Source organism: Bacteroides zoogleoformans (genome assembly GCF_002998435.1).
GTDB classification, from domain to species: domain Bacteria; phylum Bacteroidota; class Bacteroidia; order Bacteroidales; family Bacteroidaceae; genus Bacteroides; species Bacteroides zoogleoformans.
Window position 1 is genome coordinate 576,715 of the sequence record NZ_CP027231.1, and the last position, 57,671, is coordinate 634,385.

A 57,671-nucleotide genomic window follows, 5' to 3' on the forward strand; every position below is an offset into this window, starting at 1 on the left:
GTGCAAGACGCCATGGCGCTGGCTGAAAAGTACGGCAAAAAAAAGTATGTGTGGAAAGATAATGTAGAGACTTTCATTCTGCTGAAAAGTAATGAAGAATACTTCACCGATCCCGTATGTAAGAATGGATATTTCCGCGGCATCGAGACGTGTAATTTTGTGAGGGACATTATTTCACGATTTGAGCAATACAAAAAAAAGATAAAGGATACCTCGCATCCTCGTGCGAAGAAAATATGATTATCCAATCTGTAGAGCTCTGAAGGGTTACACTTATAACCGAAGAAAAAAACAGCTGTCTCAAAACAAGTTCAGCTTGTTCTTTTGCGCTTCTTCCAGCGAAACCGTCTCGACGTTTCTTTCCTGATTCTTTTTACACAATTGCGCATACTGCTCGTTAAGTTCCTTCTCCAGCTCCTCCTTTGTTGCGGGATTCATCAGTTTCACCGCTACCGTAGCATTCTGCGAAGCATCTTTCAGATGGACAACCGGAGCGCGATACACCGGAGCAATCTTCAATGCCGTGTGAAGCTGCGAAGTCGTAGCCCCTCCTATCAGCAAAGGGATATTCAGCCCCGCCTTTTCCAACTCGATGGCCACATGCACCATCTCGTCCAGAGAAGGAGTTATCAAGCCGCTCAATCCTATCATGTCCACTTGTTCTTCTACGGCACGCTGTACGATGGTTTCGGCAGGCACCATTACGCCAAGGTCTATAATTTCATAACCGTTGCAAGCCATAACCACCGAAACGATATTCTTACCGATGTCATGCACATCGCCTTTCACCGTGGCAAGCAATACTTTACCGGCAGACACTGTCCCTTTTTCCTTTTCCGATTCAATCACAGGCTGAAGTATGGCCACCGCTTTCTTCATGGTGCGCGCCGTCTTCACCACTTGTGGCAAAAACATCTTGCCGGCTCCGAATAAATCGCCTACATGGTTCATGCCTGCCATCAAGGGACCTTCAATGATAGACACTGCCGTGGGGTAAAGCTTTAACGCCTCGACAAGGTCTTCCTCCAGATAATCGCCTATACCTTTGGTCAAAGCATATTTCAAGCGGTCTTCCACGGTTGTTCCCTCTCTCCATGCCAAGGGAGAATGGCCCGAAGCCGTCTTTTTATCATCGGTTCCTTTTGCCTCGCCGGCTTCTGCCTTGAGGCGCTCGGCAGTTTCTATCAAACGCTCGGCAGCGTCGGGACGCCTGTTCAGCACCACATCTTCAATGCGTTCCAAAACGTCAGCGGGTATATCCGTATAAAGAACAGATGTCGCCGGATTCACGATGCCCATATCCATCCCTTCGCCGATGGCATGATAAAGAAAAACGGCATGCATCGCTTCACGGATATAATTATTGCCGCGGAATGAGAAAGAGAGGTTACTTACCCCTCCGCTGACATGCGCACCCGGCAAGTTCTTCCTAATCCAGCCGGTGGCACGGATAAAATCCACGGCATAGTTGTTATGCTCGTCCATCCCCGTGGCTACGGCAAGCACATTCGGGTCGAAAATAATATCATGAGGATTGAAGTTGATCTTATCGACCAAAAGGCGATATGCGCGTTTGCAGACTTCAATTTTGCGTTCAAAAGTATCAGCCTGCCCCTGCTCGTCGAAAGCCATCACTACGACAGCCGCTCCATATCGCTTGATGATGCGCGCATGCTCCAGAAACTTCTCCTCGCCTTCTTTCAAAGAAATGGAATTGACAACGGATTTGCCTTGCAGGCATTTCAATCCCGCAACAATCACTTCCCACTTGGAAGAGTCTATCATCACAGGAACGCGCGCAATTTCGGGCTCGGAGGCTATCAGGTTCAGGAAAGTGGTCATTTCCTCACGGGCATCCAACAATCCGTCATCCATATTGATGTCGATGATTTGGGCGCCATCCTCCACTTGCCGGCGGGCAATGCCAAGCGCTTCATCGTATTTTTTTTCATTAATCAGGCGCAGGAACATACGCGAACCTGCCACATTGCAGCGCTCTCCCACGTTTACAAAATTGTTTTCCGGTTTCACCTCCAGCAATTCAAGTCCCGAAAGCCATAAATTGGCTGGTTTCGGAGCGGGACAACGAGGTGACACTCCTTCTATCAACGCTGCATAACGGGCAATGTATTCGTCCGTGGTTCCGCAACATCCTCCAATAATATTGACCAAGCCTTCATGAACGTATTCCTCCACTTCATGTGCCATGTCGTCAGGACTTTGGTCGTATTTTCCCAGACTGTTGGGCAAACCGGCATTGGGGTAAGCACTGATATAATAAGGCGCGCGGGCAGCAAGCCGTTCCAGAAAAGGCTTCAATTGGCGGGCTCCGAACGAACAGTTCAGCCCTACGGAGAAAAGGTCGGCATGCTGCACGGAAGCAAGGAAAGCATCCAGCGTCTGGCCGGAAAGTGTACGCCCGGCTATATCAGAAACCGTAACGGAAAGCATCAGAGGAACACGTATGCCGACAGTCTGCATGGCTTGCTCTGCCGCAAAAACAGCAGCCTTTGCATTCAGCGTATCAAAAATGGTTTCTATTAACAAGGCATCTACTCCCCCTTCAAGCAAAGCTTCCATCTGCTCTTGATAGTCGGCGGCCAGTTGGTCGTAGGTCAAAGCACGGAAAGCCGGATTGTTGACATCGGGACTCATTGAGCACGTTTTGTTTGTAGGCCCCACGGAACCGGCCACAAAACGAGGCTTATCAGGGGTAAGGGCGGTAAACTCATCGGCCACCTCACGAGCCAGCTTTACAGCCGCAAGATTCATTTCACGCACATATTCCTGCACATGATAATCGGCCATACTGACACGGGTGGAACTGAAAGTATTCGTTTCAATGATGTCTGCGCCCGCTTTCAGATATTTGCGATGGATATCTTCTATCACATCGGGACGCGTCAGGCAGAGTAAATCATTATTACCCTTCATCTGCCCGGCGACGTGTGCAAAACGTTCGCCCCGAAAGTCTTTCTCCGTTAAGTTGTATTGTTGTATCATGGTACCCATGGCACCATCCAGAATAAGGACGCGCTCACGCACCAACTCGCTCAGTTGCTTCATAATGTTCGTAGAAAAAAACTTGTAATTTGCGGTTTGCTGTTTGATAATCATCATCGTTTGAACATACGCGCCATATCGCGTTTATCCTCTTTTTCCTTCAAAGACTGGCGCTTGTCAAACTCTTTTTTACCTTTGGCGAGGGCCACTACCACTTTGGCCAAACCTTTCTCGTTGATAAACAAACGAACCGGGACAATGGTAAAGCCGGGAGTTTTCGTGTCACGTGCCAACTTATCCAATTCCTTCTTGTTTAGCAAAAGTTTACGCTCCCTGCGTGCCGAATGATTGTTGTATGACCCGTAGAAGTATTCGGCAATATGCATATTCTTCACCCATAGTTCGCCGTTTGCAAAATAACAGAATGTATCGACCAGGCTTGCTTTTCCCAAGCGTATGGATTTAATCTCCGTACCCGTAAGCACAATACCGGCCGTATAGGTATCTATCAGTTCGTAATCGAATGTGGCACGCTTGTTCTTTATATTTACAGGAGCTTGTTTCATGATTCTGTTCACCCTTTCAAAATAACCCATTACCTAAAAAAACCTACACATGGAAAGCACTTAATTCAGCGCCGCCGTCAATTGATTGAATATCCATTCCACCATTGCCGGACAAACAATCAGCAAAACAGAAGAAAGAATGGTGAAACGCAAACGTTCTTTTTCGGCTATCCGCATCACCTTGCCACTCCCTTCCCACACCACATACACGGTGTAAAACTGAAACAGCAAAGCTATGATATAGAAATCGGGCAGTATACCGATGACCATCTTCATCAGAAACACCACCGCTAAGGCATAGCCTGCAAACTGTTGTACCAACGGGATGTCACTCACCATTCCAAGCATGCGGACACACAACCCGTTGATGAGATATGCAGCCAGGAAGTAGCCTCCGAACAAGGAAACAGCCACAGCACAACATCGCGTCATGGCATACTGAAAACTTTGCGGCTCACTCCACCCCATCCTTATCAATGAACCAATGAAGACGGACAACCCGCATAAACCAATCATAGGATAGACAAAGGCCATGAAGACCTTTCGCCTATCCTGTAAACTAATTTCCTCCCACGTACGGGCCGGGGAGGTAATTAGTCGCAGAGCTATGTAAAATAATTCTTTATAGTTCAAATTACTTCAGTTTATTAAGGTCACTGCTGTCTATCTCAAAATCCGTATAAGTTTCCGGCATCGTCTTTCCATCGGCAGCAACCTTAGCTTTGATTATGATTTTCCCAGGATATTTCCCGGTATTGCTTTTGATAGCACTCATGATACTTTTAATGTCGTAAGCCTTATACCGGAGTAAATCGGCTTCTGTTTTGGCATCCGTTCCCTTGTTATGTTGCAAATAAAGCACCAGCTCCGATGCGTTTTTCTGCATATCCTTTACATATACCAACTGAAATGAATGCTGCTCCAATGCTTCCTTTTTATTTTCCATCTTCCAATGGATAGGCAAAACCACCATTTCAGAACCATAGATGAACGGTTTGTAGGTTTCACTATATTGGGCAGTAGGAGTCAAAGTCACGATAGGTGCATCTCCAAGAAGCATATCGGCTTCGGTTTCTGCGGTTTGGGCTCTATAAGAATCGATGGCCATGGCTCCCACAAGCTGAATGGTGCGATTGGTTGTTGTTTCTGTTTCTTTTCCCGTCTTCGTTTCTACGTTTTTGTATTGAATGAAGACTAAATCGCTTTGTGTTATATCAAAGCCACTGTTAGCCTTCACCGTAGCAAGCGAACTTGCAGTAGGGAAATATTTATTCCCTCCCAAATCTTCAAACCAAGAGCTTCCTAAGTATTGTTTTGCACGTACGTAACCATAGCCATCAAAAGTACTTTCATTATCACTACTCAGACACGAAGTCAACGAAACACCCAACAAAAGGGTAAAAGCAATCATCAAAAAATTCAAATGTTTCATTTTTCTTTAATATTAGAGTTTGCAAATTTAGATAAAAGAATCGAGTAACAAGACACCCCACTCTTTTTTTCATTGTTTTTAAGAGTAAACGGAAAACCCATCCGAATACTGCAAACACATCCGCTTTTTAACATTTTTTCATTCCGGTACCGACACAATCAACCTGTCCGTTTCGTGCTTTTTGCAAGCGGTTTTATCTGCTCATGAAAAGCGGTTCGAAATTATGCTATCACGGCAAACAATTCGATATGTTCATCCACATATGCAGCCACGGCAGCGGTATATTCTTCTTCCTTTTCCAAAAATTTGTCTTCCAAATCGTCGAAGGCCTCGTATTGTTCATACATTGCCATAAACTCCTCATCCGTGCGCTCACGCTCCAAATCCTCACGATGAGCATCGTATATCTTCTTAGCGGCATAAATCAGCTTGCTCAAATCGCCTATTCCCCACAGACGCATCACCTTGGCAAACGGATTATCGAAGACATATCCGCCATAGCCATTCTGAATCAATTGGCAAAACCCACCTTCCATCACCTCATCGCGGAAAATCCGGTAGGCCAGCAACGAATGCTGCTCTGCCGTGAGCATACTCATCGTATCGATTGCCAAATTGCCATTGCCACCCATTTCTTGTTCATAAGCCTCGGTAAATACATGGATAAAGGCATCCATCCCGTCGGCAGCAGCCTGACGCAAAGCTGCATCTGTCACTTTTATCATAATGAATTGTTTTTTAGAAGTTTGTTGAAACCAAACTCGACGTTTTTCCAATCTCCTTAGTTTGCAACAGATATTTTTCTGTCTTATAAGAAGCATCGCCGAGCATGCGCCGCAAAGTTAAGGGTTTGATTCAATAATTACGCCTGAAAAGGACAAAATATCAACAAGCATCAAGCGGTAAAGCCACTCCGTACCTGTCCGCATCTCCTCCGTATCAACTCCGTATAACCTCTGCAGTTACTTTGTCCTTATAGATGCGGAGCAGATACGGTGTTGGTACGGTGCAGATATCCGGAGGATGAAAAAGAGGGGAACAAAACCGAAAAGAAGCAGGAAGAAATAGTTGAGGAAAAATTTAATTAAGGGCTAAAATAAGCTCTTGATAAAAAAGTCAAATTGAAGAGTTGGCAGAAACAGAGAAAAGCACTAACTTTGTACCGACTAACAAAAGTGGATTACGTTTTTTTATTATATCATTTTTAAAAAGAGCTAATTATGACTTATTCACACGAAGTGGAACACATGTGTGTTGTGAAGAAAAGTCCTAACCACGGACCGGCTCCTATTCCCGAAGAAGGTAAATGGGTAAAAGCTAAAGAAATTGTTGACATCTCTGGTTTGACACACGGTATCGGCTGGTGTGCTCCTCAGCAAGGTGCATGTAAATTAACCCTCAACGTAAAGGAAGGCGTCATTCAGGAAGCGTTGGTCGAGACTATCGGTTGCTCCGGCATGACTCACTCTGCTGCCATGGCGTCAGAAATCCTCCCGGGAAAGACTATTCTCGAAGCGCTGAACACCGACCTCGTTTGCGACGCTATCAACACTGCCATGCGCGAACTTTTCCTGCAAATCGTTTACGGCCGCACGCAATCCGCTTTCTCGGAAGGCGGTTTGATGATCGGTGCCGGTTTGGAAGATTTGGGTAAAGGTCTGCGCAGTCAGGTAGGCACGCTGTATGGCACTTTGGCCAAAGGTTCCCGCTATCTGGAAATGGCCGAGGGGTACATCAAGACTATCGCTCTGGACAAGAACGATGAAATCTGCGGATACGAATTCGTTCACCTTGGCAAGTTCATGGATGAGATCAAGAAAGGTACGGACGCCAATGAAGCTTTGAAGAAAGTAACCGGTACGTACGGTCGCTTCACTGCCGAACAAGGCGCAGTTAAACACATTGACCCACGTCACGAATAATATAAGGAGGAAAGACATTATGATTAGAGAAGTAAAATTTGAAAGCCAAGACCGTCGTATCAAACAGATTCTTACTGCCTTGAACGCTAACGGTATCAAAGACATCGAAGAAGCTAACGCTATCTGCGAAGCTCATGGTCTCGATCCTTATAAGACTTGTGAAGAAACCCAGCCCATCTGTTTTGAGAATGCCAAATGGGCTTATGTGGTGGGTTGTGCCATTGCTATCAAGAAAAGTTGTAAAAATGCCGCCGAGGCTGCCGAAGCAATCGGTATCGGCCTGCAGGCATTCTGTATTCCGGGTTCCGTAGCCGACGATCGTAAGGTTGGTATTGGCCATGGCAATCTGGCAGCCATGTTGCTACGCGAAGAAACTAAATGTTTCGCATTCCTGGCCGGTCACGAATCATTCGCCGCTGCCGAAGGCGCCATCAAGATTGCCGCTAAAGCCGATAAGGTGCGTAAAGAGCCGCTGCGTTGCATCTTGAACGGTTTGGGCAAAGATGCCGCACAGATTATCTCTCGCATCAACGGTTTCACTTATGTACAGACTCAATTCGACTATTATACGGGCGAACTGAAAGTTGTCCGTGAAATAGCATATAGCGACGGTCCTCGCGCCAAAGTAAAATGCTACGGTGCCGATGATGTTCGTGAAGGTGTAGCCATCATGTGGAAAGAAGGTGTAGACGTTTCCATCACCGGTAACTCTACCAACCCGACCCGCTTCCAACATCCCGTTGCAGGTACTTACAAGAAAGAACGCGTACTTGCCGGCAAACCTTATTTCTCTGTGGCATCAGGTGGTGGTACCGGTCGTACGCTCCATCCGGACAACATGGCAGCCGGCCCTGCTTCTTACGGTATGACGGACACGATGGGACGTATGCACAGTGACGCTCAGTTCGCAGGTTCTTCATCCGTTCCCGCTCACGTGGAAATGATGGGATTCTTAGGAATCGGCAACAACCCGATGGTAGGTTGCACTGTGGCTTGCGCTGTAGACGTGGCTCAGGCTTTGGGTAAATAAATTAAAGTTTCCCACATAAAAAAACTCCCGTAACCAGATAAAATTACGGGAGTTTCTTTTATGGCTGTATTATCTACTTATTCAAATCTTTGTTAATACTTTCCATGTAATCTAATAATTCCTTCTTTCCCAATCGGTTTTCGGAAGAGGTCACGAAATAAGGCGGCAGTTCCTCCCACTGTTCCTGCAACTTTTGAAGATATTGACTGATATTGCTGTTCAGTCTGCCTCCTTTCAACTTATCGGCTTTGGTAAAAACAATAGCAAAAGGAATGGCATTCTCACCCAGCCACTCTATGAATTGGAGGTCGATGGTCTGCGGCTCCAGCCTGCTGTCTATCAAAACAAACAGATTAGTCATTTGCTGACGCTGCAAGATATAGCTTTCGATGATATTTCTTATTTGCTCCTTGCCTTTCTGTCCCCGCTTGGCATATCCATAACCCGGAAGGTCTACAATGTACCAGCTCTTATTGATAAGAAAATGATTGATGAGCATCGTCTTGCCGGGAGTGGCAGAGGTCATGGCAAGGCCTTTCCGCCCGGTGAGCATATTGATCAGGCTGGATTTTCCTACATTAGAACGTCCGATAAAGGCATATTCGGGGAAAGACCCTTCCGGACATTTTTGCACATCTGTATTACTGATGGTAAATTCCGCACTTGTAATATCCATGATTGTTTCTGCTTTTTTATGTTACAAGCGACAAAGGTAGCACTTATTTCATAAGATTACACTATCTTTGCGCCCAATAGGAAGATTTTAAGTATGAATGGACAATTTCCCTCAACATTATTGGAAAAGGCAGTGAGCGAATTTGCCAAGTTGCCCGGAGTGGGACGTAAAACGGCTATGAGGCTGGTTCTTCATTTACTGCGCCAGGATACGGCTACAGTAGAAGCGTTCGGTAACGCAATCGTCAGATTAAAACACGAGGTGAAATATTGTAAGGTCTGTCATAACATATCTGATACAGAAACGTGCCGCATCTGTTCCAATCCTCAGCGGGATGCTTCGGTGATTTGTGTGGTAGAGAATATCCGTGACGTGATGGCAGTGGAAGCTACACAGCAGTTTCGCGGTCTGTATCATGTATTAGGAGGTGTCATCTCACCGATGGACGGCATAGGTCCGGGAGATTTACAAATAGAAAGTCTGGTGCAGCGAGTACTTGCCGGTGGCATTGATGAAGTTATCCTGGCGCTAAGCACAACGATGGAAGGAGATACGACCAACTTTTATATCTATCGTAAACTGGAAAAGCTCGGAGTGAAGCTTTCGGTCATAGCTCGCGGCATTTCGGTGGGTGATGAGTTGGAATATGCCGATGAAGTAACTTTAGGGCGTAGTATTGTAAACCGTACTCCATTTTCGGGAACGATATAAAAATTCTTTGAGATTCTATAAATTTTGACAATCATATAATCATATATGGAAGAAGCAATAAAAAAGACTATAGTACACGTCAAAGTAGCTTTTACTTGTTTTTGGACACTTCCCATTCTGTTTATCCTGTCCGGAGAGATGGGAAGTGACTGGGTGGGACTGTATGCAGGGAATATTTCCGCGACTTATGTGACTGAAACAATAACCATTTTACTGACCGCGTCTTGTGTGCCGGTCTCCCTGAAACTTTTCTCGCGGGTTCTTATCCGAAAAATAGATGTTGCAAACCTTCCCGAAGCTCTTCGCCTTTATGCTTTATGGAGTGACGTTCGGTTGGTCTTGCTAAGTTTACCGGTTTTGGCCGGTTTTTTCACCTACTATATGGCGCTGAGTACCACAGGGGCACTCTGTGCGATGATAGGATTGACCGCCTCCCTTTTCTGTTTACCCGGCGAAGGGCGTTTGCGTAAAGAACTGCATATTGACAAGTAAGAATGTGACTGATTTAGCAATGGATAAATCTTATTTCCGTAGTGAACGAATATACCTCCGGGCCATGGAACCGGAAGATCTGGAAGTAATGTATGAAATGGAAAACGACCCCGCGATGTGGGAAGTGACCAACTTCACCGTACCTTACTCAAAGTTCATATTAATGCAATACATAGAACACTCCGAATGTGACATGTTTGCCGACCGTCAGCTACGTATGATGATTGTACGCATGAAAGACAACATAGTGATGGGAACCATAGACATCACCGAGTTTGTTCCCATGCACGCCCGTGCGGAAGTGGGTATTGCGATGCGAAGAGAGTATAAAGGAAACGGTTATGCCAGAGAAGCATTGGAACTACTATGCAACTATGTTTTTAACTTCTTGAACCTGAAGCAGCTGATTGCTCACATCGCCACAGACAACGAAGCAAGCATACGCCTTTTTGAGTCGTGCGGTTTCGTGTCATGCGGACTTCTGAAAGAGTGGTGGCGCGTTGGCGGCATATACAAGGATGTAGTATTGCTGCAATGTCTGCGAAAGGCTAATTGAATGTGGGTATTTGCGGAAAACGCGACCAAATTTCATACTTCCCTCCCAACTTGCAGAGGGCTTTTTTCCAAAGTTGGTCACTGGCCTCTTCATCCATCAGTGAAGCGGTATTTTCCTTGCCCACCAGCCATGTGTTCTCGTGAATTTCCCGGCACAATTGTTTATGCTCCCATCCGGAGTATCCCAAAAAGAATCTGATTTTACCCTTTATGGGATGTCCCTGCATAATATATGCTTTAATAGCTTCAAAATCGCCATTCAGATAAAAATCCCTGTCTATAGGAAGCGCACCTTCAATGCCATCGAGAGTATGTAGATAAAATAAAGTATCCATACTAAGTGGACCGCCCTTGTAAACCGGTATGTTTTCCCGACAATGGAATCCTTCGAGAATATCATCCAAACAAACGGGAAGCGGCTTATTCATGACAAGCCCCATGGTGCCATCGTGTGTATGATCTACCAATAAAATAACAGAGCGACCAAATACATGATCACACAAAAAAGGTTCGGAAATCAACACCTTTCCTCGCGCCGGAACAACGTGGTTTGTCTCTATTTTGAATATATCTATATTGGTATGCATGCCCCTAATATACAAAATATTTCACAACAAGCAACCAAACTCTATTATTTTTTTCTAACCAAGCACGATTTTCTTAACAGATGATTGTTTTAAGAGTCGGCTTAGAAACTGTCTTGATTTCTTTTATCTCCACTCCATACTCTATTTAATTGGATGGTTTGCCGCAAAAACTGCCATTCGTTCATCCAATAGCGCGTATTGATGATCGTATATGAAAGAAGTACATGCACGCAGTCCTTCCTGATTACTTCCGGTAGTGACCAAAGAGATGGCACTGACTCCGTAATACATCAATTCTTTGGCAAGTTCGCCGCTACTCATTCCGGGATAGCCAATGGTGAAGTAGAACCCGTCGGCGATAGGTTCGCCAAGGTCATTGTCGTACACCAAATGGAAGCCATGACGCAAGAATATCTGTTTGAGGCGGTTCGCACGGTCACCATATACTTTCACTTCATCAAGGAAATTATATTGCCCTTCATGAGCAGCCTTCAACATAGCCGCCAAAGCATATTGAGCCGAATGGCTGGTTCCTGAAGAGAGCGCATACAACACTCGGTGAATGAATACCGTACCGAAAGTACCCCCACCATACCGTTTCGTCAGTCCGGGATAGGCGCGATTATAAAGTTTATCAGAAATACAGCTCACTCCGATACGCTGGCCGGCATAGCTGAACGCCTTGGAACCTGAGATAAGCAATACATAACAATCGGTATAGTGTGCCACGGAAAGTTGATAAGGCGGCCGGAAAGGTTGGCCCAAGTCTTGGCGGAAGTCCATGGCAAAATAAGCAAGGTCTTCCAAAACAATGGTATCATATAAGGTGGCAAGTTCACCGATGATACGCAATTCTTCCTCTTTCAGACAAATCCAGCTGGGATTATTCGGGTTGGAATAAATAATCGCCGCAATATTACCTTTGCAGAGATAGCTTTCAAGTTTATTTTTCAGTTTGTCTCCACGATATTCATACACATCGAAAGTTTCAAACTTATATCCCATTACCACCAATTGCTGCTTTTGTACCGGAAACCCGGGATCAATGAAGAGAATGGTGTCTTTTTTTTCGTCACACTGACAACAAGTAAGGAACGAAGCAAAAGTGCCCTGCATAGAGCCGGTCACGGGCACGCACCCTTCGGCAGCTACATCGACATTGATAAAAGCTTTGATGAAGCGTGAGGCTTCTTCTTTCAGGGAAGGTAATCCATTAATATCCGGATAAAGGCTGGCAATACCATTCTGTAAAGCCTCAATTTCAGCTTTCACTCCGACACCGGAAGGTGGCAGGCCCGGTACTCCCATTTCCATTTTAATAAATTCCACCCCCGATGTGGCTTCCACTTTAGCCGCAATGGCCTTCACCTCACGTATGGTTGCTTTTGCAAAGTCTGCAATGTGAAAATCTTCGATAGCTTTATCTACTAACTGACGTTCAATAGGGGTATTTTTCATAATTTCCAAATTAAATTAGTTTCGCAAAGGTAGTATAAATCTAACAGAATCAATAGACATAAAAAATAAAGATATTTTTTCCTTCCAAGCTATTGCAGATATCAAAGAAATGCCTACCTTTGCAACCGCCATTGAGGGAAATGGCAAGAAAACAAGATTATGGTGCGTTAGTTCAGTTGGTTAGAATACATGCCTGTCACGCATGGGGTCACGGGTTCGAGTCCCGTACGCACCGCTTAAAATTACCCCGACAAGTCTAAATACTAAATAGCATATACAGAACTTATGAGACAGTTCGGTGCATATATCACTAAACAAATTCACGCGTAAAATTAATTGAAGTACATTATTATGCGGATAATCATTTTGTACTAAACTTCTCCCCCTTCACATAAAGAAATAAAAATAATACAAAGTTTTTTGCCCATTACTCCCCAAAAGAACTATCTTTGTCAAATCTGTCGTTTGTAGGGCTTTCATACAATGTTTACAAACAGTTAGGACAGCATTTGCATGTGTGCATAGACTACCGATACGGTCTCTTTAAACTGTATGTACGGCAGGATGAGAACTTAATAGTGAGTGAATCGATGAGACGAATATTATTATGCATCATAGTGTTGTTTGCCGGCATTTTGTCAGCCGTTGCGCAGAACGAGATATCTGCGGATACGATAACGAAACTTCCACCAAATATAAGGAATTACGACGGCTTCCTGCTCGATATGGGTCTGATGAACGTATCTCTTCCTACCCTTCCAAAGTTTACACTGGAGATTCCGGATGCAAGTAAAGACTACAGCCGTGCTTTCCGCCTGAATGCTGATGCGATTTACTCGCAAGGGCTTTCAAACCTGTTCTCGCTTAGCAACTCCCATTATTTCGGATTAACCGGCTTTGGTTCTCCTACCGATAACTTACAGATGGGAAGCTTCCGCCTGAAAAACGGTATACGCATCAACACATATGGAGAATATGATAAAGATGGACGGAAAGTGTACAATCCTTCTGCTCTTCCGTGGGAAAAGAACAATTTCAAAGGTGCGTTCGAGTTGAAATCGGCCAACGGAGCGTTCGGCATACGCATTGAAGTGCAACAAGGAAGAAAAACGCCATGGCCCTGACAAGCATTATATATGCCCCTGATTTATAAAAAGAAGGTATTGGTTGCAGGTGCAAACGGCTTTACCGGCCGACACACCCTCAATGATTTTACAATTCCGGTTCCGGCACTCCTTTTTCTTTCCGATAAGCACGCACCATCTGCAAAATGATATCTCCATATTTTTCGACGCTTTTCTTTCCGAAATACGGAATATGCACCAACATGGCCTTATCCGGAGGAAGTAGGTTGCTGATTCCCAATATCGCCTTTTGCTGAATGACCGCATATACAGGTAGTCCCAATCGCGAAGCTTCCGCATTGCGCCACGCCACCAACCGATTGTAAAGCACCGGATGCAACACATCGGCAGGGACTTCAAGAGCTGCAACCTCACGTTTCCGTTCTCGTTTTCTTTCTCCGCCATTCTCAAGCTGATGTTTCCAGCTCTCTGACGATGCTTCTCCTACCCTTGCAACTTCTTTTCCTCGAAGTTTCTTCTTTTGCAAAACCGAATCGTCAAGGGTGAGAATCGATTTTTTTCTCAAATAATCTGTAACTTTGAAACCGTTTTCCTGAATATGTTGTAGCAGGTCGGACTTCAAATCATACAAACTTTCCAATTCCTCCAACGCATCCCGGAGTTTCTTCTTCAGCTCCTTATTGTCAGCCACTACGTCACTCATCAACAGCACATCCAATGGTTGCAACTGTTCCAGAAAATAAACGGCAGCAGCGTGTATGCGCTCGTGCAACACCTTGTCCGTGGCATAATCTTCCGCAGCAGCAATCAGACGGGTATATTGGAGGCCGAACCGTGCTGCCACCTTCGTCACCTTTTCGTGGAAACGCTCTACTTCTTCTTTGCAGGCTGCCAACAGCTTGGGAAAGAGTTTATACAAATGCTCGTCTATCAAGCGTACATACCTCCGCAGAGCTTGTTCCAGAGGCTGAAAGTCGAATAATCCCGACAATAAATATCCAAAATAGGTTTGCTGTAAAGAACGAAAATGTTGTTCGTCCGGTTCGTTCAGACGTGCTTCTGTAGTAAAAGCATCTATTGCATGGTCGCTAATAACAGCTTTTTCTGAAAGCGGGGCACTGAGCACCACTCCCTCCAAAGTCTTACAGCGACTCAAGGCCACATACGTCTGCCCATGTGCAAACGATGCGCTGGCATCGATTACTGCACGTTCAAACGTCAATCCTTGGCTTTTATGAATGGTGATTGCCCAAGCCAACTTCAACGGATATTGCCGGAAAGTGCCTTCAATGGCTTCGGTTATCTCTTTGGTTTCTTCATCCAACACATATTTAGCATTTGTCCACTCCTCTTCTTGAAGGACAAAAGACACATTGCTTTCTTTGCTGCGCACCTCTACCCCACCTGCCGAAAGAGCCGTCACCTCTCCAATCATACCGTTATAGTAACGACACTCACCCGAAGTGTCGTTTTTTACGAACATCACCTGTGCACCGCGTTTCAGTTCCAATACCTCGTCCGTGGGATACGAATAATCGGGAAACTTTCCTTCAATCCGGGCACGAAAAGTATAAGAGCGTCCCGGGAGTTGGGCCAGTTCATGGTCGTTGATCCGTTGTGCTTGATAGTTATGAGTGACCAGACGGATATATCCATCCTCCTTTTTAGGCTCGAACCCGGGTATATAACGACGGTTCAAGACCTCTAACACCCGGCTGTCACAATGGTTCTCACGGATGCGGTTCAGCAGTTCAAGAAAGGCTTCATCATTCTGCCGATACACTTTCCGCAATTCAATGGTACAATATTCCGTCCGTTTCAAGGCCTGGCAGGAAAAGAAATAAGGGGTATCATAATATTTACCCAGCATTTGCCACTCCTCTTCCTTTACTACGGGAGAGAGTTGCCGAAGGTCGCCAATCATCAGCAGTTGCACCCCACCGAAAGGTTTGCCCCTGTCGCGGAAGCGCCTCAACACTGCATCTACCGAGTCGAGCAAATCGGCGCGTACCATACTGATTTCATCAATCACCAACAAATCGATACTGCGGATAATGTTTATCTTCTCTTTGCCGTAGCGAAAACGGTAAGATGTCTTGCCATGGGCGCTGAACGAACTCTCAGGAATATAAGGGGCAAAAGGAAGTTGGAAGAAAGAATGTATCGTCACCCCGCCCGCATTGATGGCAGCAATCCCCGTCGGAGCCAATACAATCATTCGCTTCGGGCTTTCCGATTTCAGCCTTCGCAAGAAAGTGGTTTTACCGGTACCGGCCTTGCCGGTCAGGAAAAGATGCGTACCGGTAGTTTCTATTAATTGCCATGCAAGAGCCAACTCTGAATTTTGATCCATTGAAATGCTTTTTTCAACTTATCCGCTCCTCTTCAAAATGTCAAGCGAACTTCATCTGCAATAATACTTTCACGACAAGACAAAGGTAATGTTTTTATTTTTTTACCTCTCATCCTCTCCGGAAAATAATTAGTACTACCTCAAACTGCCTCCCACAATATCAAGCAACTCATTGGTTATGGCTTGCTGTCGGCTCTTGTTGTACTGTTTCGTCAAATCCTGAATCAAGTCGTTGGCATTATCTGTTGCAGCCTGCATAGCAAGCATACGGGCAGCATGCTCGGAAGTATTGGAGTCAAGAAGCACAGTAAATATCTTCTGGCTCAGCACTTTGGGAAGAAGTTCGGCAATCAGTCCATCGACGGAAGGCTCTACGATATAGTCATTCTTTAAACAGCGAGTAGAATCAGCAACCGTTTCGTGCCTTGCTTCTTCCGCCACCCGAACAAGGTCAATAGGTAAATAAGTCTCACGAAGCAGCTCTTGCGTTCCCATTGACTTGAAATGATGGTAAATGAGCTCCACACGGTCAACGTTTTTCATCGCAAATTCTCGTATCAGCCGTGCCGCCAGCTCATAGGCCTCTGTAAACAAAGGCGTATCGGCCATCAAGCGATAGCTGCCTTGCGGCTCATACCCCATCTTCCTGACAGCTTCTTCTATTTTCTTTCCTATCGGATAAATAAGTATATTCTCTCTGCTCAACGATTGATATTCTGTCAACGTCCGCTCCAGCATCTTGGTCACATTTGAGTTGAAAGAACCACATAGAGAAGTATTGGACGAGAAGACAACAAATGCCATCCGCATCACCGGCCTTTCCTCTGTATAAGGTGACTCAAATGAAGCATCCGTACATAGGAAATTGGTCAGAATCTCATTCAGTTTCTGTTGATAAGGCAACATATTCTCAATCCGCCCTTGCGCTTTATGCAATTTGGCAGAAGCCACCATTTTCATCGCCGAGGTTATCTGGCGTGTACTCATGACGGAGTTTATCCTACTCTTTACTTCTTTCAGTGAAGCCATAGTTTTTCTTTCATTTCATTACATGAATTGTCTTGCAACCATCTCGGCAGTCTCTTCTATTTTCTTGCAGACATCATCGTTGATGACACCATTTTTTAAGACATCGAGCACTTCCGCACGGTAGTTCATCTCCAGAGAATCAAGAAAGATGTGTTCAAACTCTCCGACTTTATCCAATGGCACGTTCTTCAGCAAGCCATGTGTGCCACAATAGAGAGTAGCCACTTGCTTTTCCACTGCCATTGGAGCATACTGAGGCTGTACCAGCAGACGCTTATTTTTCTGCCCTTTGTCAATAGTCAGTGCAGTCACAGGATCCATGTCGCCACTGAACTTTGTAAACGCCTCCAACTCACGATACTGCGCCTGATCTATTTTCAGTGTGCCCGCCACTTTCTTCATCGCCCTTATTTGAGCGTTACCACCTACACGGCTCACTGATATGCCGACATCAATGGCCGGACGATTGCCTTGATTAAAAAGACCTGAGTCAAGAAATATCTGTCCGTCGGTTATGGAAATTACATTTGTAGGAATATAAGCCGAGACATCTCCGGCCTGTGTTTCAATGATAGGCAATGCAGTGAGCGAGCCACCGCCTTTTACCTTACCTTTCAAACTATCAGGCAGGTCATTCATTTCACGGGCCACCTCTTCCTGGCTGATAATCTTCGCCGCACGTTCCAGCAAACGAGAGTGCAGATAAAAAATGTCTCCCGGATAAGCTTCACGTCCTGACGGCCGGCGCAGAATCAGAGACACCTCGCGATATGCAACCGCCTGTTTGGACAAATCGTCGTATACCACCAAGGCATGGCGACCTGTGTCGCGAAAATATTCACCAATGGCAGCTCCTGCAAAAGGAGCATAATACTGCAACGCTGCCGGGTCGCCTGCCGTGGCAGCTACCACAATGGTATAATCCATAGCACCATATTGGCGTAATGTATTCACGATAGAAGCTACCGTAGAACCCTTCTGACCAATGGCCACATAGATGCAATAAACCGGTTCGCCTGCTTCGAAGTTGGCACGCTGGTTGATAATAGTATCAATGGCAATCGCCGTCTTTCCCGTTTGACGGTCGCCAATGATCAATTCACGCTGGCCTCTACCGATAGGTATCATGGCATCCACGGCCTTCAGTCCGGTTTGCAGCGGCTGAGTCACCGGCTGGCGAAAGATGACTCCCGGCGCTTTACGTTCCAATGGCATCTCACAGAGTTCTCCACCTATTATCCCTTTTCCATCGAGAGGCACTCCCAACGGATCTATCACACGTCCCAACATACTTTCTCCCACCATGATGGAAGCAATGTGTTTGGTACGTTTCACAATGAAGCCTTCTTTTATCTTATCCGTAGAGCCAAGCAGTACGGCACCCACGTTATCTTCTTCCAGATTCATCACAATGGCTTTGATGCCGTTATCAAACTCCAGCAACTCGTTTGCTTCGGCATTACGTAATCCGTATATGCGCGCCACGCCGTCACTGACTTGCAACACCGTGCCAATCTCGTCCAGCTGCACACGGGTGTCGATGCCTTCAAGCTGACGGCGAAGAATATCCGATACTTCGCTTGCTTTTATATTTTCAGAAACCATGTTTTCAGTGTTTAGTTGATTAGTGATGAGTACTCACCAAACGGCATTGCTATGTGCTTGACCGCTCATCACTAACCATTATTATACTATTCTTCTGTTCTTGTCGACAAATTGCTGCTTCACTTTCTTAAGTTGGGTAGCAACACTTGCATCGAGACGGAAGTCGTTAATGTCGAAAATAAAGCCACCTCCTATGGTGGGATCCACTTCAGTCTGTAACTCCATGCTGACATGCAGCAGAGAAGAAGCACTGTCACGAATGCGCTCCCATATGGCCCGATTGACCGGCACGGAGGTAATCAACCGCCCCACAGCGATATGCTTGTCCTTCCGATATAAACTCAGAAAGCTTAAGCAGATATATTGGAGGAAACTTTCTCGCCGGTTCTTCAGCACCAAAGAGATGAAACGTGTAAACTCTCTTCCTATGGGAGCATCACCCGCAGCAGCCGTACAGATGAGTGCAAACTTTTCGCGCACAGTGAGAACAGGATTTGCCAATGCTTTAGATAGTTCCGGATACTTACTGAAACTACGGTGCAACATATCAAATCTCTTATATAAGAGTTCTTCTGCACCTACACTTTTAGCATATCCCATCAAAGCCTTCGCATAACGCATCGAAATGATTCCTATATCCATCTTTCAATCATTCTAATTGTTTCGGCTTGCCGCCAATACTTCATCCAACATCCGATCGATCATCTCCATCTGTTCATTCTTTTCATTCAAGCTCTTCCGGAGTATCTTCTCGGCTATGTCCACAGACAAAACAGCTACTTGACGGCGGATGTCATGAATAACCTCTTCCTTCTCCTGGCGTATTTGCCTTTTCGCCTCTTCCAGTTCTTTTTGCGCAGCAGCTTCCGCCTGCTTGTGTGCTTCGATAATTATCTTATCACGCTCGTGCATCGCTTCCCGCAAAATGCGTCCTTGCTCTTTATTAGCTGCCGCAATCAGTGCTTCGCCTTCCGCTTTCAGTTCGGCAAGCCGCGCATTTGCCTCACGGGCCATTTCCAAAGAGTGGTCTATGTAGGCTTTGCGCTCTTCCACCATATTGGTAATGACGGGAAAGCCGTATTTGGCAAGCACCGCAAACACCACCCCGAACGAAAGGAGCATCCAAAACAGCAAACCACTATCAGGTACTAACAATGACATAATCTTGATTTATGTTTTTGACTATTGTCCTATTGTATACTATAAGAAAAACACCAACAGACATACAACCACCGCCAACAATGCGACACCTTCAATCAAAGCTGCGGCAATAATCATATTCATACGAATATCTTTGGATGCTTCCGGCTGCCGGGCAATGGCTTCCATGGCAGAATAGCCTATTTTGCCGATACCAAATCCGGCGCCTAACACAGCAATACCGGCACCTAATGCCGCACCCAGCTTACTAATTCCCACACCTGCCACAGCAGCTTGCAATAATACTGATAGTAACATAACTTTCAAATTTTAAGATGTTTATTAATCCTATATACTTTTCTATTTTATCTCTTTATGTTCGAGGACTTTCGTCTCCTTCTTCTCTTCATGTCCCTCTTCTTGCGCCAATCCGATGAACACCGCAGACAGCATGGTGAACACGTAGGCTTGAATAAAAGCAACCAGCAACTCCAAAGCATTCATGAAGATATTGAACAACACCGACGCCACCGTCAGCGAACCGTTCAGTACCGGCCCCATACTTGCCGAGATAAAAACAAGAGACGTCAGCACCAGCATCGCCATGTGCCCGGCAAGCATGTTGGCAAACAGACGAATCATCAGGGCAAAAGGTTTAGTGAAGATGCCAAATAACTCTATCATAGGCATCATCGGGAATGGGACCTTCAACCACCAAGGCACATCGGGCCAGAATATGTCTTTCCAGTAAGCCTTTCCTCCGAAGATGTTGACGGCAAGGAAAGTGCAAAGAGCCAGAATCATCGTAACGGCGATGTTTCCCGTCACATTGGCTCCACCGGGAAAGAAAGGCACCAGCCCCATCAGATTGTTGATGAATATAAAGAAGAAAGCAGTCAGAAGATAAGGAGAAAACTTGCGATAGTTAGGGCCTACACACCCCTTGATGACATCATCGTTCACCATCGTGATGAACATCTCCATGAAACCTACAAAGCCTCCGGGAGTGACATTGTCTTGAGAGTGCCTGCGATACCACCGGGCTACACTCAAGATGATTATGATCAGCAGTGCGCTATTGATAATCAAAGCAAATACTATCTTGGTTATGGAGAAATCCCATGGACGGACTTCATTTCCCGCCGCGTCGTGTTCCACCAGTTTGCCTTCAAAGCGGCTTCCCTCCGGAGCAATCGACAACCCGTCGTAGCTACCTCCGTTCTCTTCCAAACGAGCGGATGAGAAGATGTGCCATCCCGATATCCGACTGTATACGATGATAGGCAACGGGACGGTGATATGCATCTTGCCCCAAGTCGTGATATGCCATTGATAAGCATCGCCGATATGTCCGAAGACAATCTCTTTCACATCCACTCCGTTTTTTGTCTCTGTCGGAACCGCTTCATTGCTTCCTACCTGCTGCACGGTGGCGGCAACCGGATGATGTATGGCGACGCTATCGGCATGCACGCCGACGGAGGTCAACAACCCCATCAACACAAACAAACCGATAAAAGACATAGTATGCTTTTGTTTTATCCTTTTCATTCTCTTCTTCACTCTATGCAGACAGTGACTTTGTTATTGTTCATTTCGATGAATCCGCCTTGAATCAGCGAGTCGTGTTTTTCGCCATTCACCATATAAGTCAGTTTTCCTGCTTTCAAGGACGATACAATAGGAGCATGCTGCGGTAATATCATGAACGAACCGCCAGAACCCGGCAACGTCACGCTTTCTACTTCACCCTCGAAAACTTCTTTTTCGGGTGACACAATAACCAAATGTAATTTCTTCATATTCATTTACGGGTTTGTTCATTTACACATGTCCGATATTGAAGGAACAGAACCATCCGCCAAAAGGCCCACATCTTATTTTACTTGTTCCAACAGCTTCTTTCCTTTTTCAATAGCTTCTTCAATTGTTCCCACGTTCAAGAAAGCCGGCTCTGGCAGGTAGTCCACCTCTCCGTCGAGAATCATCTTGAACCCTTTGATGGTATCTTCAATGGAAACCATCGTGCCGGGAACGCCGGTAAACTGCTCGGCTACGGCAAATGGTTGCGACAAGAAACGTTGCACTCGGCGCGCGCGGTTTACCAATGTCCGGTCAGCGTCCGAGAGTTCCTCCATGCCAAGAATGGAAATGATGTCTTGCAACTCTTTGTTCCGTTGCAGAATCTGTTTCACACGCTGCGCCACTTCATAATGCTCTTCGCCCACAATGTGGGGATCGAGGATACGCGACGTAGATTCCAAAGGATCTACGGCAGGATAAATGCCGAGCTCCGTAATCTTACGGCTCAACACCGTGGTGGCGTCAAGGTGTGTAAAGGTAGTGGCAGGTGCCGGATCGGTCAAGTCGTCGGCAGGCACATATACCGCTTGCACGGAAGTGATGGATCCCTTGCGGGTGGAAGTGATGCGTTCTTGCATGGCTCCCATTTCCGTGGCCAGCGTAGGCTGGTAGCCCACCGCCGAGGGCATGCGCCCCAGCAACGCCGAAACCTCGGATCCGGCTTGAGTAAACCGGAATATGTTGTCGATGAAGAACAAGATATCACGCGGGCCCTCCGTATCGCCGCCCATGTCGCGAAACGATTCGGCCACTGTCAGTCCCGACAATGCTACCGACTGACGGGCGCCGGGAGGTTCGTTCATCTGACCGAATATCAAGGATACTTGCGACTTGGCCACTTCATCGTAATCTATCTTCGATAAGTCCCAATTGCCTTCTTCCATACCTTTCTTGAATTCTTCTCCATAGCGGATGACACCAGACTCAATCATTTCCCTCAGCAGATCATTGCCTTCGCGAGTGCGCTCTCCTACTCCGGCGAATACGGAAAAGCCATGCTGCTTCTTCGCTATGTTATTGATGAGTTCCTGTATGAGCACTGTTTTACCTACACCGGCGCCACCGAACAGACCGATTTTCCCTCCCTTGCTGTAAGGTTCCAACAGGTCGATGACCTTGATTCCCGTAAAGAGTACTTCCTGCACGGTGGTCAGGTCTTCGAATTTAGGAGGTTCACGATGGATAGGATAGGCTCCGCTACGGTCAAGCTCCCTCATTCCGTCGATGGAGTCGCCCACCACATTCATCAGACGCCCTTTTATCTGCTCACCTATAGGCATAGTAATGGGGCCTCCCAACAGATACACCTTCATTCCCCTTCGCAGGCCATCCGTGCTATCCATAGCTACGGTTCTCACAGTATTCTCTCCAATGTGCTGCTGCACCTCTACAATCAGTCTTTTTCCTTTATTTCTCTTTATCTCCAGCGCATCATGAATACCGGGCAGCTTCAGTTCCGCCTCCGTTCCTTCAAAATAAACATCCACCACAGGGCCTATAACCTGTGAAATATGTCCCACAATCTGTGACATAAGCAATCTTTTTATTCAGTTTTTTAATAATACCCTACTAATGAAATGCGGTCAATTTCGCATACACACGCAGATTACCTGACGTTTATACGTATACGAACCACATAAGTATCTTCACTTATAAATGTTTACTCTCAAACCGTTTGTTCCCTCCAATAGTTAAACAAACAACTTTGCAAAAGTAGAAACAAATCGCATACCGTTATTCTATACCAATGCTTTTTTTTGCTAAAAAACCTATATTGAAGGGGTATCACCACGAATGGAACGAATTTGAGACATCACACCCGGCACGCGTTTTGCAAACAGAAAAAAGGGATTCACCCCAAAGCAAATCCCTTTTTCAGTCATATCCCTTTTTTTAGATACCTCTATTTCAGTTCAAATCTTCGATTGCAGCCTGCGCCGCCGCCAAACGTGCGATAGGCACGCGGAACGGAGAGCAGCTGACGTAGTTCAAGCCTACCTTATGGCAGAACTTCACGGAAGAAGGTTCGCCGCCATGCTCGCCGCAAATGCCGCACTTCAGATCCGGACGGATGGCACGCCCTTTCTCTGTGGCCATGCGTATCAACTGACCTACACCGTTTTGGTCGAGCACTTGGAACGGGTCGACTTTCAGAATCTTCTTTTCCAGATAGATGGGAAGGAAAGATGCGATATCGTCGCGTGAATATCCAAATGTCATCTGTGTCAAGTCGTTCGTACCGAATGAGAAGAATTCCGCGGAGGATGCAATGCGATTGGCTGTCAGAGCGGCACGCGGAATCTCGATCATGGTACCCACCTTGAAGTCGATGCTGTCTCCTGCTTCTTCAAACAATTTGGCTGCTTCGCCGCGAATCACCTCTTCCTGTTGCTTGAACTCGTACAAGATACCGGTAAGCGGCACCATGATTTCGGGATGCGTTTCAACACCTTGTTTCTTAAGTTCCAGTGCGGCACCCAGAATGGCGCGCGTCTGCATCTGAGTGATTTCGGGATAGGTATTGCCCAAACGGCAGCCACGGTGTCCCAGCATCGGGTTATGTTCGCAAAGCGACTCAACACGCTGCTGGATATATTGCAAGCTTACTCCCATGGCATCTGCCATCTCTTGCTGGCCTTTCAAATCGTGAGGAACAAACTCGTGCAAAGGAGGATCGAGCAGACGGACGGTCACCGGACATCCGGCCATAGCCTTGAAGATTCCCTTGAAGTCGGCTTGCTGATACGGCAGAATCTTGTCCAAAGCCTTACGGCGCCCTTCGGCATCTTCCGCAAGAATCATTTCGCGCATGGCTTTGATTTTCTCGCCTTCGAAGAACATGTGTTCCGTGCGACAGAGGCCGATGCCCACCGCACCGAAGCTGCGCGCCACCTCTGCGTCGTGCGGAGTGTCGGCATTGGTACGAACTTGCAGTTTGGTATATTTATCGGCCAAATTCATCAATTCGGCGAAATCGCCGGAGAGTTCGGCAGCTTTTGTTTCTACCTTGCCATTATATACCTGGCCCGTGCTGCCGTTCAAAGAGATGTAATCTCCCTCTTTCAGGACAACGCCGTCCACCTCTACCGTACGTGCCTTATAGTCGATATTCAACGCTCCCGCGCCCGACACGCAGCACTTACCCATGCCGCGAGCCACTACGGCAGCGTGCGAGGTCATACCTCCGCGAGCCGTCAAGATGCCTTCGGCAACCGCCATACCGGCCAAGTCTTCGGGAGAAGTTTCGATACGCACCATTACAATCTTCTTGCCGGCAGCATGCCATTCGGCTGCATCGTCCGCAAAGAAGACGATTTGTCCGCAAGCAGCGCCCGGAGATGCGGGCAAGCCGCGGGTCAAAGTCTGTGCCTGCTTCAGAGCCTTCGTATCGAATATGGGATGAAGCAACTCGTCCAGCTTGTTGGGCTCGCAACGAAGCAATGCCGTTTTTTCGTCAATCATTCCCTGACGGAGCAAATCCATGGCAATCTTCACCATAGCGGCACCCGTACGTTTTCCGTTACGCGTCTGAAGGAACCAGAGCTTGCCTTCCTGCACGGTGAACTCCATGTCCTGCATGTCTCTGTAGTGATTTTCGAGCTTGGTTTGCAGCGCGTCCAACTCTTTATAGATTTCGGGCATGGCCTCTTCCATGGAAGGATACTTGCTTGCACGCTCTTCCTCGCTTACACCGGCCAGTTCGGCCCAGCGTTGCGAGCCTATCTTTGTAATCTGCTGCGGGGTACGAATGCCTGCCACCACATCTTCGCCTTGCGCATTAATCAGATATTCGCCGTTGAAGAGGTCTTCGCCCGTGGCAGCGTCGCGGCTGAAGCAAACACCCGTAGCCGAGGTCTCTCCCATATTGCCGAATACCATGGCCTGAACACTGACTGCCGTGCCCCATTCGTCGGGAATCCCCTCCATCTTGCGATAGAGAATGGCACGTTCGTTCATCCACGAGTTGAACACGGCGCATACAGCCCCCCACAACTGCTCGTAGGCAGACGTCGGGAAGTCCTTGCCGGTCTGTGCCTTTACGGCAGCTTTGAATTTCTTCACCAGCTCTTTGAGGTCTTCCACCTCCAGCTCGTTATCCAGCTTCACGCCTTTGGCATGCTTCACCTCTTCTATGATGGCTTCAAACGGGTCAACGTCTTCTTTGTTCACCGGCTTCATGCCCAGCACCACATCGCCGTACATTTGCACGAAGCGGCGGTAAGAATCCCAAGCAAAGCGCGCGTTGCCGGTTTTGCGTGTCAGGCCCTCTACCACTTCATCATTCAAACCCAGATTCAGGATGGTATCCATCATACCCGGCATGGAAGCGCGCGCACCCGAACGGACGGAAACCAACAACGGGTTCTCCACGTCGCCGAACTTGGAACGCATCAGCCTTTCCACATGAGCAATGGCCTGCTCCACTTCGTTTTTCAACAGGGCGACGACCTTCTCCTGCCCCATTTCATAATACTCGGTACAAACTTCCGTCGTGATTGTAAAACCCGGAGGAACCGGAACTCCTATCAGGTTCATTTCCGCAAGGTTGGCACCCTTTCCCCCCAAAAGATTTCTCATGTCAGCCTTTCCCTCTGCCTGGCCGTTTCCAAATGTGTAAACTCTTTTCTTGTCCATAATATATATTTAAAAATTTCTGATTATTACTTTTATTTCCCCGATACTTCATTTTCGGTTCGCAAATCTAAGTATATTTCACAGACTATAAAACTTTTTCCAACAAAAACTTCATGCCAGAATGCAATTTCGACATTGCAATCTTTTATCCTCCGTCCGATAGGGAGAAATCCCGAAAAAACACTTACTTTTGCGGCAAATTTCATTATATTTGGTGTAGAAGTGGCAAGAAAGAGAAAAGAACTCCCCCTGTTGGAGAGAGTGACGATAACAGATGTGGCTGCCGAAGGAAAAGCCATCGCAAAAGTCGATGATTTGGTTGTATTCGTACCCTATGTGGTTCCCGGCGACGTGGTCGACTTGCAAATCAAGAGAAAAAAACATCATTACGCCGAAGCCGAGGCGGTGAAGTTTCATGAGTATTCACCGGTAAGGGCAGTCCCGTTCTGCCAACACTATGGCGTATGCGGCGGGTGCAAATGGCAAGTGCTCCCCTATTCCGAACAAATCAGATACAAGCAAAAGCAGGTTGCCGACAACCTTACGCGCATCGGCAAGATAGAACTTCCTGAAATATCGCCCATCTTAGGTTCGGAAAAGACCCGATTCTACCGAAACAAGTTGGAATATACTTTTTCCGACAAACGGTGGCTGACGGCGGAAGAAGTGCGGCAAAACACGGTGTACGAACAGATGAACGCCGTGGGCTTTCATATCCCCAACGCTTTCGACAAAGTGCTGGCCATCGAGAAATGCTGGTTGCAGGACGACATATCCAACCGCATCCGCAATGCCGTGCGCGACTATGCCTGCGAGCACGATTACCCCTTCATCAACCTGCGCACCCACGAAGGCATGCTGCGCAACATGATTGTGCGCACATCCACCACAGGCCAACTGATGGTAATCCTCATCTGCAAGATAGAGAAAGAAGAGGAAATGGCGCTCTTCAAGCAACTGCTGCAATACGTTGCAGACACATTCCCCGAAATCACGTCGCTGCTCTATATCATTAATAATAAGCTGAACGACACCATTACCGACCTTGATGTGCATACCTTTAAGGGGAAAGACCACATCTTTGAAGAGATGGAGGGCCTGCGCTTCAAAGTAGGGCCGAAATCATTTTATCAAACCAACTCCGGACAGGCATATAATCTTTATAAAGTGGCACGCCACTTTGCCGGACTGACCGGTGACGAGTTGGTGTACGACCTCTACACGGGCACGGGAACCATCGCCAATTTCGTTTCGCGCCAGGCCCGTCGGGTCATCGGCATAGAATACGTGCCCGAAGCCATTGAAGACGCCAAAGTCAATGCCGAAATCAACGGAATAGAGAATACCTTGTTCTTTGCCGGCGACATGAAAGACCTGCTGACGGAAGACTTCATCGACCGATACGGTCGCCCCGACGTCATCATCACCGACCCTCCACGTGCCGGAATGCATCAGGACGTAATAGACGTCATCCTCTTTGCCGAACCCGAACGCATTGTATACGTCAGCTGCAATCCCGCCACGCAAGCGCGCGACCTGCAACTGCTCGATGCAAAATACCGTGTAAAAGCCGTTCAGCCGGTAGATATGTTCCCGCATACCCACCATGTGGAAAACGTAGTACTGCTCCAACTGAAGCCCGGTAACGAGAAATCACCGGCCACTCACCACCAACCACTCACCGCCGACCGTTAACCATCGACCGTTAATCACTAACTACTAACCATTAACCATTAATCACTAACCATTAATCACTAACCATTAATCACTAACCATTAATCACTAACCATTAATCACTAACCATTAATCACTAACCATTAATCACTAACCATTAATCACTAACCGTTAATCACTAACCACTAACCATTAATCACTAACCACTAATCACTAATCCCCAACCGACATGACAAAAGAAAGAATTGCGGCAAGAGCCCGCGCGCAATATACGGACTACACAGTGAAAGAGCCCATGGAGCTTATGACATTTTTGGCAACCAAGATGCCTGACGCCAGCCGCACCAAACTGAAATCCTTGTTGAGCAAGCGGATTGTCCACGTAGACAGCGTCATCACCACGCAATACAACTTCCCCTTGAAGCCCGGCATGAAAGTACAAATCAGCCGCGCGAAAGGCCGAAAAGAATTCAACCACAGGCTGATAAAGATTGTGTATGAAGACGCCTACATCATCGTCATCGAGAAGAAGCAAGGACTGCTGTCCGTCAACACGGAAAGACAGAAGGAACGCACGGCCTGTACGATACTGAACGAATACGTGCAGCGTTCGGGCAGGCAGCACCGCGTCTACATCGTCCACCGGCTGGACCGCGACACCTCCGGCTTGATGATGTTCGCCAAAGACCAAAAGACGCAGAACACCTTGCGCGACAATTGGCACAACATCGTGTTCGACCGCCGCTACGTGGCCGTTGTCCGCGGAGAGATGGAGAAAGACGCCGGCGTAGTGTCGTCGTGGCTCACCGACCGCACACTCTACGTACATTCCAGCCCCACGGACGACGGCGGCAAAGAAGCCATCACACACTACCGCACCATCAAACGCGCCAACGGCTACTCCTTGATGGAGTTGGTGCTCGAAACCGGACGCAAAAACCAGATACGCGTGCACATGCAAGACCTGGGACACCCCATCGTCGGCGACGGACGCTACGGACCGGACGACGACCTCAACCCGATAGGAAGACTGGCCCTGCATGCCTTCAAACTATGCTTCTACCATCCTCTGACGGGCGAAAAGATGCATTTTGAGACCCCCTACCCCGGAGAGTTCAAGAAAATCCTTACGAGACGCTGAAAAAAAGTTGTCATTCTCCCTTATCTAAAGTTTGCGAGATAGAGAAATAAACTTTATCTTAGCCGTGCGAACGCATATCCGCACGGCGCGAACATATATCCGCACACTGCGTTTATCCGTTCGCGCACTGCGAACAGAGATTTCGCGCCTAAAAGAGATAAGTTTTCTCGCCTACGACGGAATAGTTTAGAAGCCCTACTCCGCAAGTTTTTTTCACAATCGCGGCCGGCGCTTCGCTTATATCACGGGAAGGACGCCTCAAGGAAGACGGGACGCATCGGAGCGGAGAAGCTGCGTCGGAACAAGCAGGAAAGCGACATCGGGGCGCTAAAGAAAGCGGCATCGGGACAAGCAGGAAAGCTGTATCGGGGCACTAAAGAAAGCGGCGTCGGAACAGGCAGGAAAGCGACATCGGGGCACTAAAGAAAGCAGCTTCGAGACCGGCAGGAAAGCGGCATCGAAGCGCTAAAAAAACTGCATCGGAACAGGCAGGCCGAAAAGAAAGACTCATAAGAGATGAGACGATAAACAATAGGCGACAATAAACAATAGACGATAAACAATAGGCGACAAACAATAGGCGACAATAAACGATAGACAATAGACGATAGACAATAGACGATAACCAAAACCGACGATATGGCAGAATATGACATGCAGGAACTCACCCTGCCCGGCAAAGACGGCAAGCGCATCTTTTATCCCAAGATGCAACTGTACGGACAGAAAGATTTGGACGACATTGCGGAGAACATCGCAAGGGGCACCACCTTCTCGCAAGGAGAAATCAAGGGACTGGTGCAGGCCGTCACCGAAGAGATTGCCCACAGGATGGGCGAAGGATATTCGGTGAAGATTAAAGGATTGGGCGTATTCACCCCGGCACTGGGCCTGCGCAAAGGCAAAGAACCGGAAAGCGACGAAGAAGGAAAGCGAAAGCGAAACGCGGCAAGCATCCGCCTGAAGGACATACACTTCAAGGCCGACAAAGAGTTTGTGTACGAAGCGGGAAGATACTGCAACCTGCAACGCTCCAGCTCCAAGAAATGCCGGCGCTCCTCGCAACTCTTCACCCCGCAGGAGAGGCTGGCAATGGCCAAGGCATACATCGGCAGGAACCTCATCATCAGCGTCGCGGAATACTGCGCACTGACGGGACTGCTGAAAACCGCCGCGGCCAAAGAGCTGAAGCTGTGGGCTTCGGACCCCGAAACGGGCATCGACAGCAAAGGACGGGGCACGCACAAGGTCTATGTGCTGCGCCGGGAGGAGGCCGACGTGTAAGAGGCCGTGTGCTTCATCGGATATTGCACAACTTACTCTCTCTCACCTCGAACGGACGCCGGCGTGTAAGAGGCCGTGTGCTTCATCGGATATTTTTATGCACGAGAAGCACAACCGCACCGCATTATTCCGTATTTTTGCGCATCAATTTATTAAGAAAGAAGAAAAAGTATGAAGAAGGTTATGAAAGGAGTACGGTTTACTCCCAAAAACTATTCCGACGAGGTAGAAGCCCGGATTCAACACTATAAGAGGGAAGGATGCAAGCTGCCGTCGCGACACCTGTTGCGCACGGAAGAGCAACTGGCCGGCATACGCGAAAGCGCCAAGATAAACACGGCACTGCTGGATTATATCTCGGCCAACATACGCGAAGGCATGTCCACCGCCGAGATAGACCACATGGTGTACTGCTTCACCACCGACCACGACGCCATCCCTGCCCCTTTCCTCTACGAGGGTTTCCCGAAAAGCGTGTGCACAAGCATCAACGATGTGGTGTGCCACGGCATACCCCGCACCAAGGAGTTTCTGCGCAGCGGCGACATCGTGAATGTGGATGTTTCGACCATTTATAAAGGCTACTTCTCCGATGCCTCGCGCATGTATATGATTGGAGAGGTAGAGCCCGAAAAGCGGCGTCTGGTGCAGGTGACGAAAGAGTGCCGCGACATCGGTGTGCGGGCAGCCCGCCCCTGGGCACGCCTCGGCGATATAGGCGCGGCCATTCAGGAACATGCCGAGAAGAACGGCTACAGCGTGGTGCGCGACCTTTGCGGACACGGCGTGGGAATCAAATTCCACGAGGAACCGGACGTGGAGCACTTCGGCAAACGCGGCACGGGCATGCTGATAGTGCCGGGCATGACGTTCACCATCGAACCGATGATTAATATGGGAAGCCATGAGGTGTTCATTGACCAGGCAGACGGCTGGACCGTATGCACGGACGACGGACTGCCCTCGGCACAATGGGAAAGCATGATATTGATTACGGAAGACGGAAACGAGATATTGACCGAATAGAGACTTTTTTTTAAAGATTCACCCTAACAAACAGCGACATGGATGCAATAGTTCTCATCACGGGCATCGGCACCGGCTTTGTCATCGGCTATCTGCTTGCCGCACGCAGAGTAGATGCCATACGGGCCGAAATAGGCGGAAAAGAGAAAGAAATGGAGCTGCTGAAACAGCAGCAAGAGAAGGAAACGGAACTGCTGAAGCAACAGCAGGAGAAAGCCATAGAACTGCTGAAGCAGCAACAGGAGAAGGAAACGGAACTGCTGAGGCAACAACAGGAGAAAGCCATAGAACTGCTGAAGCTGCAGCAGGAAAAGGAAATAAATGTGCTGAAGCAGCGGCAAGAAGAGGCTGAGGCGCTGCACAAGCGCATGAGCGTTGAATTCGAGAATCTCTCCAACCGCATCTTCCAAGACAGGGCCGAAGACTTCAAGAAGCTGAACGCCGAGCACCTTGGCAACTTGTTGCGCCCTCTCGGAGAGAATCTGAAAGACTTCCGCGAGAAAGTAGAGCAGGTCTACGACAACGAATCAAAAGAGCGTTTCTCGCTCGGCGAGCGTATCAAGGAATTGGTGGGGTTGAATAATCGCCTCAGCGAAGAAGCCAACAACCTGACCCGTGCCTTGAAAGGCGACTCGAAAGTGCAGGGCAATTGGGGGGAGATGATTCTGGAACGCTTGCTGCAAGCCTCCGGCTTGATTGAAGGGGAACATTATACGCGCCAGGAATATCTGAAGGACGAGCACGGCAATGTCATCTCCAACGAAGAGAGCGGCCGGAAGATGCAACCGGACATCATCGTGAAGTATCCCGACGACAGGGAAATGATTATAGACTCCAAAGTCTCACTTGTCTCCTATACCGCCTATACCGCCGCCGAGAGCAAGGAAGAGCAGGCCCGCCTGCTGAAGGCGCATCTGCAATCTGTCCGTACGCACATAGACGAGCTGAGCCGGAAGGATTATTCGCGCTACAACATCAAATCGCCGGACTTCGTGATGATGTTCATCCCTACCGAGGGGGCTTATCTGCTTGCCGTCCAGGCCGACGCCACTCTTTGGGAGTATGCTTACGGTAAAAAGGTGGTGTTGATAAGCCCCACCAACCTCATCAGTGCCCTGCGCCTTTCGCTGGACCTCTGGAAGAAAGAAAATCAGGTGAAGAATGTACAGGCCATCATCAAACGCGGCACGGCCCTCTACGAAAAGATAGCCGGCTTCACCGATACTTTCCTGGCCGTGGGCGACAGGCTTGCCGGCATGCAAAAAGATTATGAACGTGCCTTCAACCAACTGTCCGACGGCAACGGAAGCATTGTGCGCCAGGCGGAAATGCTGAAAAGCATGAGCCTTACGCCGAAAAAGAGTATCTCGCCCAAACTCCTGCCCAAAGATAAAGAGGGGGAAGAAACGGAATAGGGGCGGCCAGACGGAACTGACCCTTATTCTCACGTCAGATTGGAAGTGCGGTTAGAGGATGAAACGGTGAATAGGCGGCCAAACCGAACTGACCCTTATTCTCTCTTTCCGGAGTGATAGAGATTGGGAAAAGAGGGAAAGAGGAAAAGAGGGAAAGAGTGTTTTGATTTTCTTTTTTAAGTTTTATCGGCACTTGCCGGGTTTATTTTCGGTCTTTTTGCCTGTTTTCCTTCGCCGCATAACCTCGCTATGCCTTGAGAAAAACAGGCAAAATCTTCAAGCAACGTCTCTCGGAAAGAGGTTGAAACAGAATCAAAACAGTCCCTAAAGGGTGCCGGGGAATCTCTGCCTCGGGATTATGCCTCTTTCTTGGGCAATACGCTGTTCAAGACAATATAGCCAAGCAAACCGGCGACTATCGTGCCCGAGAGCACTCCGAACTTCGCCTGATTCAACAGTTCCGGATGAGCGCCGGCAAAGGAAAGATTGGCCACAAACAAAGACACCGTAAAACCAATGCCTCCCAACAAGGATACGCCGGCAATGTTCTTCCAGTTCATGCCCGAAGGCATGGGTGCCAATCTGCTTTTTATGGCCATCCATGTGAAGAGGTAGATGCCGATGAATTTCCCGAAAAGCAATCCTACGGCCACGGCTATGCTGACGTCGCCCATCACATTGCCACCGCCTCCAAGCACTACACCGGCATTGGCAAAGGCAAACAACGGGAGGATGACGAAATTCACCACTCCATGCAGGTTGTCTTCCAATGACTGCAACGGACTGATGACGAAATCCGAAGCACGCTCCACGCGCTTCAGTTTGGCAATCTGTTCATTGTCCAGCACAATATCGTCTGAATGAGAGACCGGGAAACTGTTTATGACGGCACGGATGTGTTTGATGTATCGTCCCGCATCCAGGCGCGGACGTGCCGGTATCACAAATGCCAATATCACACCAGAAATAGTGCTGTGGATGCCCGACTGAAGGAACATGTACCAGATGACAATTCCTCCCGAGAGGTAGAAAAGCTTTTGCGTCATTCCCCGTTTGCCCAAATAGTAGAGAATAGCGTAGAGCACTGCCGCTATCAACAAATACCCATATGCCACATTCGAACTATAAAACAAAGCTATCACCAGAATGCCTCCGATATCGTCGACTACGGCGAAGGCTGTCAGAAACACCTTCAGACTCAAAGGTACCCGCTTGCCCAGCAGACTGAGTACTCCCAACGAAAAAGCGATGTCGGTGGCCATCGGTATGGCCATGCCGCGCGCATCGGGTGTGCCTTGCACTACCAACAAAGAGTAAAACACTACCGGCAATATCATTCCTCCGCAAGCCGCAATGAAAGGAAGCGCCGCCTTGCGGAAAGAGGACAACTCGCCTACCAGCAGCTCGCGTTTTATCTCCAGCCCTACGGACAAAAAGAAAATGGTCATCAGGCAGTCGTTGACAAACTCAAGCATCGTGAGCGGATGTCCTCCGTGTGAAAACAGGTTGAAGCCTCCGATGCGGAGATGCAATTCTTGCGACAAAAAGTCTTGATACACCGGCGACATCGGCGAATTGGCCACACAGGCCGCTATTATTGCCACTACGAACAACAGAATACTTGCCCAGACATTGAGCGACAACCGACTTTTGATGGAAAAATGCTTTTTCATATTGATCAGATTTTGGAATCGTTTTCGGAAAGGAGAATGCCGGAACGGTGCATTCTCCCTCAAAAGATTTTATTAATCCAGCTTCAGCACTGCAAGGAAAGCCTTCTGAGGTACTTCTACATTGCCAATCTGCTTCATTCTTTTTTTGCCTCTTTTCTGTTTCTCGAGCAACTTGCGCTTACGGCTCACATCTCCGCCATAACACTTTGCCGTCACATCCTTACGCACCGCCTTAATCGTTTCGCGGGAGATAATCTTAGCGCCGATAGCTGCTTGAATGGCCACATCAAACTGTTGGCGGGGAATCAAATCTTTCAGTTTCTCGCACATCCGGCGCCCCAATTCATAGGCGTTGTCAAAATGTGTCAGAGTGGAAAGAGCATCCACCGGCTCGCCGTTCAGCAAGATATCCAGCTTCACTAATTTGGAAGGGCGAAAGCCATTGGGATGATAATCGAAAGAGGCATACCCCTTGGATATGCTCTTCAGCTTGTCATAAAAATCGATGACTATCTCGCCAAGCGGCATGTCATAATAGATTTCCACCCGATTGCCCGAAATGTATTCCTGCTTCACCAATTCGCCGCGTTTGCCCAGGCAAAGGGTCATGATAGGACCGATATAATCGGTAGCGGTAATCACCGAGGCGCGGATATAGGGTTCTTCGATATGATCGATCAGTGTCGGTTCGGGCATGCTGCCGGGATTATGCACCTCGGTCATGTTGCCTTGCTTGTCGTAGATATTATAAGAGACATTGGGCACTGTTGTGATGACATTCATATCGAACTCGCGATCGAGACGCTCCTGCACAATCTCCATGTGGAGCAAACCGAGAAAACCGCAGCGAAAACCAAAGCCCAAAGCCAACGAAGATTCCGGCTGGAAAGTCAGCGAAGCGTCGTTCAGCTGCAACTTCTCCAACGAAGAACGCAAATCTTCAAAATCTTCGGCCTCAATGGGATATACGCCTGCGAAGACCATCGGCTTCACTTCTTCAAAACCGGCAATGGCTTCTTTGCAGGGACGTATGACGTGCGTGATGGTATCACCCACTTTCACTTCTTTGGAGGTTTTGATGCCTGAGATGATATAGCCCACGTCACCGGTACGCAGTTCGGAACGCGGAAGCATATCCATTTTGAGCACACCGATTTCATCTGCATCATACTCCTTGCCGGTATTGAAGAACTTCACCTTATCTCCTTTACGGATTACGCCGTTCACTATCTTGAAATAAGCAATGATGCCACGGAAAGAATTGAATACGGAATCGAAAATCAAAGCCTGAAGCGGGGCTTCTTCACTGCCTTTCGGATGAGGAATGCGTTCAATGACGGCAGCAAGGATTTCTTCCATGCCCATGCCCGTCTTGCCGGAAGCACGAATGATTTCTTCACGCTTGCAGCCCAGCAACTCTACGATTTCATCTTCCACCTCTTCGGGCATGGCACTCGGCATGTCGCATTTATTGATGACCGGAATAATCTCCAAATCATGTTCAATGGCCATATAAAGATTGGAAATTGTCTGGGCCTGCACGCCCTGCGAAGCATCTACAATGAGCAACGCGCCTTCGCAAGCGGCAATGGAACGCGATACTTCATACGAGAAATCCACGTGCCCCGGAGTATCAATCAGATTCAGGATATATTTCTCGCCTTTATACGTATATTCCATCTGTATGGCATGGCTTTTAATGGTAATGCCTCTCTCTTTCTCGAGATCCATGTCATCCAGCATCTGTCCGTTAGTCACTTGTATGGTGTCGGTGAACTCCAGCAGACGGTCTGCCAGTGTAGATTTACCATGGTCGATATGGGCGATAATGCAGAAATTGCGTATATTATTCATTGTCAACAACTATCTATTTATTCGGTGCGCAAAGATAATGAAAACGGGGCAAATAAAAAAGATGCGTTGACAACATATACATGCCTCAACGCATCTTTTTATAGCCAGTTAATCAACCTCCGCTTAGTTCAGCTTCACAAACAATTCGCCTTCCACTTCAGAGGTAGCGACCTTGTCTTCTCTCAATAACCAACCCAAACCGAGGAAGAAATCCTTATCAACCAGTTTGGTTACTTTCTTGATTTGCTTGTGTGTCAAGCCATCTGTGCCATTCAATGCTGTCCAAATCTGTCCTGCAACATTTCCAGCTTTTTCTTTTAACATTTTTCTTTGCTTTTAGTTAAACGTTATCCTCATCTCTGTTAACAAAGATGCAGGTGTTTCTTATATCGCTGCAAAGATAGACAATAAATGTGTTATAGAACACATTTGTAAGCATATTTTTTTATATAAAGAGGCTGAAAGTTACGTTTCATTACTATTGATGCGCTTTTTCCATATATTCAACCCAGATTCGGGCAGCTTCTTCTACCATCTTTGCACAGGGACGCTTGGCGTAATATTCTTCTGTGCGCACTTCGGGAATAGGCGATCTTTCCGTCTTTCTAAGTTTCAGTAATTCTGCACAAATCACAGAACCATTACGTTTCTCAAATTCTTGGGCCAGTTCCTGCACCAAAGCATAATTTGCCGCCTTACCTTCGCGGTCTCCGCCATTCACAGTTCCTTTTTCCAATCCGGCCAACAAGAACATGCCGCATGCGGCGCCGCACGTCTGACGCATACGGCCGATTCCTCCCCCGAAAGACGCCGACATGCGCAGCGCTTGTTCCGCAGTAAATCCATACATGTCGGCAAAAGCCGCCACCACCGACTGAGAACAATTGTACCCATCCATGAAAAGCCCGACAGCCTTTTTTATCCTATCCCTCATCTCCATAATCATTCTGCTATTTCCAGCAACATCGGGCAGTGATCGGAATGAACGGCATCGCCCAATATCCTGGCTTCTCTCAGCATCGGACGCACCGGTTCGTTTACCATACAATAATCTATACGCCAACCTTTATTCTTGGCGCGAGAGTTGAAACGATAACTCCACCATGTATATTCCTGCTTATCGGGATGAAGAAACCGGAAACTGTCGACGAAACCGGCTTCGAGGAAACGTGTCATCCACTCCCGCTCTTCGGGCAGGAAGCCGCTATTGGAGGCATTGCGCACAGGGTCGTGAATGTCTATAGCCTCATGACATATGTTATAATCGCCGCAAAGAATCAGTTTAGGGCGGGTACGCTCGAGTTCGAGCACATATTCCTGAAATTTTTCCAGCCAAATCATCTTAAACGCTTGGCGTTCGTCGCCGCTGGTGCCGGAAGGATGATAAACGCTTACAATGGAGAGGTCTCCATAATCGGCACGAATAAAACGGCCCTCATTGTCATATGCTTCCATACCCATGCCGTATGCCACATGGTCCGGTTCTCGTTTACTCAAAATAGCGACTCCGCTATAGCCTTTCTTCTGTGCAGAATAGAGGTAATGCTTGTAGCCCAATGTATCCAACGCTTCCGCCGGATATTGTTCCGGTTGCAGTTTTGTTTCTTGCAAGCATAACACATCGGGGTGCTCTTGGCCTAACCAATCGGTAAATCCCTTTGCAACGGCAGCGCGCAAGCCGTTTACATTGTATGTGATAATTTTCATATTCAATCTTGTTTATATTTACAGACTTCACATTTACAGACATACGAATACAAAGAGTCTTCTTTCAAGGAATTGCATTCAAGATGTCAGTTCGGAGATTAACAACATGATATTCAAAACCGTAACAACAGTTGCTATGGAATAAAGCACAAAGGTGCTCCATTTACTGTTTACATACTGTCCCATTACTTTTCGAGAAGAGGTCAACCCCACTTGCAGGAAGACTGTGAAAGGTAGCTGAATACTCAATACCATCTGAGATATCAACAATCCTTTGAAGGGGTCGCCTATAAAAAATATCAGCAGCAAAGCAATGCCTAACGAAAGTATCACGCCCACTTGAGAATGACTGTCTTTAATGTGATAAGCTTCTCCGAATATTCCGGCAAAAATAGAACCGGCAGCCATACCGCTGGTGATTGTAGAAGATATGCCGGCCATCAGCAGCGCCAAAGCAAAAACCACGGCGGCGCTGTTTCCCAACAACGGCTCCAACAAAGATTTGGCTTGTTGCAGTTCTTCCACCTGAATGCCGCCTTTATAGAACGTTGCCGCTGCCAGCAGTATCATGGCGCTATTGATGGCCCACCCCACAATCATTGAAAACAATGTATCGAACAGTTCGTATTTCAATACTTTCCGGATGGAAGCATCATCTTTTTTATTGTATTCATGGCTTTGTATCACCTCCGAATGAAGAAACAGGTTATGAGGCATCACCACTGCTCCGAGCACACTCATGATAATCAGCATGCTGCCATGTGGGAAAGCAGGGGTCAACCATCCCTGCACAGCCACAGGCCAGTCTATCTTCACCAGAAAAAGTTCATAAATGAAAGAAAGTCCGATGACAGAGACGAATGCGATAATGGAACGTTCAATCTTTTTATAGGAGTTGGTGAAAAGCATGATGCTGACAAATGCGGTTGTTAAAACCGACCCCCATACAACGGGAATATCAAACAGCATTTGCAAGGCAATGGCCCCACCCAGGATTTCTGCCAAAGAAGTAGAGACAGAAGCCAATACCGCAGTGCCGAGTATGGGACGTGATACCCACGAGGGAGTATATTTGGTGGCGGCCTCGGACAAACACAAACCGGTCACGATGCCCAAGTGTGCCACATTGTGCTGCAACACTATCAACATGATGGTGGACAAGGTAACCACCCATAACAAGGAGTAACCGAATTCGGAACCGGCAGCAAAATTAGAGGCCCAGTTGCCCGGATCGATAAATCCCACTGTCACCAACAGTCCGGGACCGATATATCTAAAGAGGTCAAGACCACCCAGATAACGTTTATGGTCTTTCCGTTTCAGGTCTTTGATAATATTCTTCATCGTATTGGTTTATTTAAGAGCGTAAAAATATTGAAATAACAACAAATACGCTCATATTAAGTTCAAAAGAAGATGGATACTGAAATAAAAAAGGGAAGATTAACCCTGGAAGTGTGGGAATAACAGACCTAACATGCGGACTTACGATTGTGCAACCATAAATTATCAGGCGCAGATTTCACAAGATGAGCACGGTTCTCATTGACAGAATCCGTGAATTCCGCGTAATCCGCACCTGAAAAATCATATGGGTAGTTTTGGGTTATCCATCCTTTGTGTTTCAAACAAAAAGCTTAATAACCCATCTCATGCAGCGCTTTGCACAGCTGGTCGGGACAAGAAGTGGAACGCCTGCCGCAACGAATACCTTCCAGACGGCTTATCACCATATCCACCGGCATTCCTTTTACCAAGCGCGAAACACCTTGCAGGTTTCCATTGCATCCGCCCCAGAACGTCACTTCATTCACAATGCCATCTTCCACTTCAAGCTCGATGTTGCTGCTGCATGTACCTTGAGTTTTGTATGTATACGTCATTATTCTTCGCCTTCTTCCGGTTTCATATTGGTATAAACCGTCTGCACATCGTCAAACTCCTCAAGACGTTCCACCATTTTGTCAATAGTCTCGCGTTGTTCGGGAGTCACGTCTTTCTGGTCGTTCGGGATATATGTAAATTCGCCGCCGACATCCTCGAATCCGCATTCTTCCAGATGCTTCTGAATGGCAGCATAGCTCTTCGGATCACCGTAAATCGTGATGGTACCTTCTTCCTCATCCTCCTCATAATCTTCTTCCACATCATAGTCTATCAGGTCGAGGATTAGTTCTTCCATATCAATGTCGTTTTTCTTTTTGAAGGTAAACACGCATTTATGGTCAAACAGGAAAGCCAAAGAGCCCATGGTTCCCAAATTACCGCCAAACTTATTGAATACGGAACGAACATCCGCCACCGTACGGGTAGTGTTATCCGTCAGCGTATCCACAAAAACGGCAACGCCATGAGGGCCATATCCTTCATAAGTCATGCTTTTGTATTCGCTTTGGTCTTTACCCATGGCATTCTTTATGGCACGCTCGATGTTATCTTTCGGCATATTTTCACGTTTACAAGTAGCGATGACCGAACGCAAAGCCGGATTGTTTTCCGGTTCCGGGCCACCGGCCTTTACCGCAATAGCAATTTGTTTACCCAACCTCGTAAAGGTCTTTGCCATGTGGCCCCATCTTTTAAGTTTGGCAGCCTTTCTATATTCAAATGCTCTTCCCATTGGATCTGTATTTATTTTTTAATTATTAATTGTTCAATACTAAATCAACGCAACTTGGCTTCCAACTTGTTTTCCAAGTTGGCAACCAGCTTCGACATAATCTTGTCGATTTGTTTATCGTTTAGTGTTGCATTCTCGTCTTGCAACAAGAAACTTACCGCATAGCTCTTCTTACCGGCCTCCAGATTCTTGCCTTCGTACACATCGAAAAGGGCGACTTCTTTCAGCAACTTCCTTTCCGTTTCATAAGCAATCTTCTCTATTTCGGCAAATTGCACTTTCTTGTCGAGCAACAAAGCCAAGTCGCGCTTCACGGCAGGGAATTTGGATAGTTCCGTATAATTCACTTTCACGTTTTTGATGGCTTTCAGCAGTTCTTTCCAATTCAGGTCGGCGTAATACACCCCATTGTCAATGTCGAATGCTTTCAGCAACTTCTTCGAGACAGAACCAAATGTTGCCAGCCTCTTCCCTCCTCTTGTCTGTACGGACAAAGCGGCAGCATAGATATCATCCGTCAAATTTCCGACAACCAAATCGTGCATTTGCAAGCCCAGACGTGCAAAGATATTTTCAACGTATGCCTTCAGTTCGTACACGGAGCTGTCTTCATCCGGATGTGCCCATGAGTTGGAAACCCTCTTACCGGTTACCCACAAGCCAAGATGGAAATCTTCCGAGTAGGCTGCCAACGCTTTTTCTTGATTCTTCTTTTCCTCATGGAAGTAGTAACAATTGCCATATTCAAAGAACTTCAAGTCGGCATTCTTACGATTGGCATTATGAGCAATGCTTTCCAACCCTCCGAAGAGAAGTGTCTGACGCATTGCATTCAAATCCGCGCTCAACGGGTTCAAGAGCATCACCAGGTTCTTTGAGGGATAGGATTCCAGATTGTCGTAGTAAGCTGCACGGGTCAATGAGTTATTCAATATTTCATTGAATCCGCAACCCACCAGCTGTTCGGCAATGAGATTCTGCAATTTATTTGATTTATCATGCTCACCTTTTGTCGTCAGGCAGGATTTCAAAGTAGACGGAATTTCCACATTATTATATCCGTAGATACGCAGGATATCCTCTATCACGTCGCAGTCGCGCTGCACGTCCACCCGATAAGGGGGCACAGCCAATGTAAGCGCTTCGGCGGTTTCCTTCACAATCTTCATCTCCAAGCTTGTCACAATGCGCTTGATTGTATCCGCCGGGATAATCTTTCCAATCAACGAATGTACCTTTTCATACGAAAGTTCCACGTTGAAATCTTCTACGGGAGCACCGCATACATCCTTTATCTCGGAAGAGACGGTACCTCCCGCAAGTTCTTTTATCATCAGCGCGGCAAGTTTCAGGCAATAGATTGCATTATTCGGGTCTACTCCTCTCTCAAAACGGAAAGAGGCATCCGTATTCAGTCCATGCCGGCGAGCCGTCTTACGCACCCACGTAGGATGAAAATAAGCGCTTTCAAGGAATACATCTTTAGTGGTCTCGGTGGAACCGGAATCCAGCCCTCCGAAAACACCGGCAATGCACATGGCATCTTCCTTGTTGCAAATCATCAGGTCGCGTTCGTTCAGTTTACGTTCCACGCCATCAAGTGTAACAAACGGCGTGCCTTCGGGCATTGTTTTCACAATCACCTCATGTCCTTTAATCTTATCGGCATCAAAGCAATGAAGCGGTTGCCCGAAAGCGTGAACAATGTAGTTTGTGATATCTACCACATTATTTATAGAACGCAGACCGATGATACGAAGTTTGTTCTGCAGCCACTCCGGACTTTCTTTTACGGTAACACCTTTCACCGTCACTCCGGCATATCGGGGACATGCTTCCGCATTCTCTACCTTTACCGCAATATCCAGGTCGTGGTTTTCAACGGCAAAAGCATCCACAGAAGGTTTCTTCAATGTGGTCGGCTTTCCGTTCTGCGTCAGATAGGCATATAAGTCGCGAGCCACGCCATAGTGCGAACAAGCGTCGGCACGGTTCGGAGTGATGTCCACCTCCAATACATAATCACTTTTGATACTATAATAATCCTTGGCGAGCGTGCCCGGAACTGCCGCATCAGGCAGCACAATGATACCCGCATGGTCTGTACCGATACCTATTTCATCTTCGGCGCAAATCATGCCGACAGACTCTACGCCGCGAAGTTTTGATTTTTTGATAGTGAAACATTCGTCACCGTCATACAGTTTGGTTCCTAAGGTAGCCACTACCACCTTTTGTCCGGCTGCAATATTGGGAGCGCCGCATACAATCTGTACGGGGGCGCCTTGTCCCAGATTAACGGTAGTAACGTGCATGTGGTCTGAATCAGGATGAGGTTCGCATGTCAATACTTCACCGATAACCAATCCCTCCAATCCACCTTTGATGGTTTGTACCTCTTCCACACTTCCTGTTTCCAGTCCGATAGATGTCAGTGCGGCAGCAACCTCATCCGGTGTCAAATCAAAATCGACATACTCCTTCAGCCAATTATAAGAAATATTCATTGTATATAAATTAATTATTTTTTATTGTTTCCAAAAGTGACCTGCAAAGTTAATAAGTTTTTTCGGTTGGCAGGGAATTATCCCACAAGAAAATAATAAAAAGGAGCGGCGAATGAAACTTCTGTTTTTCTGCCCCTTGATATTGAAGAACGTGACAAAGAAAGAAAAACCTGCGAATATATACGATGAAGATACAAAGAAACACTTATTGAAGAATTTCAAAACAGATTCCAAGCCCAAAGACATAAGTTCTCCCTTCAACCATTCTTCTTGTAGCTCCGCACCGCCCAGCCTCCCATAAAGAGACCGATGACAGAGAGAGCAAGGACTTGATGCCAAATACTCTGGAGGTCGCCACCACGGATAAAGACGGTACGGACGGCCTCAATGAAGTAGCAGACGGGATTGATGTAGGTGGTGAGATATGACCACGAAGGCATGGAACGCGTGGGAGTGAAGAGACCACTGAGAAGCAACAAGATGACCACAAAAAACCACATAACGAAGACAGCCTGCTGCATAGTGTCACTGTAGTTAGAGATAATGAGCCCAAACGACGAGAAGAATAGGGCCAGCAGCATGGCCAGCAGATAGATGAGCCACAACGAGCCTATAGGTGCGATGCCATAGATGAGCCATGCCAGGAAGAGGCAAACAGTGATGACAAACAAGGCAACGAGCCAGTAAGGAATGAGTTTGGCTAATATGAATAACCATTTGCTGACAGGCGTAACATTAATCTGCTCGATGGTGCCCGATTCCTTCTCGCTCACAATGTTCAGTGCAGGCAAGAAACCGGTCATCAACATCATCACAATGGCGAAGAGGGCGGGAATCATGAAGAGCTTGAAGTTCAAGTACTTGTTGTAGAGAAACAAAGTAGAGAACTTCTGCCCGATAGCGCTAACATCGGGATTGACATTGGCTGCGACAATCTGCGAGAGATAGGCTGCGCCCATACTCCCCTTGATGCCATTCACCGCATTGGCGGCAATGAGTACTTGCGGCTGCTTGTTGCGTGTCAAACCCTTGCTATAGTCCTGCGGAATGACTACCACAATATCGGCGTCAGTGTGCTCGATGTCTTTCAGAGCTTCGGCGTAAGAGGATTTCCGGCCGTGAAAGATGAAATAACTGTTGTGCTCAATGTCGTGGACGAGACGTTCTGACTGCGTGGAGTGGTCGAGGTCAACCACATCGACCACAATATTTTTCACCTCCATATTCATCACCCACGGCGTGACACACATAATCACAATGGGGAACACGACAATGAGCCTGGGCAGAAACGCATTGCGGCGAATCTGTATAAACTCTTTTTGGATAAGATGTTTCAGTACCATATAGTGTTTATTCTAAGCGTCTGTTAAACTTTACAAGCGATAGCGACAGCAGGACGACGAGCATGGTTGAGAGGATGACCAGCTCTGAAAAAACTTGCTCGATGCCCACACCCATGATCATCATCTTGCGCATAGCTGAGATGTAGTAACGCGTAGGAATGATGGCCGACACCCATTGCAGTATCCTGGGCATTGACTCCACAGGGAAGATCATGCCTGAGAGCATCACAATAGGCATCAAAAGCACCATGGCCGATATGAGCAACGCCACAATCTGTGTCTGCGCCACATTCGACACCAGTAGTCCCAGCGACAGTGCCAACAGGATATATACCGTGGAAATGAAGAATATCCAGAACAGAGACCCCGCCAACGGTACACCCAGCACAAAATGCGCCATGAACAAGATAATGATGAGAATGACAAAAGCCAATACCATATAGGGTACCGCTTTCGAAATGATGATCATCAACGGCTTTGCGGGTGAAACGAGCAGTACCTCCATAGTTCCTCTTTCCTTCTCGCGGACAATTGATATCGAGGTCATCATGGCACACACCAGCATCAGCAACATGCCCATGATGGCAGGCACGAAGTTGTAGGCCGATTTGGTTCGAGGATTGTAGAGCATCTTTGCGTTCACAAGCCCGCCGGCAGGATTAAGCAACACCTGCGTCGCATAGCTCGTCCACTGCTGCGCCATGTTGGGGTCTATACCGTCAACAATGAACTGGATGCCGTTCTTTTTACTGGCGAACTTAGAGCTGAACACCACCGCCATATCCGCCTTCTGATTGCGAATGATACGCTCCGCCTCCTGCGGCGTGCTGACAGTCTCGGCAATTGTGAAAAACTCCGACTGCGAGAGCCGTTCGACAGCAGCCTGTGTTGCTTGGTCACTGTTGGCCATCACCGCCACTGTGCGTACATTCCTCACATCGTTGGTGATGGCAAAGCCGAAGAGCAACATCATCACCAATGGCATGCCAAAAAGCATCAGCATCGTCCGCTTGTCGCGCATGATGTGCTTTATTTCTTTTATTACGAATGATAAGAATAGTTTCATAATTAATCGCTTGAACGGGTTGCCTGCCTTGCCAGATAGGTAAACACATGGTTCATATCGGGCTGATTAAATTCTTGTTTCAAGGCACCGGGCGTACCGATGGCCTTTATTTTACCGTCAACCATTATGGAGACGCGGTCGCAATATTCAGCCTCGTCCATATAATGAGTAGTCACGAAAACCGTAATACCGCGTTCTGCTGTGTCGTAAATCAACTCCCAGAACTGTCGGCGAGTGGCGGGATCAACACCGCCCGTAGGCTCATCGAGGAACACAATACCCGGTTCGTGGAAAATAGAAACGGAGAAAGCGAGCTTCTGTTTCCATCCAAGAGGCAGCGAAGCAACAAGGGTGTTCTTGTGGTCGACAAAACGCAGACGCTCCAGGAGCTCATCGGTCTTCCGGGCAATTGTCTCATCGTCCATGCCGTAAATCCCTGCAAACAGCCGGATATTCTCCGCCACCGTTAAATCTTCATAAAGGGAGAATTTCTGCGACATATAACCGATGTGTTTCTTTATCTGCTCGTGTTCCGTGCGAATGTCGTAGCCCACTACGCGACCAATGCCGGCGGTAGGCTGGCTCAGGCCTATCAGCATATGCATGGCAGTTGTCTTACCCGCACCGTTGGCTCCAAGGAAGCCGAATATTTCACCTTTCTTGACTGTAAAGCTGATGTCATCGACAGCATGAAAATTACCGAAAGCCTTTACTAAATGTTCCACCTCAATGACGTTTTCAGCCTTAATTTCAACAGCCTTTCCATGATCAATGCCGGAAGGGTTGAAGACTTCTTTGAATCTGTCAAGAATCACTTCGGGTGTGTCAATGCCGCGAAGTTTTCCATGGTCAAGGAAGGCCACGCGTTCGCAACAGAGCACCTCGTCAAGATAGGGTGTGGAAACCACGATGGTGATGTTACACTCCTTCAGCATGGCAAGCATCTCCCAAAAATCTTTTCTACTGACAGGGTCTACGCCCGTCGTCGGCTCGTCAAGGAACAAAACGCTTGGTTGGTGTACTAACGCACAACTCAAAGCCAGTTTCTGCTTCATACCGCCGGAGAGTACTCCTGCACGACGATCCTTGAACCGCTCTATCTGCGAGTAGATGGCCTTGATGCTGTCGTATCCCTCCTCGACAGTGGTACCGAAGAGGGTGGCGAAGAACCCCAGATTCTCCTTGACGGTCAGGTCCTGATAGAGTGAGAACTTACCGGGCATATAGCCCACTCGGCGACGGATTTCTGGCATCTGACTGAACACGTCGAAACCGTCAACTGTGGCTGTCCCCGTCTCCGGCAGCAACAGCGAACAGAGAATGCGATACATCGATGTCTTGCCTGAACCGTCCGGACCTATCAAGCCAAAAATTTCTCCTTTGCTGACAGAAAACGAAACATCGTCAAGCGCCTTCACTGCCCCGTAACTTTTGTTGATATTCTTAACTTCAATGGCGTTCATAATCATCTATTAGAATTTCACCTCTCCATACATTCCTATTTTTGCGAATCCGTCATTCTTGATGCCCACTTTCACGGCATACACCAAGTCGGCACGCTCATCATCGGTGAGGATGGTCTTGGGTGTAAATTCCGAACGAGCTGAAATCCATAAGATGATTCCGTCGTACTCCTTCTTCTGTCTGTTGCCATAGTCTGCGAAAACCTTCACTTTCTGCCCCAACTTGATGTTCTGAAGCTGAACCGAAGTGACGTAAGCACGCATATACATATCCTGAACGTCAGCAATCTTGAAGAGCGGTTTACCTATAGCCACGAACTCGCCACGCTCCACATATTTCTCCAATACCGTACCCTTGGCGGGTGTCACCACGCGACACTTACGCAACTGGTCGTAAAGTTGCTCCACCTGCACATCGGTAGCAGCCATTTGCTTGTCAAGCGAACGTATGTTGGTTGCCAGAGCTGATTGCTGGGCGATGAGCTGCTTCCGGAGCACCTGCACTTGGCTCATAGCGTCGTCAAGCATTTTACTCGGAGCTGCTCCGTCAGCCACTAATTCTTTATAACGCCGCTGCTCCTGCTGAGCCTTCGCCAATTGCTGGCGAGTGGTGGCAATCTGCACCTCCATATCAGGCTTTTGGCTTCGATACACCTCCTTCGTTGCCCCAAGCTGCCGAATCTTCAGCCATATCTGCGTAGTGTCAATGAGACCCACCTCGGCACCGGCCTCGACGTTTTCACCCTCGTTGAGGCTGAAGTCCATCAATACACCATTCTGTTCAGCAAAGACGATAGTCTCCGTAGCCTCGAAAGTGCCGGTAGCATCAAACTCTTTACCGTTGTTCCCGCAAGCAGCCATCATCAATGTCATACTTGCCAATACAAATATCTTTTTGCCTTCCAAACGAAAGTTCTTATGCTCGGCAAAGCAGCTCTGCGCTCTCTTAATCTTTTTTCTCATAATCGTATTGTTTTGATTTTGAAGAAGAATCTGTTTCGATTTTATTTTAACGTGAGTTCGACGAATTTAAAACAACGCAAGTTGTGTGTCAAATGTCCTTTTTACATTGATGCATGGCTTCTTAGGGAATAGCAATATGCAGCAATAGCTCCCGGCAAGTTTGGCCATGAATTTGTCAAAGCACCTATGTCTGGAGTGCTCTATCCGGACGATATTGAGAGCAGTATTTCATGTTGCATCTTGATGACTTTAACACACAAAGGTAATTATTTCCTGCGAATTAAGCAAATATTATGCAAGTTAATTTATTAATTTCCAATGATTTGAATTAAATTAGCAGACCCTATATAATGGACTGTGTAATATTGGGAATTAAAACGGTAAGTCCTGCCCATATTCTACAAAAGGTTCGCTAAGAACTTGAATTTCGTTATCTTCAAACAGTTGTGCTTGCTTTTGAAGTTTATCCAAATATAATGTTTGTTTTGGCACATCGTTAATCTCCTCACGACGAGCTTTACTTAGTTCTAAGAACTCCTCATTTTGGTCTATGCCGAGGAAACGGCGTCTTAAGAGATTGGCCGCAATGCCAGTTGTACTGCTACCGGTAAAAGGGTCTAAAATCCATGCATCGGGAAGAGTTGAGGCCTGAATGATACGAGAAAGAATACACAATGGTTTTTGTGTAGGGTGTTTTCCACACGACTTTTCCCACGGTGCAATAGCCGGCAACCTCCACACATCACGCATTTGAGTACCTCCATTTATTTTCTTCATTAATTCATAATTGAAATAATGGGGTACTTTTTGTTCTTTACGAGCCCAAAGAATATATTCAGCAGAATGAGTGAAATATTTGCGCGAAAGATTTGGTGGTGGATTTGTTTTCTCCCAGGTGATACAGTTCAGAATTTTGAACCCTAATTCTGTCAGACATCTGGCAACAGAAAAAATATTATGATATGTACCGCTTATCCAAATAGTTCCATTGCCTTTTAGCTTATTTCGACAGGCTTCAATCCAAGATCTATCAAACAGATAGTCTTCCTCATATCCTTTAGACTTATCCCAATAGCCTTTATTGACAGATACCATTCTACCGCTTTGAACGCTTATTCCTCCGTTGGAAAGGTGATAGGGAGGATCTGCGAAAATCATATCAAACTTGAAATCAAACGAGTTCAACAGTTCGATACAATCTCCCTTCAAAAGAGTAAAATCCTTATTCTCTGACTTGTAATAGGCTGTCGGCATTTAAATAAGTACTCTTGAAATTATTCCATTTTCGAGATCCGCAATATTGTACAAATGTTCCAAAACATCAAAGGTCTCTTTCAGATTATTTTTGGCACTATTCCAACCACATCCATCGGTAAACCAAACGAATTTGAAATAGTCCAAGTCTTTGGTTTCCATTGTAATAGTCTTATAACTGCGAGCCGTTTCATTCAGTTTGGAACCATTACTGGTATAAAAGTTAGTTTCTATACCATAAATATTATTTTCTCCTTTTACAACAAAATCAAATCTTTTCTCAGCACCACCATTATTGGAAATAGAGGATAAATCTATTCCCCATTTATCTTCAATCTCGTGAATATACATTTCCTTGAAATAATTGTTTCCTTTTACAAGTCCGGCTTTACAGAGAAAACTTTCTACAAGATTTTCCATCAGATGACCTCCGCGATTTTTACGCCCATTTGAGTCAAGACCGGTTTCTATCCCTGTCACATAATCTACAAGATTGTTGACAATATGATTCTCCATCAAATCGAACAGGCCAGTCTTGCGCATGAATTTAACATAATCTTCAGTTGTGCAATTAGGTTTATCGAAATGAAAATCAATCTGTCCTTCCTCGTCCATAGTCATAATGTCAAGTTCACGTTTGGCCAAAAGAATAGGTACGCATCTTAGTGTCTCCGGGTATTGCACCAAGATGTTTTTGAATTCTTCCTCAATATTCTTAGAACCAATCAGTGAGTTCAAGATATTGAGTGGAATTTTTATGGCATCAACATTATTGAACACCTTGTTGAAATCAACATAATATTTATAGTCAGCGATGGATGGTCTAAAACCTGCCAGCCATGTATTAAAGTCTCTCATATCAGTAACCATTAACAACATTTGAAATCATTATTTCAGAAATGGCACCACGACCACTACCCTTTGAATTTATCATTCTCGCAGCAGTAACTCGTCTAATGGAAAACCTCTTGTAAATATGATCAAAGAAATTATCTGCATTATCCACATTTTGCGGATCTGAATTACTTGCAACAAACAAGGATTTATGTTTTGCTATCTGCTCACAAAAATCACGTAAACGCATCTGTTCAGTATCATCAAAACCTTCTTTTGCGTAAGAAGTAAACGCAGAAGTTTCTGTTAGAGGCCGATATGGTGGATCAAAATAATACAAAACATTATCGTCAGCATATTTACCTGTTTGCGCAAAATCACCACAAAGGATTTCAACTCGTTGTAGAACAGCTGAATCTGCTCTTAATGTTTCTTCATCACAAATTTTAGGATTCGTATATCTCCCGTGTGGAACATTAAACTTTCCTTTAGAATTTACACGATATAGTCCATTAAAACAAGTTCGATTGAGAAAAATAAATAATGCAGCTGTTTCAACATCTGATTTTTTTTTTTCATTATAACGCTCACGTTGAGATACAAAATAATCTTTTCTTGCAACGTCATCCAGTGCAAGATACTCAGTTTGTATTCGTGTCAATTCAAGAATCAATTTTTCAACATCTGATTTTATTACACGATATGTACAAATTAATTCTTCATTTATATCATTGATTATAGCTCTTGTTATATTCGGAAACTCTTGTAAAATCCAAAATAAAACAGCTCCTCCACCAACAAACGGCTCAATATAAGTCACATCATTTATCTGTGATAAATCATGAGGTAGAGTCTTCTTTATATCGTCAAGAAGTTGCGTTTTACCCCCAACCCACTTAACAAAAGGTTTTGCCGGATATGTATATAATCTTTTCATATGCTTTAAAATTCAAAATATTACAGCAACCCGTTGGCGGAATTAAATAGTTGGCAAAATGTATAAGAAAAAGTTGCATATATCGCAGATTTTTAGTAACTTAGAGTATTCAATATTTAAGTTATATAATCTCGTTATGTGCAACTTGTATACAAAGTTCGTCAAAATTCTGGAGATATGCAAGGAATTCTCCGAAGATTTAGTTACTGAAGCTGGAAATGTTCGTCGTCCAGGCCCTGTGCCTCGTTTCTCCGATTTGGAAGTCATCGCATTGAGCATGGCTGCCGAGGCTGAGGAGATAGACAGCGAGAACTGGCTGTTTGAAGCGAAGTTGAAGGAGTGCCGTTCTTCCATCCCCAACCTTATCTCCCGCCGTCAGTTCAACGACCGCCGCAAGTTGGTTAGTGGTCTTTGTGAGCAGATACGCAGCCGCATGGCCAATCATATAGATGGTGGCGAGGATTACTTCTGCATAGACTCAAAGCCAATAGAAGTGTGCCGTGTGGCTCGTGGTAAGAGATGTAAGATGGGACGTATTGGTGATTTCCACAAAGCCCCTGACTTCGGTTATTGTGCATCCCAAGGCAGTTACTTCTTCGGATATAAACTTCACGCACTCTGTGGCTTAAGCGGTGTCATACATTCATACGACCTGTCCAAGGCGAGTGTTCACGACATCAACTATCTGAATGACATCAAGCCGCTTTACCACGATTGTAGCATATTCGGTGACAAGGGATATATCGGAGCGGAAATCCAGCTTGACCTCTTCGAGACGGCCAACATCAGGCTTGAGTGTCCCTACAGGCTCAACCAAAAGAACTGGAAGCCGGCCTTCATTCCTTTTGCAAAGGCAAGAAAGAGGATTGAAACTCTGTTCTCACAACTTACAGACCAGTTCCTCGTCATCAGGAACTACGCAAAAGAAACATGCGGCCTTTTTGCCCGAATAGTGGGCAAAGTCAGTGCCCTGACTGCATTACAATACATCAATTACATTAACAACAAACCCATAGGTAGGATTAAGTACGCACTGATTTAATTCCGCCAACGGGTTACAGCAGATAAATTATACCGTAATATTTTGCAAATATACGAATAACAGCTCATTTTGTCAACAAAACAAAATAAATAATAATACTAAGATTTTCTTGATTTTATCTTCTATAATTTCTCCTTCCATTCTGTTTCTTTAACTACCCCAACCGCAAACAACAAACATCTCCTACGATATGCTTCTTCCTCTTCATCCGGCCTACATCCATTCCAAGGAAGAACGGAAGTAGAACCTCCTCCACTATAAGACTCTAATTATTGGTTGTGAATTTGTTATCGTAAATCTGTTTCAGCATTTCTATTTCGTGTATTGACTGTTGCATTTGCGCCGCATTCTCCTGATTGATTTCACGCACCAGGTCGTTCACGTCGATGATACCATGCGAGAGCTTTGATTCGGAAGCTTTGCGAACGGCAGTACGCAGCGAAATAATCTCGTCATCAGCGGCCATCAGCTTCTTGTAGCGTGTGATATTCTCATTCTGCTGAATCTGCTCCAGATTGTTGTTGAAGAGAAACACATCGCGGCTGTTCTCTGTCAGGTCGCGCTGCAACAGAATCTTCGCCTTATCGTTCTTGCGAGTATAGAACACTCCGATGTTCCATGTCAGACGAGCCCCAATCATGCCATTCCACGACCAGTTGTGCTTCATCATGTCGTTAAACATATTCTGACCGGGATAACCATAGAATCCTTGTGCGAATAAGCCAAGTTTGGGCATCAACTCCGAATCTAAAGCCTTCTCCTGAGCATCAGCCAGACGGAGTTGCGCATCAAATAGTCGCATCTCCGGCCGATTGTTTACGCCATTAATCTCTGCAACGGTTGGTTTCCGCACCTTCTTTATCTCGATGCCACAAAAGGTGGAAAGCATCGTCTGAAGTATCCGTTTCTGCGACTCCAGATTAGTCATCTGCTGAATCGCATTCAGCCGCTCGGCTTTCACGCTTTGCAAGTCACTCTGTGCCGCTGTGCCGCACTTCACCATCGAAGAGAGTTTTTTCTCATTGCCATTCAGCAAATTCTGAACATCTTTGTTCAATTGAATTTGATCGTCAATCAGAAGTAGTGAGAAGTACATCTCGTTCACACGCTTACGAACATTATAAAGCTCCACCCCTGTCCGGGTTGCCTGCACCTTGCCCTGCTCACGGGCAATCTTTTTCCGGCTACCGGCAGCGCCACCGTCAAACAACATCTGGTTGATACCGATACTCAAGCGATACTGGTCTTTCTTCAAGCCTTTCATCTCAAGTCCCATCTGTTGGTAGAGTTTCTGAAACTGTTCCGGGAAACCGGCTACATCACTCTGATAAGTAGCCTGACCCGAAGCCGAAATCTGCGGCAACCAGCCTTTTCCAATGTTAGAGACCGTCAAGTCTATGGTCTTCTCAATAAGATCGAACCGATGTATCAGCGGATAATTCTGCTCCGCCGCCCGCTGACACTCCTCGAGAGATTGTGCCACGACAAAGGCTGAATGAAAAATGATAAAAAAAAGATTTGATACTATTCTTCTCATATTTCTAATATTTCAAATATTCTGCTCCAAAGATGCGGCAATTTCAGCAAACTATTACTATCCAACGAAATGAAGAAATACTCTTTTTGTACGATTTCTACACAAATAGAGCGTTTTTGCCGGAGATTTATTATCTTTGTAGAAAAAACAGGCAAGAATATGCACAAAACACTCGCCTCGAAAAGATGCTTGCCTAAACAAGCGCCCAAACTGATGGATGTGTTGCGAATGCGCGACATCTTTTCCACAAACTTCGCACAAATCCGTGAGCATGTTTACCTCAGTAACGAACTGGCGATGATTCACAACAATCCATTGGCGCTTCATCTGGTTCAGCAGCAATCGCCACCTTTCGTCATTAACGACCATCGCTTAGGCATCATCATCCGTGGCGAGGGCGAGGCAAACTTCAACCTCGTAAACCGTCACCTGACTGCCGGCACATTGCTCTACCTTGGACCAGGAAGCATTGTCAATCCCATCCGCTTCTCCGACGACCTCGAGATTATGGGCATCGTACTCTTTACCGACTTCCCCATGCCCTTTACCCCGGGGCAGTATCCTTCCGCCTTCAACGGACAGGTACGCGACTTCCAGCTACCAGCTTGTGCCGCCGACTTACAGACAGCCGGTCACATTCTTGACACTCTTTGGCAGCTCATTCACCAAAAGAACTACCACCGTCCCACCGCTTCCGCCCTCGTTGCAGCGCTGATGCACCACTACGACCGTCTGTTCCACCGGCAAGCTGACCATCTGGCTGCCACCCGCTCACGCGAACAGACCATCTTCGACCGCTTCATTCAGCTTGTCAACCAACACTGTAACGAACAGCACCGGATAAGCTACTATGCCAATCGCATGTGCCTTACAGAGCGTTACCTTGGCACAGTCATTCGTCAGGCCGGAGGCGTCACCGCCAAGGATTGGATTGACCGCGCCCTCATCACTCAGGCCAAAGTACAGCTGCGCTACAGTGGCAAAAGTGTCCTTCAAATCTCCGAGGAGCTCAATTTCCCCAATCCTTCGTTTTTCTCCAAATATTTCAAAAGACTGACAGGTATGACGCCGGGGAAATTTCAAAAGATGATATAATTCAATCCTTTTGGATATTGCAAGATAGCGGAACCGGCCACGGCAGACAAAGACATACGATGGGGATTTTTATACCATATTTGTGATAGATAACAAACTATTTTCTAATTTTGCGACCATGAAAGCGAAAAACATACTGATATATATTGCGGGAATACTGATCGTTCCCTCCTACCTTTCGTCTTGTGGAGAAGACCGCTGGGCTGCATACGCCGAACAAACCAAAACAACCCGATGGATTGAAGACACCATGAGAGTGTGGTACTATTGGGACAATGAAATGCCCCATTCTGACAGACTGAACTTCTTTACCGCTCCCAAAACGTTCTTTGCTTCCCTCCTTTCCAAGAGAGACAAATACTCCTACATAGATAGCCTCAAAAGCACTACCATAAGCCGTAGCATCCCCTATACAGACTATAGCTACGGATTTCAGTTTTCTACGGAAAATGCAGAAGGAAATGATACGGCCCTCTATGCGCGCATACTCTATGTAGCCGCAGCAAGCCCTGCCGCAGACATCAAACTGCAACGCGGAGAGTGGATCATGGAGATGGATGGAAAACCCATCACCAAAAAGAACTCCGACAAGCTGTATGGAAGTACGGCCATGAAACTCACAATAGGCCATTATGATGCAGAACAGAAAGCCATTGTAGCCTACGGCGAGCCGAGACAAATAGCATCGGCACGTTCAGTCAACGACAATCCGGTGCACTACCACAATGTATATGTAAGAGACAACAAACGGATAGGTTACTTGGTGTACAACCATTTCAGCTCCGGCATCACCAATAACACCCATGAGTATGACAACGATTTGCGCAATGTCTTCCGAGACTTCGCCAACCAACAGGTAAATGAACTTATCCTGGATTTGCGCTACAATAATGGCGGCTTATTGAGTTGTGCCGAACTGATGTGCAGCATGATTGCTCCTTCTTCGGCTCTTGATAAGGAATTGGGCTATTTGGAATTTAACAGCCGAACCAATCCGAAGGAGGTATATTTCACTCTCAATCCCAGCCTTATAGGAGAGGGCGCAAATCTAAATCTGAAAACACTCTACGTTCTTACCGGAAGTCAAACAGCCTCTGCGTCCGAAATGGTTATCAATTGTCTTCGGCCATACATGGAGGTTGTTCTTATCGGCAGCAAAACCGTCGGAAAAAACGTAGGTTCCTTGACTTTCAGCAATCAGGAACTGAAGATAACAATGAGTCCCATTGTGTGCCAAATCTATAATTCCAAGAAAGAATCCGACTACGCTTCCGGATTTACTCCCAATTTTTCAGTAAACGAAACCGATGCCCCCAAACAATTTCTGCCTTTCGGCAATACGGAAGAACTTATGCTGAGCACGGCGCTGGGAGTAATCGACGGAAGCATAAAGCCTGACGACAAGAAGCAGAATTCTGCGCCGAAGGTTACCGTGGTAACCAACTCTATCGAGCGCCGTGCAAGCCAAGCAGTACATATCAGATAGAGAGACGCGGAAACCGATGAAGCCAATCACTTCTTGAAAAATTTCTCGAAGAAAAGAATGTGATAATCAATCGAATTGTTCCAATATGAACCGGTATGCGCACCGGGGCGGATCGTAAAATCATGGTCAATCTTTCTCGCCGATAACCGGTTATGCAAATCCTTGTTCACTTCAAGGAAGAAGTCGGCTTCACCACAATCAATGGTCATTGCCAAATCGCCATTCTCTATCTTATCCAATTGGTTGACTACCGTATGTTCATCCCAAACCCTCTTGTTAGCGGCAAACTCTCCCAATTGCTTACTCATTTCCCAATTCTGCGGAAACGGTCGGATATCCACTCCTCCGCTCATACTGCCTGCCGCTCCAAATAGTTCTTTATGCCGCATGGCAATCCACAAAGCTCCATGGCCTCCCATGCTTAGACCGGTAATGGCACGTGCTTTCTTCGCCGGAACGGTGGCATAGTGCGCGTCGGTATATTTCACCAACTCTGACGCCACAAAAGTTTCATACCGGTAAGCAGCATTCTCAGGACTGTCCCAATACCAACTGTTCTTCCCGTCCGGACATACGAAAATGATTCCTTTCTCGTCTGCAATCCTCAACAATTCCGGCTTCAACCGAATCCAGCTCCGGGCATTGCCGCCATAACCATGCAGCAGATAAATCACGGGGCAGGCAATTTTTTCTACTGCCTTATCCGGCAACACATACACCACTTCCACTCCCTTGTTCATAGAAGTGCTTTCCACGCATACCGTGTCCACACGCGCCGCCTGTACAGCCTCCACAAGCAGCAACAGCAGCGCACTCATTACCAACATTCTTCTTTTTTTCATTGTTCACACTGTTTATTTTTTCTAACGAAAGGGCAATATTAATAATAAATACCGAGAATATATTACTTTTGCGCCGAAAAACGATTTATAAACCATTAAATGATTGAAGTCATGAAAAAAGTAATGATGATTGCAGCCATTGCTGCCGCATTGGTGTCTTGCCAGTCAAAAAATACCAATCACAATGATTCCGCCTCTGCAAACGAAGGCGTAACTGCTGTTGCCGAGAATACAGCCGCTACGACCATATACAAAGGCACGCTTCCTGCTGCCGATGGTCCCGGTGTTCAATATGTGTTGAGTTTAGACAATCTGAACTCTGCCGAAGAAGGTACATATACATTGGAGACTACTTATCCGGAAGCCGAAGGTTCCGGAAAAGACAAAAGTTTCACTTCCAAAGGAAAGAAGCAAGTGATACAAAAAGACGTCAATAACGAAAAGAAGACAGCTATTAAGCTGGTTCCCGATAATGGCGATGCTTCGCTTTATTTCCTTATAGTGAACGACAGCACTCTGCGCCTTGTCAATGAAGAGCTGCAAGAGGCTGCCGGCGAATTGAATTATGACATTGTTCTGGTGAAATAAGCAGAAGCATACAATGAAAGTGGCGGAGGATATTCTTTAGACACCCTCCGCCACTTTCTTATTTCTGAAATCGTCTTTATCACCCCATGAACTCGCAATGCTCTACGGCTCATAGCGTAACAATTACTTCTTCAGTATATAAACAGCAAAGGCATTCGGTTCCAAATCTACATTCAAC

The 57,671-nt window shown here is 46.7% G+C and carries 53 protein-coding genes, 1 tRNA gene and 1 pseudogene (2 of these 55 only partly in view); 17 read left to right on the top strand and 38 right to left on the bottom strand.

Translation table 11 applies throughout. The features are described from left to right. On the top strand, window positions 1-240 hold the final stretch of the coding sequence (locus tag C4H11_RS02485) for an MltF family protein (RefSeq protein ID WP_106043050.1). The gene continues 1,170 nt to the left of window position 1, outside the view; the window shows 240 of its 1,410 coding nt (coding positions 1,171-1,410); its start codon lies beyond the left edge, outside the window; the stop codon is at window positions 238-240. A gap of 60 nt (window positions 241-300) precedes the next feature. Here C4H11_RS02485 and metH read toward each other — a convergent pair whose 3' ends face one another. The 5 genes from metH to C4H11_RS02510 all read right to left on the bottom strand — a co-directional run bounded on the left by metH (window position 301) and on the right by C4H11_RS02510 (window position 5,726). After that, window positions 301-3,066 (bottom strand): methionine synthase, encoded by a 2,766-nt coding sequence (gene metH / locus C4H11_RS02490; protein ID WP_106043052.1) that lies wholly within the window; start codon window positions 3,064-3,066, stop codon window positions 301-303. Window positions 3,067-3,116: 50 nt separating this feature from the next. Next, window positions 3,117-3,569 (bottom strand): SsrA-binding protein, encoded by a 453-nt coding sequence (gene smpB, locus C4H11_RS02495; protein ID WP_106040353.1) that lies wholly within the window; start codon window positions 3,567-3,569, stop codon window positions 3,117-3,119. A 60-nt stretch (window positions 3,570-3,629) separates the two neighbouring features. Continuing rightward, the gene (locus tag C4H11_RS02500) at window positions 3,630-4,202 is read right to left on the bottom strand and encodes a Yip1 family protein (protein ID WP_106040354.1); all 573 of its coding nucleotides are present in this window, start codon (window positions 4,200-4,202) and stop codon (window positions 3,630-3,632) included. Window position 4,203: 1 nt separating this feature from the next. Then, entirely contained in the window at window positions 4,204-5,001 is a 798-nt protein-coding gene (locus C4H11_RS02505; RefSeq protein WP_106040355.1) for a hypothetical protein, read from the bottom strand. Between the two features lie 221 nt (window positions 5,002-5,222). Then, window positions 5,223-5,726 (bottom strand): DMP19 family protein, encoded by a 504-nt coding sequence (locus C4H11_RS02510; RefSeq protein ID WP_106040356.1) that lies wholly within the window; start codon window positions 5,724-5,726, stop codon window positions 5,223-5,225. Between the two features lie 495 nt (window positions 5,727-6,221). Between C4H11_RS02510 and C4H11_RS02515 the strand changes: the two genes are divergently transcribed. Both C4H11_RS02515 and C4H11_RS02520 read left to right on the top strand, forming a co-directional pair. Then, on the top strand, window positions 6,222-6,923 hold the full coding sequence (locus tag C4H11_RS02515) for an iron-sulfur cluster assembly scaffold protein (RefSeq protein WP_106040357.1): 702 nt from the start codon (window positions 6,222-6,224) through the stop codon (window positions 6,921-6,923). Window positions 6,924-6,942: 19 nt separating this feature from the next. Next, window positions 6,943-7,953, top strand: coding sequence for a GGGtGRT protein (locus C4H11_RS02520; protein ID WP_106040358.1), 1,011 nt, complete (start codon window positions 6,943-6,945; stop codon window positions 7,951-7,953). Window positions 7,954-8,026: 73 nt separating this feature from the next. Here C4H11_RS02520 and yihA read toward each other — a convergent pair whose 3' ends face one another. Beyond that, window positions 8,027-8,629 carry a ribosome biogenesis GTP-binding protein YihA/YsxC gene (gene yihA / locus C4H11_RS02525; RefSeq protein ID WP_106040359.1) on the bottom strand — a complete coding sequence of 201 codons (603 nt, stop codon included), beginning with the start codon at window positions 8,627-8,629 and terminating at the stop codon, window positions 8,027-8,029. Between the two features lie 93 nt (window positions 8,630-8,722). Between yihA and recR the strand changes: the two genes are divergently transcribed. Genes recR through C4H11_RS02540 form a run of 3 tightly spaced genes read left to right on the top strand, consistent with a single transcriptional unit; the run spans window position 8,723 to window position 10,388 of the window. Continuing rightward, the gene (recR, locus tag C4H11_RS02530; protein WP_106040360.1) at window positions 8,723-9,340 is read left to right on the top strand and encodes a recombination mediator RecR; all 618 of its coding nucleotides are present in this window, start codon (window positions 8,723-8,725) and stop codon (window positions 9,338-9,340) included. 45 nt (window positions 9,341-9,385) lie between these two features. Further along, the gene (locus C4H11_RS02535; protein WP_106040361.1) at window positions 9,386-9,832 is read left to right on the top strand and encodes a hypothetical protein; all 447 of its coding nucleotides are present in this window, start codon (window positions 9,386-9,388) and stop codon (window positions 9,830-9,832) included. Window positions 9,833-9,851: 19 nt separating this feature from the next. Then, entirely contained in the window at window positions 9,852-10,388 is a 537-nt protein-coding gene (locus C4H11_RS02540) for a GNAT family N-acetyltransferase (protein ID WP_106040362.1), read from the top strand. Here the strand turns inward: C4H11_RS02540 and C4H11_RS02545 are convergent. Both C4H11_RS02545 and C4H11_RS02550 read right to left on the bottom strand, forming a co-directional pair. Continuing rightward, window positions 10,381-10,974, bottom strand: coding sequence for a YqgE/AlgH family protein (locus tag C4H11_RS02545; RefSeq protein WP_106043054.1), 594 nt, complete (start codon window positions 10,972-10,974; stop codon window positions 10,381-10,383). The two genes, C4H11_RS02540 and C4H11_RS02545, sit on opposite strands and share 8 nt — an antisense overlap. Window positions 10,975-11,115: 141 nt before the next feature. After that, entirely contained in the window at window positions 11,116-12,432 is a 1,317-nt protein-coding gene (locus C4H11_RS02550) for an aminotransferase class I/II-fold pyridoxal phosphate-dependent enzyme (protein ID WP_106040363.1), read from the bottom strand. Window positions 12,433-12,593: 161 nt separating this feature from the next. Between C4H11_RS02550 and C4H11_RS02555 the strand changes: the two genes are divergently transcribed. Together C4H11_RS02555 and C4H11_RS02560 are read left to right on the top strand one after the other, a co-directional pair. Continuing rightward, window positions 12,594-12,667 (top strand) — tRNA-Asp (locus tag C4H11_RS02555). A 355-nt stretch (window positions 12,668-13,022) separates the two neighbouring features. Then, complete coding sequence (locus C4H11_RS02560) at window positions 13,023-13,556, top strand: occludin (protein ID WP_106040364.1); 534 nt, start codon at window positions 13,023-13,025, stop codon at window positions 13,554-13,556. Between the two features lie 88 nt (window positions 13,557-13,644). Here the strand turns inward: C4H11_RS02560 and C4H11_RS02565 are convergent, their stop codons facing one another. The 10 genes from C4H11_RS02565 to ppdK form a co-directional block, all read right to left on the bottom strand. Further along, window positions 13,645-15,870, bottom strand: coding sequence for an AAA family ATPase (locus tag C4H11_RS02565; protein ID WP_106040365.1), 2,226 nt, complete (start codon window positions 15,868-15,870; stop codon window positions 13,645-13,647). Window positions 15,871-16,005: 135 nt separating this feature from the next. Next, a complete protein-coding gene (locus C4H11_RS02570; RefSeq protein ID WP_106040366.1) occupies window positions 16,006-16,899 on the bottom strand; it encodes a F0F1 ATP synthase subunit gamma in 894 nt (297 codons plus the stop codon). 18 nt (window positions 16,900-16,917) lie between these two features. After that, a complete protein-coding gene (gene atpA, locus C4H11_RS02575) occupies window positions 16,918-18,504 on the bottom strand; it encodes a F0F1 ATP synthase subunit alpha (protein ID WP_106040367.1) in 1,587 nt (528 codons plus the stop codon). Window positions 18,505-18,585: 81 nt separating this feature from the next. Beyond that, the gene (locus C4H11_RS02580; RefSeq protein WP_106040368.1) at window positions 18,586-19,146 is read right to left on the bottom strand and encodes a F0F1 ATP synthase subunit delta; all 561 of its coding nucleotides are present in this window, start codon (window positions 19,144-19,146) and stop codon (window positions 18,586-18,588) included. A gap of 12 nt (window positions 19,147-19,158) precedes the next feature. Next, window positions 19,159-19,665 carry a F0F1 ATP synthase subunit B gene (gene atpF, locus C4H11_RS02585; RefSeq protein WP_106040369.1) on the bottom strand — a complete coding sequence of 169 codons (507 nt, stop codon included), beginning with the start codon at window positions 19,663-19,665 and terminating at the stop codon, window positions 19,159-19,161. Window positions 19,666-19,704: 39 nt separating this feature from the next. Next, window positions 19,705-19,962: an ATP synthase F0 subunit C gene (gene atpE / locus C4H11_RS02590; protein ID WP_106040370.1), complete on the bottom strand. Its 258-nt coding sequence runs from the start codon at window positions 19,960-19,962 to the stop codon at window positions 19,705-19,707. Window positions 19,963-20,004: 42 nt separating this feature from the next. Beyond that, window positions 20,005-21,168, bottom strand: a complete 1,164-nt coding sequence (gene atpB / locus C4H11_RS02595) for a F0F1 ATP synthase subunit A (RefSeq protein WP_394336046.1) — start codon at window positions 21,166-21,168, stop codon at window positions 20,005-20,007. 35 nt (window positions 21,169-21,203) lie between these two features. Next, window positions 21,204-21,446 carry an ATP synthase F1 subunit epsilon gene (atpC, locus tag C4H11_RS02600; RefSeq protein ID WP_106043058.1) on the bottom strand — a complete coding sequence of 81 codons (243 nt, stop codon included), beginning with the start codon at window positions 21,444-21,446 and terminating at the stop codon, window positions 21,204-21,206. Window positions 21,447-21,521: 75 nt separating this feature from the next. Beyond that, a complete protein-coding gene (atpD, locus tag C4H11_RS02605; RefSeq protein WP_106040371.1) occupies window positions 21,522-23,039 on the bottom strand; it encodes a F0F1 ATP synthase subunit beta in 1,518 nt (505 codons plus the stop codon). 376 nt (window positions 23,040-23,415) lie between these two features. Next, window positions 23,416-26,142, bottom strand: coding sequence for a pyruvate, phosphate dikinase (ppdK, locus tag C4H11_RS02610; protein ID WP_106040372.1), 2,727 nt, complete (start codon window positions 26,140-26,142; stop codon window positions 23,416-23,418). A 222-nt stretch (window positions 26,143-26,364) separates the two neighbouring features. On the opposite strand from ppdK, the gene rlmD reads away from it, so the two are divergent. The 5 genes from rlmD to rmuC all read left to right on the top strand — a co-directional run bounded on the left by rlmD (window position 26,365) and on the right by rmuC (window position 32,682). After that, window positions 26,365-27,837, top strand: coding sequence for a 23S rRNA (uracil(1939)-C(5))-methyltransferase RlmD (gene rlmD, locus C4H11_RS02620; RefSeq protein ID WP_106040374.1), 1,473 nt, complete (start codon window positions 26,365-26,367; stop codon window positions 27,835-27,837). A 208-nt stretch (window positions 27,838-28,045) separates the two neighbouring features. Further along, window positions 28,046-28,957: an RluA family pseudouridine synthase gene (locus C4H11_RS02625; protein ID WP_106040375.1), complete on the top strand. Its 912-nt coding sequence runs from the start codon at window positions 28,046-28,048 to the stop codon at window positions 28,955-28,957. A gap of 639 nt (window positions 28,958-29,596) precedes the next feature. After that, window positions 29,597-30,241, top strand: a complete 645-nt coding sequence (locus C4H11_RS02630; protein ID WP_106040376.1) for an HU family DNA-binding protein — start codon at window positions 29,597-29,599, stop codon at window positions 30,239-30,241. Window positions 30,242-30,412: 171 nt separating this feature from the next. Then, window positions 30,413-31,267: a type I methionyl aminopeptidase gene (gene map / locus C4H11_RS02635; RefSeq protein WP_106040377.1), complete on the top strand. Its 855-nt coding sequence runs from the start codon at window positions 30,413-30,415 to the stop codon at window positions 31,265-31,267. A 38-nt stretch (window positions 31,268-31,305) separates the two neighbouring features. Further along, on the top strand, window positions 31,306-32,682 hold the full coding sequence (rmuC, locus tag C4H11_RS02640; protein WP_164996503.1) for a DNA recombination protein RmuC: 1,377 nt from the start codon (window positions 31,306-31,308) through the stop codon (window positions 32,680-32,682). Between the two features lie 356 nt (window positions 32,683-33,038). Here the strand turns inward: rmuC and nhaA are convergent, their stop codons facing one another. The 17 genes and pseudogenes from nhaA to C4H11_RS02725 form a co-directional block, all read right to left on the bottom strand. Beyond that, entirely contained in the window at window positions 33,039-34,355 is a 1,317-nt protein-coding gene (gene nhaA / locus C4H11_RS02645; RefSeq protein ID WP_394336047.1) for a Na+/H+ antiporter NhaA, read from the bottom strand. A 72-nt stretch (window positions 34,356-34,427) separates the two neighbouring features. Then, entirely contained in the window at window positions 34,428-36,209 is a 1,782-nt protein-coding gene (lepA, locus tag C4H11_RS02650) for a translation elongation factor 4 (RefSeq protein ID WP_106040378.1), read from the bottom strand. Between the two features lie 123 nt (window positions 36,210-36,332). Beyond that, the gene (locus C4H11_RS02655; protein ID WP_106040379.1) at window positions 36,333-36,533 is read right to left on the bottom strand and encodes a winged helix-turn-helix domain-containing protein; all 201 of its coding nucleotides are present in this window, start codon (window positions 36,531-36,533) and stop codon (window positions 36,333-36,335) included. A gap of 154 nt (window positions 36,534-36,687) precedes the next feature. Then, complete coding sequence (locus C4H11_RS02660; RefSeq protein ID WP_205729979.1) at window positions 36,688-37,149, bottom strand: C-GCAxxG-C-C family protein; 462 nt, start codon at window positions 37,147-37,149, stop codon at window positions 36,688-36,690. Between the two features lie 2 nt (window positions 37,150-37,151). Next, window positions 37,152-37,916, bottom strand: a complete 765-nt coding sequence (locus tag C4H11_RS02665) for an exodeoxyribonuclease III (protein ID WP_106040381.1) — start codon at window positions 37,914-37,916, stop codon at window positions 37,152-37,154. A gap of 78 nt (window positions 37,917-37,994) precedes the next feature. Next, window positions 37,995-39,260 (bottom strand): Nramp family divalent metal transporter, encoded by a 1,266-nt coding sequence (locus C4H11_RS02670; protein ID WP_106040382.1) that lies wholly within the window; start codon window positions 39,258-39,260, stop codon window positions 37,995-37,997. Window positions 39,261-39,553: 293 nt separating this feature from the next. After that, entirely contained in the window at window positions 39,554-39,799 is a 246-nt protein-coding gene (locus C4H11_RS02675; RefSeq protein WP_106040383.1) for a TIGR03905 family TSCPD domain-containing protein, read from the bottom strand. Further along, window positions 39,799-40,536, bottom strand: coding sequence for a YebC/PmpR family DNA-binding transcriptional regulator (locus C4H11_RS02680; RefSeq protein ID WP_106040384.1), 738 nt, complete (start codon window positions 40,534-40,536; stop codon window positions 39,799-39,801). The genes C4H11_RS02675 and C4H11_RS02680 overlap by 1 nt, the downstream gene beginning before the upstream one ends. Window positions 40,537-40,580: 44 nt before the next feature. After that, window positions 40,581-43,043 (bottom strand): phenylalanine--tRNA ligase subunit beta, encoded by a 2,463-nt coding sequence (gene pheT, locus C4H11_RS02685; protein WP_106040385.1) that lies wholly within the window; start codon window positions 43,041-43,043, stop codon window positions 40,581-40,583. A gap of 257 nt (window positions 43,044-43,300) precedes the next feature. Next, complete coding sequence (locus C4H11_RS02695; protein WP_106040387.1) at window positions 43,301-44,386, bottom strand: ABC transporter permease; 1,086 nt, start codon at window positions 44,384-44,386, stop codon at window positions 43,301-43,303. 7 nt (window positions 44,387-44,393) lie between these two features. Further along, on the bottom strand, window positions 44,394-45,452 hold the full coding sequence (locus tag C4H11_RS02700; RefSeq protein WP_106040388.1) for an ABC transporter permease: 1,059 nt from the start codon (window positions 45,450-45,452) through the stop codon (window positions 44,394-44,396). Window positions 45,453-45,454: 2 nt separating this feature from the next. Further along, entirely contained in the window at window positions 45,455-46,915 is a 1,461-nt protein-coding gene (locus C4H11_RS02705) for an ATP-binding cassette domain-containing protein (protein ID WP_106043064.1), read from the bottom strand. A 9-nt stretch (window positions 46,916-46,924) separates the two neighbouring features. Then, window positions 46,925-47,776, bottom strand: a complete 852-nt coding sequence (locus C4H11_RS02710) for an HlyD family secretion protein (protein ID WP_205729991.1) — start codon at window positions 47,774-47,776, stop codon at window positions 46,925-46,927. A gap of 168 nt (window positions 47,777-47,944) precedes the next feature. Then, a pseudogene (locus C4H11_RS14365) lies at window positions 47,945-48,094 on the bottom strand (IS982 family transposase); the annotation flags it as partial. 156 nt (window positions 48,095-48,250) lie between these two features. Then, on the bottom strand, window positions 48,251-49,132 hold the full coding sequence (locus C4H11_RS02715; protein WP_106040389.1) for a DNA-methyltransferase: 882 nt from the start codon (window positions 49,130-49,132) through the stop codon (window positions 48,251-48,253). Next, the gene (locus C4H11_RS02720) at window positions 49,133-49,990 is read right to left on the bottom strand and encodes a type II restriction endonuclease (RefSeq protein ID WP_106043068.1); all 858 of its coding nucleotides are present in this window, start codon (window positions 49,988-49,990) and stop codon (window positions 49,133-49,135) included. 1 nt (window position 49,991) lies between these two features. After that, window positions 49,992-50,903: a DNA adenine methylase gene (locus tag C4H11_RS02725; RefSeq protein WP_106040390.1), complete on the bottom strand. Its 912-nt coding sequence runs from the start codon at window positions 50,901-50,903 to the stop codon at window positions 49,992-49,994. 58 nt (window positions 50,904-50,961) lie between these two features. On the opposite strand from C4H11_RS02725, the gene C4H11_RS02730 reads away from it, so the two are divergent. Beyond that, window positions 50,962-51,945, top strand: coding sequence for an IS982 family transposase (locus C4H11_RS02730; protein ID WP_106040391.1), 984 nt, complete (start codon window positions 50,962-50,964; stop codon window positions 51,943-51,945). A gap of 265 nt (window positions 51,946-52,210) precedes the next feature. Here C4H11_RS02730 and C4H11_RS02735 read toward each other — a convergent pair whose 3' ends face one another. After that, window positions 52,211-53,482, bottom strand: a complete 1,272-nt coding sequence (locus C4H11_RS02735; RefSeq protein WP_106040392.1) for a TolC family protein — start codon at window positions 53,480-53,482, stop codon at window positions 52,211-52,213. 159 nt (window positions 53,483-53,641) lie between these two features. Here C4H11_RS02735 and C4H11_RS02740 point away from each other — a divergent pair, with 159 nt between their 5' ends. Together C4H11_RS02740 and C4H11_RS02745 are read left to right on the top strand one after the other, a co-directional pair. After that, window positions 53,642-54,577, top strand: coding sequence for a helix-turn-helix domain-containing protein (locus C4H11_RS02740; protein ID WP_164996504.1), 936 nt, complete (start codon window positions 53,642-53,644; stop codon window positions 54,575-54,577). Window positions 54,578-54,695: 118 nt separating this feature from the next. Continuing rightward, window positions 54,696-56,063, top strand: coding sequence for a S41 family peptidase (locus C4H11_RS02745; protein ID WP_106040394.1), 1,368 nt, complete (start codon window positions 54,696-54,698; stop codon window positions 56,061-56,063). Window positions 56,064-56,089: 26 nt separating this feature from the next. Here C4H11_RS02745 and C4H11_RS02750 read toward each other — a convergent pair whose 3' ends face one another. Continuing rightward, window positions 56,090-56,905 carry an alpha/beta hydrolase gene (locus C4H11_RS02750; protein WP_106040395.1) on the bottom strand — a complete coding sequence of 272 codons (816 nt, stop codon included), beginning with the start codon at window positions 56,903-56,905 and terminating at the stop codon, window positions 56,090-56,092. Between the two features lie 111 nt (window positions 56,906-57,016). Here C4H11_RS02750 and C4H11_RS02755 point away from each other — a divergent pair, with 111 nt between their 5' ends. Then, on the top strand, window positions 57,017-57,493 hold the full coding sequence (locus tag C4H11_RS02755) for a copper resistance protein NlpE N-terminal domain-containing protein (RefSeq protein WP_106043070.1): 477 nt from the start codon (window positions 57,017-57,019) through the stop codon (window positions 57,491-57,493). 123 nt (window positions 57,494-57,616) lie between these two features. On the opposite strand, the gene C4H11_RS02760 is transcribed toward C4H11_RS02755, so the two are convergent. Continuing rightward, window positions 57,617-57,671, bottom strand: the final stretch of a protein-coding gene (locus tag C4H11_RS02760; protein ID WP_106043072.1) for an alpha-L-arabinofuranosidase C-terminal domain-containing protein. Its footprint extends 1,925 nt past the window's final position; 55 of the gene's 1,980 nt are visible here — the last part of the coding sequence; its start codon lies beyond the right edge, outside the window; it ends in the stop codon at window positions 57,617-57,619.

Bases quoted from the DNA above. Each gene is read 5' to 3' on its own strand.
- metH (WP_106043052.1), bottom strand. From the start codon at position 3,066: ATGAAGCAACTGAGCGAGTTGGTGCGTGAGCGCGTCCTTATTCTGGAT.
- smpB (WP_106040353.1), bottom strand. From the start codon at position 3,569: ATGAAACAAGCTCCTGTAAATATAAAGAACAAGCGTGCCACATTCGAT.
- C4H11_RS02505 (WP_106040355.1), bottom strand. From the start codon at position 5,001: ATGAAACATTTGAATTTTTTGATGATTGCTTTTACCCTTTTGTTGGGT.
- C4H11_RS02510 (WP_106040356.1), bottom strand. From the start codon at position 5,726: ATGATAAAAGTGACAGATGCAGCTTTGCGTCAGGCTGCTGCCGACGGG.
- C4H11_RS02515 (WP_106040357.1), top strand. From the start codon at position 6,222: ATGACTTATTCACACGAAGTGGAACACATGTGTGTTGTGAAGAAAAGT.
- C4H11_RS02520 (WP_106040358.1), top strand. From the start codon at position 6,943: ATGATTAGAGAAGTAAAATTTGAAAGCCAAGACCGTCGTATCAAACAG.
- yihA (WP_106040359.1), bottom strand. From the start codon at position 8,629: ATGGATATTACAAGTGCGGAATTTACCATCAGTAATACAGATGTGCAA.
- recR (WP_106040360.1), top strand. From the start codon at position 8,723: ATGAATGGACAATTTCCCTCAACATTATTGGAAAAGGCAGTGAGCGAA.
- C4H11_RS02535 (WP_106040361.1), top strand. From the start codon at position 9,386: ATGGAAGAAGCAATAAAAAAGACTATAGTACACGTCAAAGTAGCTTTT.
- C4H11_RS02540 (WP_106040362.1), top strand. From the start codon at position 9,852: ATGGATAAATCTTATTTCCGTAGTGAACGAATATACCTCCGGGCCATG.
- C4H11_RS02545 (WP_106043054.1), bottom strand. From the start codon at position 10,974: ATGCATACCAATATAGATATATTCAAAATAGAGACAAACCACGTTGTT.
- C4H11_RS02550 (WP_106040363.1), bottom strand. From the start codon at position 12,432: ATGAAAAATACCCCTATTGAACGTCAGTTAGTAGATAAAGCTATCGAA.
- C4H11_RS02560 (WP_106040364.1), top strand. From the start codon at position 13,023: ATGAGACGAATATTATTATGCATCATAGTGTTGTTTGCCGGCATTTTG.
- C4H11_RS02565 (WP_106040365.1), bottom strand. From the start codon at position 15,870: ATGGATCAAAATTCAGAGTTGGCTCTTGCATGGCAATTAATAGAAACT.
- C4H11_RS02570 (WP_106040366.1), bottom strand. From the start codon at position 16,899: ATGGCTTCACTGAAAGAAGTAAAGAGTAGGATAAACTCCGTCATGAGT.
- atpA (WP_106040367.1), bottom strand. From the start codon at position 18,504: ATGGTTTCTGAAAATATAAAAGCAAGCGAAGTATCGGATATTCTTCGC.
- C4H11_RS02580 (WP_106040368.1), bottom strand. From the start codon at position 19,146: ATGGATATAGGAATCATTTCGATGCGTTATGCGAAGGCTTTGATGGGA.
- atpF (WP_106040369.1), bottom strand. From the start codon at position 19,665: ATGTCATTGTTAGTACCTGATAGTGGTTTGCTGTTTTGGATGCTCCTT.
- atpE (WP_106040370.1), bottom strand. From the start codon at position 19,962: ATGTTACTATCAGTATTATTGCAAGCTGCTGTGGCAGGTGTGGGAATT.
- atpB (WP_394336046.1), bottom strand. From the start codon at position 21,168: ATGTCTTTTATCGGTTTGTTTGTGTTGATGGGGTTGTTGACCTCCGTC.
- atpC (WP_106043058.1), bottom strand. From the start codon at position 21,446: ATGAAGAAATTACATTTGGTTATTGTGTCACCCGAAAAAGAAGTTTTC.
- atpD (WP_106040371.1), bottom strand. From the start codon at position 23,039: ATGTCACAGATTGTGGGACATATTTCACAGGTTATAGGCCCTGTGGTG.
- ppdK (WP_106040372.1), bottom strand. From the start codon at position 26,142: ATGGACAAGAAAAGAGTTTACACATTTGGAAACGGCCAGGCAGAGGGA.
- C4H11_RS02625 (WP_106040375.1), top strand. From the start codon at position 28,046: ATGACAAAAGAAAGAATTGCGGCAAGAGCCCGCGCGCAATATACGGAC.
- C4H11_RS02630 (WP_106040376.1), top strand. From the start codon at position 29,597: ATGGCAGAATATGACATGCAGGAACTCACCCTGCCCGGCAAAGACGGC.
- map (WP_106040377.1), top strand. From the start codon at position 30,413: ATGAAGAAGGTTATGAAAGGAGTACGGTTTACTCCCAAAAACTATTCC.
- rmuC (WP_164996503.1), top strand. From the start codon at position 31,306: ATGGATGCAATAGTTCTCATCACGGGCATCGGCACCGGCTTTGTCATC.
- nhaA (WP_394336047.1), bottom strand. From the start codon at position 34,355: ATGAAAAAGCATTTTTCCATCAAAAGTCGGTTGTCGCTCAATGTCTGG.
- lepA (WP_106040378.1), bottom strand. From the start codon at position 36,209: ATGAATAATATACGCAATTTCTGCATTATCGCCCATATCGACCATGGT.
- C4H11_RS02655 (WP_106040379.1), bottom strand. From the start codon at position 36,533: ATGTTAAAAGAAAAAGCTGGAAATGTTGCAGGACAGATTTGGACAGCA.
- C4H11_RS02660 (WP_205729979.1), bottom strand. From the start codon at position 37,149: ATGGAGATGAGGGATAGGATAAAAAAGGCTGTCGGGCTTTTCATGGAT.
- C4H11_RS02665 (WP_106040381.1), bottom strand. From the start codon at position 37,916: ATGAAAATTATCACATACAATGTAAACGGCTTGCGCGCTGCCGTTGCA.
- C4H11_RS02670 (WP_106040382.1), bottom strand. From the start codon at position 39,260: ATGAAGAATATTATCAAAGACCTGAAACGGAAAGACCATAAACGTTAT.
- C4H11_RS02675 (WP_106040383.1), bottom strand. From the start codon at position 39,799: ATGACGTATACATACAAAACTCAAGGTACATGCAGCAGCAACATCGAG.
- C4H11_RS02680 (WP_106040384.1), bottom strand. From the start codon at position 40,536: ATGGGAAGAGCATTTGAATATAGAAAGGCTGCCAAACTTAAAAGATGG.
- pheT (WP_106040385.1), bottom strand. From the start codon at position 43,043: ATGAATATTTCTTATAATTGGCTGAAGGAGTATGTCGATTTTGATTTG.
- C4H11_RS02695 (WP_106040387.1), bottom strand. From the start codon at position 44,386: ATGGTACTGAAACATCTTATCCAAAAAGAGTTTATACAGATTCGCCGC.
- C4H11_RS02700 (WP_106040388.1), bottom strand. From the start codon at position 45,452: ATGAAACTATTCTTATCATTCGTAATAAAAGAAATAAAGCACATCATG.
- C4H11_RS02705 (WP_106043064.1), bottom strand. From the start codon at position 46,915: ATGAACGCCATTGAAGTTAAGAATATCAACAAAAGTTACGGGGCAGTG.
- C4H11_RS02710 (WP_205729991.1), bottom strand. From the start codon at position 47,776: ATGGCTGCTTGCGGGAACAACGGTAAAGAGTTTGATGCTACCGGCACT.
- C4H11_RS02715 (WP_106040389.1), bottom strand. From the start codon at position 49,132: ATGCCGACAGCCTATTACAAGTCAGAGAATAAGGATTTTACTCTTTTG.
- C4H11_RS02720 (WP_106043068.1), bottom strand. From the start codon at position 49,990: ATGAGAGACTTTAATACATGGCTGGCAGGTTTTAGACCATCCATCGCT.
- C4H11_RS02725 (WP_106040390.1), bottom strand. From the start codon at position 50,903: ATGAAAAGATTATATACATATCCGGCAAAACCTTTTGTTAAGTGGGTT.
- C4H11_RS02730 (WP_106040391.1), top strand. From the start codon at position 50,962: ATGTATAAGAAAAAGTTGCATATATCGCAGATTTTTAGTAACTTAGAG.
- C4H11_RS02735 (WP_106040392.1), bottom strand. From the start codon at position 53,482: ATGAGAAGAATAGTATCAAATCTTTTTTTTATCATTTTTCATTCAGCC.
- C4H11_RS02740 (WP_164996504.1), top strand. From the start codon at position 53,642: ATGCACAAAACACTCGCCTCGAAAAGATGCTTGCCTAAACAAGCGCCC.
- C4H11_RS02745 (WP_106040394.1), top strand. From the start codon at position 54,696: ATGAAAGCGAAAAACATACTGATATATATTGCGGGAATACTGATCGTT.
- C4H11_RS02750 (WP_106040395.1), bottom strand. From the start codon at position 56,905: ATGAAAAAAAGAAGAATGTTGGTAATGAGTGCGCTGCTGTTGCTGCTT.
- C4H11_RS02755 (WP_106043070.1), top strand. From the start codon at position 57,017: ATGAAAAAAGTAATGATGATTGCAGCCATTGCTGCCGCATTGGTGTCT.